The sequence below is a fragment of the Pseudomonas sp. A genome (genome assembly GCF_056270345.1).
This window is the reverse complement of the sequence record NZ_CM149873.1, coordinates 382,227-439,897: the sequence shown is the minus strand read 5'-3', so window position 1 is coordinate 439,897 and position 57,671 is coordinate 382,227. Positions and strand designations below refer to the sequence as shown.

47 protein-coding genes and 1 pseudogene (1 of these 48 only partly in view) are annotated in these 57,671 nt (G+C 63.6%); 30 read left to right on the top strand and 18 right to left on the bottom strand.

Translation table 11 applies throughout. The features are described 5' to 3' along the window. Positions 1-226 precede the first annotated feature (226 nt). Complete coding sequence (gbdR, locus tag AC0MAZ_RS02010; protein WP_050703415.1) at positions 227-1,333, top strand: choline metabolism transcriptional regulator GbdR; 1,107 nt, start codon at positions 227-229, stop codon at positions 1,331-1,333. Positions 1,334-1,451: 118 nt separating this feature from the next. Here gbdR and AC0MAZ_RS02005 read toward each other — a convergent pair whose 3' ends face one another. From AC0MAZ_RS02005 to choX, 5 genes are all read right to left on the bottom strand, one after another. Continuing rightward, entirely contained in the window at positions 1,452-1,709 is a 258-nt protein-coding gene (locus tag AC0MAZ_RS02005) for a hypothetical protein (protein WP_028688456.1), read from the bottom strand. Positions 1,710-2,074: 365 nt separating this feature from the next. Continuing rightward, positions 2,075-2,545, bottom strand: a complete 471-nt coding sequence (locus AC0MAZ_RS02000; RefSeq protein ID WP_475860006.1) for a thioesterase family protein — start codon at positions 2,543-2,545, stop codon at positions 2,075-2,077. A 10-nt stretch (positions 2,546-2,555) separates the two neighbouring features. Beyond that, complete coding sequence (locus tag AC0MAZ_RS01995) at positions 2,556-3,521, bottom strand: L-carnitine dehydrogenase (RefSeq protein WP_203649714.1); 966 nt, start codon at positions 3,519-3,521, stop codon at positions 2,556-2,558. A gap of 153 nt (positions 3,522-3,674) precedes the next feature. Then, positions 3,675-4,559 (bottom strand): 3-dehydrocarnitine:acetyl-CoA trimethylamine transferase CdhC, encoded by an 885-nt coding sequence (gene cdhC, locus AC0MAZ_RS01990; RefSeq protein ID WP_475860004.1) that lies wholly within the window; start codon positions 4,557-4,559, stop codon positions 3,675-3,677. 169 nt (positions 4,560-4,728) lie between these two features. Next, the gene (gene choX, locus AC0MAZ_RS01985) at positions 4,729-5,673 is read right to left on the bottom strand and encodes a choline ABC transporter substrate-binding protein (RefSeq protein ID WP_203649724.1); all 945 of its coding nucleotides are present in this window, start codon (positions 5,671-5,673) and stop codon (positions 4,729-4,731) included. Positions 5,674-5,817: 144 nt separating this feature from the next. On the opposite strand from choX, the gene AC0MAZ_RS01980 reads away from it, so the two are divergent. Further along, entirely contained in the window at positions 5,818-6,762 is a 945-nt protein-coding gene (locus tag AC0MAZ_RS01980) for a GlxA family transcriptional regulator (RefSeq protein ID WP_475860003.1), read from the top strand. A gap of 100 nt (positions 6,763-6,862) precedes the next feature. On the opposite strand, the gene AC0MAZ_RS01975 is transcribed toward AC0MAZ_RS01980, so the two are convergent. Further along, complete coding sequence (locus AC0MAZ_RS01975; protein ID WP_475860001.1) at positions 6,863-7,264, bottom strand: lysozyme inhibitor LprI family protein; 402 nt, start codon at positions 7,262-7,264, stop codon at positions 6,863-6,865. Between the two features lie 286 nt (positions 7,265-7,550). Between AC0MAZ_RS01975 and AC0MAZ_RS01970 the strand changes: the two genes are divergently transcribed. The 9 genes from AC0MAZ_RS01970 to AC0MAZ_RS01930 all read left to right on the top strand — a co-directional run bounded on the left by AC0MAZ_RS01970 (position 7,551) and on the right by AC0MAZ_RS01930 (position 19,088). Continuing rightward, entirely contained in the window at positions 7,551-8,528 is a 978-nt protein-coding gene (locus tag AC0MAZ_RS01970; RefSeq protein ID WP_050703428.1) for a dipeptidase, read from the top strand. A gap of 78 nt (positions 8,529-8,606) precedes the next feature. Continuing rightward, the gene (locus AC0MAZ_RS01965) at positions 8,607-9,137 is read left to right on the top strand and encodes a DUF5943 domain-containing protein (RefSeq protein WP_254464419.1); all 531 of its coding nucleotides are present in this window, start codon (positions 8,607-8,609) and stop codon (positions 9,135-9,137) included. Between the two features lie 15 nt (positions 9,138-9,152). After that, positions 9,153-11,213, top strand: coding sequence for a dimethylglycine demethylation protein DgcA (gene dgcA, locus AC0MAZ_RS01960; protein ID WP_475859999.1), 2,061 nt, complete (start codon positions 9,153-9,155; stop codon positions 11,211-11,213). Positions 11,214-11,390: 177 nt separating this feature from the next. Beyond that, positions 11,391-13,343 (top strand): dimethylglycine demethylation protein DgcB, encoded by a 1,953-nt coding sequence (gene dgcB, locus AC0MAZ_RS01955; protein ID WP_475859997.1) that lies wholly within the window; start codon positions 11,391-11,393, stop codon positions 13,341-13,343. Beyond that, a complete protein-coding gene (gene etfA / locus AC0MAZ_RS01950) occupies positions 13,343-14,575 on the top strand; it encodes an electron transfer flavoprotein subunit alpha (protein WP_475859995.1) in 1,233 nt (410 codons plus the stop codon). The genes dgcB and etfA overlap by 1 nt, the downstream gene beginning before the upstream one ends. A gap of 11 nt (positions 14,576-14,586) precedes the next feature. Continuing rightward, a complete protein-coding gene (gene etfB, locus AC0MAZ_RS01945) occupies positions 14,587-15,357 on the top strand; it encodes an electron transfer flavoprotein subunit beta (protein ID WP_203649739.1) in 771 nt (256 codons plus the stop codon). Between the two features lie 863 nt (positions 15,358-16,220). Further along, positions 16,221-17,093: an RHS repeat-associated core domain-containing protein gene (locus AC0MAZ_RS01940; protein ID WP_475859992.1), complete on the top strand. Its 873-nt coding sequence runs from the start codon at positions 16,221-16,223 to the stop codon at positions 17,091-17,093. A gap of 59 nt (positions 17,094-17,152) precedes the next feature. After that, positions 17,153-17,953, top strand: a complete 801-nt coding sequence (locus tag AC0MAZ_RS01935) for an RHS repeat-associated core domain-containing protein (RefSeq protein ID WP_475859991.1) — start codon at positions 17,153-17,155, stop codon at positions 17,951-17,953. A 223-nt stretch (positions 17,954-18,176) separates the two neighbouring features. After that, positions 18,177-19,088, top strand: coding sequence for an RHS repeat-associated core domain-containing protein (locus tag AC0MAZ_RS01930; protein ID WP_475859989.1), 912 nt, complete (start codon positions 18,177-18,179; stop codon positions 19,086-19,088). An 88-nt stretch (positions 19,089-19,176) separates the two neighbouring features. On the opposite strand, the gene gbcA is transcribed toward AC0MAZ_RS01930, so the two are convergent. Further along, positions 19,177-20,469 (bottom strand): glycine-betaine demethylase subunit GbcA, encoded by a 1,293-nt coding sequence (gbcA, locus tag AC0MAZ_RS01925; RefSeq protein ID WP_186712615.1) that lies wholly within the window; start codon positions 20,467-20,469, stop codon positions 19,177-19,179. Between the two features lie 297 nt (positions 20,470-20,766). On the opposite strand from gbcA, the gene gbcB reads away from it, so the two are divergent. Continuing rightward, complete coding sequence (gene gbcB, locus AC0MAZ_RS01920) at positions 20,767-21,867, top strand: glycine-betaine demethylase subunit GbcB (RefSeq protein ID WP_050703446.1); 1,101 nt, start codon at positions 20,767-20,769, stop codon at positions 21,865-21,867. Positions 21,868-21,960: 93 nt separating this feature from the next. Here the strand turns inward: gbcB and AC0MAZ_RS01915 are convergent, their stop codons facing one another. Continuing rightward, positions 21,961-23,586 carry a methyl-accepting chemotaxis protein gene (locus AC0MAZ_RS01915; RefSeq protein ID WP_203649748.1) on the bottom strand — a complete coding sequence of 542 codons (1,626 nt, stop codon included), beginning with the start codon at positions 23,584-23,586 and terminating at the stop codon, positions 21,961-21,963. A 277-nt stretch (positions 23,587-23,863) separates the two neighbouring features. On the opposite strand from AC0MAZ_RS01915, the gene AC0MAZ_RS01910 reads away from it, so the two are divergent. From AC0MAZ_RS01910 to AC0MAZ_RS01895, 4 genes and pseudogenes are all read left to right on the top strand, one after another. Further along, positions 23,864-24,094, top strand: a complete 231-nt coding sequence (locus AC0MAZ_RS01910; protein ID WP_028688440.1) for a hypothetical protein — start codon at positions 23,864-23,866, stop codon at positions 24,092-24,094. After that, positions 24,091-24,393 carry a cell division protein ZapA gene (locus tag AC0MAZ_RS01905; RefSeq protein ID WP_475859987.1) on the top strand — a complete coding sequence of 101 codons (303 nt, stop codon included), beginning with the start codon at positions 24,091-24,093 and terminating at the stop codon, positions 24,391-24,393. Before AC0MAZ_RS01910 ends, AC0MAZ_RS01905 begins: the two co-directional genes overlap by 4 nt. 178 nt (positions 24,394-24,571) lie before the next feature. Then, positions 24,572-25,597: pseudogene (locus tag AC0MAZ_RS01900) on the top strand (PDC sensor domain-containing protein); the annotation flags it as partial. A 174-nt stretch (positions 25,598-25,771) separates the two neighbouring features. Next, positions 25,772-26,509 carry a methyl-accepting chemotaxis protein gene (locus AC0MAZ_RS01895; protein ID WP_475861378.1) on the top strand — a complete coding sequence of 246 codons (738 nt, stop codon included), beginning with the start codon at positions 25,772-25,774 and terminating at the stop codon, positions 26,507-26,509. 105 nt (positions 26,510-26,614) lie between these two features. Here the strand turns inward: AC0MAZ_RS01895 and AC0MAZ_RS01890 are convergent, their stop codons facing one another. Further along, complete coding sequence (locus AC0MAZ_RS01890; RefSeq protein ID WP_254464413.1) at positions 26,615-27,655, bottom strand: threonine aldolase family protein; 1,041 nt, start codon at positions 27,653-27,655, stop codon at positions 26,615-26,617. Between the two features lie 317 nt (positions 27,656-27,972). Between AC0MAZ_RS01890 and AC0MAZ_RS01885 the strand changes: the two genes are divergently transcribed. The 6 genes from AC0MAZ_RS01885 (at position 27,973) to purU (ending at position 35,503) form a co-directional block, all read left to right on the top strand. Then, on the top strand, positions 27,973-29,226 hold the full coding sequence (locus tag AC0MAZ_RS01885; RefSeq protein WP_475859984.1) for a serine hydroxymethyltransferase: 1,254 nt from the start codon (positions 27,973-27,975) through the stop codon (positions 29,224-29,226). A gap of 15 nt (positions 29,227-29,241) precedes the next feature. After that, complete coding sequence (locus AC0MAZ_RS01880) at positions 29,242-30,492, top strand: sarcosine oxidase subunit beta family protein (RefSeq protein ID WP_110735299.1); 1,251 nt, start codon at positions 29,242-29,244, stop codon at positions 30,490-30,492. A gap of 16 nt (positions 30,493-30,508) precedes the next feature. After that, on the top strand, positions 30,509-30,844 hold the full coding sequence (locus AC0MAZ_RS01875) for a sarcosine oxidase subunit delta (protein ID WP_028688435.1): 336 nt from the start codon (positions 30,509-30,511) through the stop codon (positions 30,842-30,844). Further along, entirely contained in the window at positions 30,841-33,858 is a 3,018-nt protein-coding gene (locus AC0MAZ_RS01870; RefSeq protein WP_475859980.1) for a sarcosine oxidase subunit alpha, read from the top strand. Before AC0MAZ_RS01875 ends, AC0MAZ_RS01870 begins: the two co-directional genes overlap by 4 nt. A gap of 142 nt (positions 33,859-34,000) precedes the next feature. Next, complete coding sequence (locus AC0MAZ_RS01865; RefSeq protein ID WP_186731738.1) at positions 34,001-34,633, top strand: sarcosine oxidase subunit gamma; 633 nt, start codon at positions 34,001-34,003, stop codon at positions 34,631-34,633. A gap of 12 nt (positions 34,634-34,645) precedes the next feature. Then, positions 34,646-35,503, top strand: coding sequence for a formyltetrahydrofolate deformylase (purU, locus tag AC0MAZ_RS01860; RefSeq protein WP_475859978.1), 858 nt, complete (start codon positions 34,646-34,648; stop codon positions 35,501-35,503). Positions 35,504-35,626: 123 nt separating this feature from the next. Here purU and AC0MAZ_RS01855 read toward each other — a convergent pair whose 3' ends face one another. Continuing rightward, on the bottom strand, positions 35,627-36,460 hold the full coding sequence (locus AC0MAZ_RS01855) for an IS3 family transposase (protein WP_232857812.1): 834 nt from the start codon (positions 36,458-36,460) through the stop codon (positions 35,627-35,629). An 8-nt stretch (positions 36,461-36,468) separates the two neighbouring features. Beyond that, a complete protein-coding gene (locus AC0MAZ_RS01850; RefSeq protein WP_475858264.1) occupies positions 36,469-36,828 on the bottom strand; it encodes a transposase in 360 nt (119 codons plus the stop codon). 198 nt (positions 36,829-37,026) lie between these two features. Here AC0MAZ_RS01850 and fdhA point away from each other — a divergent pair, with 198 nt between their 5' ends. Further along, a complete protein-coding gene (gene fdhA / locus AC0MAZ_RS01845) occupies positions 37,027-38,226 on the top strand; it encodes a formaldehyde dehydrogenase, glutathione-independent (protein ID WP_234560648.1) in 1,200 nt (399 codons plus the stop codon). Between the two features lie 51 nt (positions 38,227-38,277). Here the strand turns inward: fdhA and AC0MAZ_RS01840 are convergent, their stop codons facing one another. Further along, positions 38,278-39,093, bottom strand: a complete 816-nt coding sequence (locus AC0MAZ_RS01840) for an RHS repeat-associated core domain-containing protein (protein WP_475859976.1) — start codon at positions 39,091-39,093, stop codon at positions 38,278-38,280. Between the two features lie 401 nt (positions 39,094-39,494). Between AC0MAZ_RS01840 and AC0MAZ_RS01835 the strand changes: the two genes are divergently transcribed. Beyond that, complete coding sequence (locus AC0MAZ_RS01835) at positions 39,495-39,773, top strand: hypothetical protein (RefSeq protein WP_062572570.1); 279 nt, start codon at positions 39,495-39,497, stop codon at positions 39,771-39,773. Positions 39,774-39,947: 174 nt separating this feature from the next. Continuing rightward, positions 39,948-40,520, top strand: coding sequence for a DUF2780 domain-containing protein (locus AC0MAZ_RS01830; RefSeq protein WP_203649766.1), 573 nt, complete (start codon positions 39,948-39,950; stop codon positions 40,518-40,520). A 164-nt stretch (positions 40,521-40,684) separates the two neighbouring features. Here the strand turns inward: AC0MAZ_RS01830 and AC0MAZ_RS01825 are convergent, their stop codons facing one another. Next, positions 40,685-41,572, bottom strand: a complete 888-nt coding sequence (locus AC0MAZ_RS01825; RefSeq protein ID WP_186712626.1) for an acyltransferase — start codon at positions 41,570-41,572, stop codon at positions 40,685-40,687. A 183-nt stretch (positions 41,573-41,755) separates the two neighbouring features. Between AC0MAZ_RS01825 and rloA2 the strand changes: the two genes are divergently transcribed. The 4 genes from rloA2 (at position 41,756) to creD (ending at position 46,089) form a co-directional block, all read left to right on the top strand. Further along, positions 41,756-42,256: a retropepsin-like aspartic peptidase RloA2 gene (gene rloA2 / locus AC0MAZ_RS01820; protein WP_203649768.1), complete on the top strand. Its 501-nt coding sequence runs from the start codon at positions 41,756-41,758 to the stop codon at positions 42,254-42,256. Between the two features lie 178 nt (positions 42,257-42,434). After that, on the top strand, positions 42,435-43,115 hold the full coding sequence (gene creB / locus AC0MAZ_RS01815) for a two-component system response regulator CreB (protein ID WP_475859973.1): 681 nt from the start codon (positions 42,435-42,437) through the stop codon (positions 43,113-43,115). Beyond that, a complete protein-coding gene (gene creC, locus AC0MAZ_RS01810) occupies positions 43,115-44,548 on the top strand; it encodes a two-component system sensor histidine kinase CreC (protein WP_475859971.1) in 1,434 nt (477 codons plus the stop codon). The genes creB and creC overlap by 1 nt, the downstream gene beginning before the upstream one ends. Before the next feature lie 212 nt (positions 44,549-44,760). Continuing rightward, positions 44,761-46,089: a cell envelope integrity protein CreD gene (gene creD / locus AC0MAZ_RS01805; protein WP_475859970.1), complete on the top strand. Its 1,329-nt coding sequence runs from the start codon at positions 44,761-44,763 to the stop codon at positions 46,087-46,089. Between the two features lie 147 nt (positions 46,090-46,236). Here creD and AC0MAZ_RS01800 read toward each other — a convergent pair whose 3' ends face one another. From AC0MAZ_RS01800 to aceE, 5 genes are all read right to left on the bottom strand, one after another. Continuing rightward, positions 46,237-46,851 (bottom strand): glutathione S-transferase N-terminal domain-containing protein, encoded by a 615-nt coding sequence (locus AC0MAZ_RS01800; protein ID WP_262950011.1) that lies wholly within the window; start codon positions 46,849-46,851, stop codon positions 46,237-46,239. 3 nt (positions 46,852-46,854) lie between these two features. After that, complete coding sequence (gene msrA, locus AC0MAZ_RS01795) at positions 46,855-47,523, bottom strand: peptide-methionine (S)-S-oxide reductase MsrA (protein WP_203649778.1); 669 nt, start codon at positions 47,521-47,523, stop codon at positions 46,855-46,857. 167 nt (positions 47,524-47,690) lie between these two features. Beyond that, the gene (locus AC0MAZ_RS01790; RefSeq protein WP_475859968.1) at positions 47,691-50,384 is read right to left on the bottom strand and encodes a putative bifunctional diguanylate cyclase/phosphodiesterase; all 2,694 of its coding nucleotides are present in this window, start codon (positions 50,382-50,384) and stop codon (positions 47,691-47,693) included. A 313-nt stretch (positions 50,385-50,697) separates the two neighbouring features. Then, positions 50,698-52,335, bottom strand: coding sequence for a dihydrolipoyllysine-residue acetyltransferase (aceF, locus tag AC0MAZ_RS01785; protein ID WP_475859966.1), 1,638 nt, complete (start codon positions 52,333-52,335; stop codon positions 50,698-50,700). A 13-nt stretch (positions 52,336-52,348) separates the two neighbouring features. Further along, positions 52,349-54,994, bottom strand: a complete 2,646-nt coding sequence (gene aceE / locus AC0MAZ_RS01780) for a pyruvate dehydrogenase (acetyl-transferring), homodimeric type (RefSeq protein WP_203649784.1) — start codon at positions 54,992-54,994, stop codon at positions 52,349-52,351. Positions 54,995-55,377: 383 nt separating this feature from the next. Between aceE and glnE the strand changes: the two genes are divergently transcribed. Then, on the top strand, positions 55,378-57,671 hold the 5' portion of the coding sequence (gene glnE, locus AC0MAZ_RS01775) for a bifunctional [glutamate--ammonia ligase]-adenylyl-L-tyrosine phosphorylase/[glutamate--ammonia-ligase] adenylyltransferase (protein WP_475859964.1). 640 nt of this gene lie beyond the right edge of the window; only the first 2,294 of its 2,934 coding nucleotides appear in the window; its start codon is at positions 55,378-55,380; the stop codon falls past the right edge of the window.

Sequence of the window (57,671 nt, the reverse complement as noted above, 5' to 3'; positions counted from 1 at the left end):
GACGCGCAGGGGCGCTGGCGCGCCCGTTTGCGTTTGACCTGACGCTCATCCCCCGGCCCGCTGGAAGGCGCATGCCGACGTCGTTTTTGGGTTTTATTGGATGAGCGTTCAATTTCAGGCATGCCATTTGCGTTGAGATTGGCAAAGCCCCTGCATACGAAACGGGGCCATTACAAGAACAGTGCTCGCCTGAGGCACACCCTGCATTGTGTGAGGAGAAATCGCGATGACGTCGTACACCTCCGGGAACCCAACCCAGAACCGCACAGCACCCCAGTCCATCGGCTTTCTCCTGCTGGACAACTTCACCCTCATCTCCCTGGCCTCGGCCGTCGAACCCCTGCGCATGGCCAACCAGCTGTCCGGTCGCGAGCTGTACCGCTGGCACACGCTGACCGTCGACGGTGGCCAGGTATGGGCCAGTGATGGCCTGCAGATCACCCCGGACGCGGCGATGCACAACGCACCGCCCATGGACACGGTGATCGTCTGCGGCGGCGTGGGCATCCAGCGCACCGTCACCCGCGAGCACGTCACCTGGCTGCAGGCCCAGGCCCGCCAGTCGCGCCGCCTGGGCGCGGTGTGCACCGGCAGCTGGGCGCTGGCCTGCGCCGGCCTGCTCGACGGCTTCGACTGCAGCGTGCACTGGGAATGCCTGGCGGCGATGCAGGAAGCCTACCCCCGGGTGAACATGAGCACCCGCCTGTTCACCCTCGACCGCAACCGCTTCACCAGCTCCGGCGGCACCGCGCCGCTGGACATGATGCTGCACCTGATCAGCCGCGATCATGGCCGCGAGCTGTCGGCGGCGATCTCCGAGATGTTCGTCTACGAGCGCATCCGCAACGAGCAGGACCACCAGCGCGTGCCGCTCAAGCACATGCTCGGCACCAACCAGCCGAAGCTGCAGGAAATCGTCGCGCTGATGGAAGCCAACCTCGAGGAGCCGATCGACCTGGACGAATTGGCGGTGTACGTGGCGGTGTCGCGGCGTCAGCTCGAGCGCCTGTTCCAGAAGTACCTGCACTGCTCGCCTTCGCGCTACTACCTCAAGCTGCGCCTGATCCGTGCCCGGCAGTTGCTCAAGCAGACGCCGATGTCGATCATCGAGGTGGCGTCGGTGTGCGGGTTCGTGTCCACGCCGCACTTCTCCAAGTGCTACCGCGAGTACTTTGGCATCCCGCCGCGTGACGAGCGCGTGGGTTCGAACACCACCCAGCAGGTGGCGATGATGCCGATTCCGCAGGCCATGGCCCTGTCGCCGCACAGCGGGCCGATGGCGGCGCTGAGTCAGGCGCGTAATGAGTCGACCTTTGCCAGCGTGCGCCTCTGATATCGCGTTGCCTTCTTCGCGGGTAAACCCGCTCCCACAGGTTCGCCACCGTACTTAAAGGCGGTGGTGTACCTGTGGGAGCGGGTTTACCCGCGAAGAGGTCGGTGAAGATTCGAGGTCAGGCGCGCTTGTTGAACTGCGCCAACGCCGGCAGCAGCTGCTTGTCGATGGCCTGGCGCACGGCCGGGAGAATGGTCGCGCTGCCGGTGTACATCTGCTCGACCATGCCCTTCAGGGCCCGCGCATTGGGCTCGGTCAGCCCGCGTATCACCACCTCGCAGGCCTGCTCGGCGCTGGCGCCGGCCGGAATGTCGAAACCCCGTGAGCGCAGCTGGCCCAGCAGGTCGTCCTGGTCGATCAAGTCCGCATGCATCATGACTGTTGTCCTTCGCCGCTGTTGTTTGCCATCGATTCTGTGTCCGACGCGCCAGGGCGGCAAGGGCGGATTGTCGCGATGGCCGCTTTGGCTAAGAACAGGTCGTTTACGGCTAAATCGAGCGTACTGGAAGGCTGCACACTGAAGTCATTCACGGCACCGAGGGTTTGGTCACCCTCACTGCATGCACAGTGGATGTTGCTCGCTCTTGGCCCCGGATGCTCACGGCTTTCCGGGGTTGTTTTTTTCGCCTGTGCCGGCCCTTTCGCGGGTAAACCCGCTCCCACAGGTACGCCATCGTCTGGAGGACTGTGGTGTACCTGTGGGAGCGGGTTTACCCGCGAAGAGGACGGAGCTGTTCGGTGCTATACAGGCAGGGCCATGACATGCCCGACTAACTCGGGCTTCGGCAGGTTGTGTTGCTCATCGGCGATTGCCTGCAAAAGTCCGGTACTACGCTCCCCAAACGGCGCCGACTTCGGCCCCGCCAGATCCACATGCAGCAGCATCTGTTCACTGGCCGCCAAGGCCTCGTCGAACCCCTCCCGGTGCAGGCTGTGGTACAGATGCAGGCGCTTCCTGTCGAAGCCGATGACCTGCGTCTGCACCCACACCTCGGTATCGAGCTTCACCTCGTGCAGGTAGTTGATGTGTGCCTCCAGGGTGAACAGCGAATGCCCGCTCTGCCCACGAGCATCGGCGTCCAGGCCGATGCGCTCCATCAGCGCATCGGTGGCGTAGCTGAAGATCAGCAGGTAGTAGGCATCGCGCAGGTGGCCGTTGTAGTCGACCCATTCCGGCAACACCCGGGTACGGTAGGTGATCAGGGCGGGCATCGTTTTCTCCTCAGTCGCCGAAGGCCATGCCGTGACTGGCTTTGCTGGAGCTGACCGCCTCCAGCACCGCCAGCAGGGTGTCATCACGATAGCGCTCCAGCGCGGCGATGCTGCGTTCACCCAACTGCTCCGAGGTACCTTCCACCACATCGTCGATCAGCTTGTCGGTCAGCTCCGGTGCCGGCAGGTAAGTCCAGGGCAGCTTCAGCGCCGGGCCGAACTGGGCCATGAAGTGGCGCATGCCGGCGTCGCCACCGGCCAGGGTGTAGGTAAGGAAGGTGCCCATGAACGACCAGCGCAGGCCTGCGCCGAAGCGGATCGCGTCGTCGATCTCGCCGGTGCTGGCGACGCCATCGTTGACCAGGTGCAAGGCCTCGCGCCAGAGCGCTTCGAGCAGGCGGTCGGCGATAAAGCCGGGGACTTCCTTGCGTACATGCAGCGGGCGCATGCCCAACGCGGTGTAGATGGTTTTCGCCGCTTCGATGGCGTCGGGGCTGGTATTGCGGCCTCCGACGATCTCCACCAGTGGCAGCAGGTACACCGGGTTGAACGGGTGGCCCACCACGCAGCGCTCGGGATGGGTGGCGGACTCGTAGAACTCGCTGGGCAGCAGGCCCGAGGTGCTGGAACCGATGATTGCATTCGGCTTGGCGGCGGCGCTGATTTTCGCGTGCAGGTCGAGTTTGAGGTCCAGGCGTTCGGGTGCACTCTCCTGGATGAAATCGGCGTCGCGCACGCATGCCTCGATGGTGGCGACAAAGGTCAGGCGATCCTGCGAGGCGCCGGGCGCCAGGCCCTGCTTCTGCAGGGCCGGCCAGGCATTGGCGATGCGCTTGCGCAGGGCCTCCTCGGCGCCCGGCGCCGGATCCCAGGCGATCACGTCCAGGCCATGGGCCAGGGCGCGGGCAACCCAGCCGCTGCCGATCACGCCGCTACCCAGGGCGGCGAAGGTCTTGATGTCGGTAATGAAAGGCATATCTGGCTCCTGCGGAACGTTGTTCAATGATGTGTCGTGCACGCGTGGGAGCAGGCTTGGCCCGCGATCACCGGCCAAGCCGGTGCCATCCGGCACGGTGCCTGTTTCGCGGGGCAAGCCCGCTCCCACAAGATCCCCATGATCTGCGGGGGCTCAGCGACGCCTGAGGTTCATCTTTTCCCGGCCTTCGGCCGGGGTGAGCACGCGGGCACCCATGCGGGTGATGATTTCCGCAGCCCGTTCCACCAGTTGACCGTTGCTGGCCAGCACGCCGCGGTCCAGATACAGGTTGTCCTCAAGCCCCACCCGCACGTTGCCGCCGAGCAGCACCGCCTGGGCGGCCATGGGCATCTGCATGCGGCCGATGCCGAAGCCGGCCCAGGTCACGTCGGCGGGCAGGTTGTCGGCCATCGCTTTCATGGTGGTGGTGTCGGCCGGCGCGCCCCAGGGGATGCCCAGGCACAGCTGGAACAGCGGGTCGTCCAGCAGGCCTTCCTTGATCATCTGTTTGGCGAACCACAGGTGGCCGGTGTCGAAGATCTCCAGCTCGGCCTTCACACCCAGCTCGGTGATGCGTTTGGCGCCCGCCCGCAGCTGGGCCGGGGTGGAGACGTAGATGGCGTTGCCGTCGCCGAAATTGAGGGTGCCGCAGTCGAGGGTGCAGATTTCCGGCAGCAGCGCCTCGACGTGGGCCAGGCGCTCCAATGGGCCGATCAGGTCGGTGCCTGGTCCGAACTCCATGGGCGACTCGCCGGGGCCGATCTCCAGGTCGCCGCCCATGCCGGCGGTGAGGTTGACGATGATGTCGACGTCGGCCTCGCGGATGCGCTCCATTACTTCGCGGTAGAGGTTGACGTCGCGGCTGAAGCGGCCGGTTTGCGGATCTCGAACGTGGCAGTGGACCACGGTGGCGCCGGCCTTGGCGGCTTCCACGGCGGCTTCGGCGATCTGTTTCGGGGTGACCGGGACCAGGTGGCTCTTGGCGACCGTGTCGCCGGCGCCGGTGAGGGCGCAGGTGATGATGACGTCGTGGTTCATGGTGGATTCCTGGTAATGATTTGGGCGATAGATTTCTGTAGGAGCGGCCTTGTGCCGCGAAATGGCCGCAAAGCGGCCACAGAAGCTCAGCAGCGCCACATAAATCCTGGGGCTGCCGCGCAGCCCTTTCGCGGCACAAGGCCGCTCCTACAGCGACCGGGTTGACTGGTCAGTTGGCAGTGAGCTTGAGGTTGTCCGCGGCGGGCTTGCCATCGAAGGTCGTTACCCCGTCAAGCCAGCGGGCCTTGTCCTCGGGATGGTCTTTCAGCCACTGGCGGGCGGACTCCAGCGCGTCCTTGTGATCGAGCAGCGGCTGCATCATCCGGCTCTCGTCCTCGGCGCTGAAACTGAGGTTGGCCAGCAGGCGGTGAGCGTTGGGGCAACGTTCGGCATAGTCCGGCGCGGTCACCGTCCACACCGTGGCGCGGCCTTCGTCCGGGCCCAGGGCATCCTGGCTGTCGCCGAGATAGACCATGTCGATGTTGACGTTCATCGGGTGCGGCGCCCAGCCGAAGAACACCACCGCCTCCTTGCGCCGTACCGCGCGATCCACCGCGGCGAGCATGCCGGCCTCGCTCGACTCGACCAGCTGGAACTTGCCCAGGTCGAACTGGTTCTTGCTGATCATCGCCTTGATCTGGGTATTGGCGCCGGAGCCTGGCTCGATGCCGTAGATCTTGCCGCCCAGCTCCTTCTGGAACTTGTGGATGTCGGCGAACGTCTTCAGGCCCTTGTCGGCCAGGTATTTCGGCACGGCCAGGGTGGCGCGGGCGTCTTCCAGGCTGGGCTTGTCGAGGACCTTGACCTGCTTGGCCTGGATGAACGGGGTGATGGTCTGGGTCATGATCGGGTTCCAGTACCCGAGGAACATGTCCAGGCGCTTGTCGCGGATGCCGGCGAAGATGATCTGCTGCGAGGCGCTGGTCTGCTTGGTCTGGTAGCCCAGGCCATCGAGCAGCACCTGGGCCATGGCGCTGGTGGCGATCACGTCGGTCCAGTTGACCACGCCCAGGCGCACGTCCTTGCAGACGGCGGGTTCGGCGGCGAACAGGGGAGCGGCTACGGTGGTGCTGAGCACGAGGGACAACAGGCTGCGGCGGATAAAGCGTTGCATGGTGGCTCTCCATCGGCAGTGCATATTGTTATGGGTCCGGCCTCTGCGGGCCGTGAGAACACGCTACGCTGGCAGCAGGGTGGAAAATCGCACCCTGGCGACCAACACTTGCACGGAGGCGACCACCTTTGCGCGGAGCATGCGATGCCGGAAACCATAGACTTCCTGTTGCTACCCGGCTTTTCCGCCATGGGTTTCATCAGTGCCATCGAGCCGTTGCGCGTGGCCAATCGCTTCCGTGGCCCGTTGTACCGCTGGCGTGTACTGAGCCTGGACGGTGGCGCGGTAGAGGCCAGCAACGGCATGTCGGTGAATGCCGACGGCGCGCTGGGGGAGGGTGGGCATGGGCGACTGTTGCTGCTGGTGGCCGGCTTCGAGCCACTGGCGTGCTATGGGTCGGCGCTGCAACAGACGCTGCGCCGCCTCGACCATGAAGGCGTGGTGCTCGGGGGCATCGACACGGGCGCGATGGTGCTGGCTGAGGCCGGGCTGCTCGACGGTCACCGGGCGACCCTGCACTGGGAGGCGCTGGAGGCGTTCAAGGAGCGCTATCCACGTCTGCAGGCGACCCAGGAGCTGTTCGAGATCGACCGCCGGCGCATCACCTGCGCCGGCGGCACGGCCTCCATCGACCTGATGCTCGACCTGATCGCCCAGGCCCACGGCAGTGAGCTGGCGGTGCAGGTTTCCGAGCAGTTCGTGCTCGGGCGCATCCGTCCACGCCAGGACCACCAGCGCATGGAGATCGCCACGCGTTATGGGCTGCGCAACAAGAAGCTGGTGAAGGTGATCGGCGAGATGGAGCGCAATACCGAGCTGCCGCTCAACACCCAGGTGCTGGCCGATGGCGTGCAGGTGACCCGGCGCCAGTTGGAGCGGCTGTTTCGCTTGTACCTGGACGACACGCCCAGTGGTTTCTACCTGCGGCTGCGGCTGGACAAGGCCCGTCAGTTGCTGCGCCAGACCGACATGAGCGTGCTGGAGGTGGCGGTGGCTTGCGGGTTCGAGTCGGCGTCGTATTTCACCCGCTGCTACCGGGCGCGGTTCGAGCGCTGTCCGAGGGAGGACAGGCTGGCCAAGGCAGTCTGATGTTCTCCTGCACCGGCCCTTTCGCGGGTAAACCCGCTCCCACAGGGGCCGCGAATGCTTCTGTGGGAGCGGGTTTACCCGCGAAGGGGCCGGTGCAGGATCACTGCTGCCCGATGGTCTGCAGATACTCCGACCGCTCGTCGCTACGCTGCGCTACACAGGTGTTCCATGCCGCCTCGAACGCCTTGCTGCCTGGCTTTTCGGCATAGGTCTCGACCTTGCAGTCGGCATCGCGCAATTGCGCCCACAGCTTCTCGGCTGCCTCCATACGCCCGGTCAGCGCACCGGCCTTGTCGCTTTCGTCGGCGTACTGGTAGCGGATGCGTTGCATCAAGTCATCGTAGGCAGCCTTCAGCTCGCGCTCGGCGGTCTGCTTGTTGTAGGCCGCGCAGGCATAGCCCTGCTGGTCGCTCTCGACGTTGTCGCAGGGCGTGCTTTCTTCTTCGGCGGCCTGAGCGCCGCACGCGACGGCCAGCAGGACCAGCCATGCCATTGATTTCATCCGTTTTCTCCTGAACAGGCTGACGAATCGCCGGGATTCTCGCTCAGCCTCGGGCGCGGCGATAGCTCCCTGACGAAATGTTCATCAAAGGCTTGCAAAGGCAGTTGTCGAGACTGGCTCTCATCTGCGAGGCGCAGGCCAGAGCGTGCCCTGTCGGGCTTTGACGCTTTCGGCAAACCCCCTGTCGTTTTTGCATCGGGGCGCCTCGGGCGGCAGGCATATGCTGGCCCCAAAGCGCCGGCACAAGTTTCGGCGCATGCAGACTTCAATAAAAGGGGACAGCCTGATGAGCCCAGCCGAACTTCACGCCGACAGCATAGTCATCGACGGCCTGATCATTGCCAAATGGAACCGCGAGCTGTTCGAGGACATGCGCAAGGGCGGGCTGACCGCAGCCAACTGCACGGTCTCGGTGTGGGAGGGCTTCAAGGCCACCGTTGACAACATCGCGTCCAGCCAGAAGCTGATCCGCGACAACAGCGACTTGGTGATGCCGGTGCGCACCACCGCCGACATCCGCAAGGCCAAGGAGCTGGGCAAGACCGGCATCCTCTTCGGCTTCCAGAACGCCCATGCGTTCGAGGACCAGATCGCCTATGTCGACGTGTTCAAGCAACTGGGCGTGGGCATCGTGCAGATGTGCTACAACACCCAGAACCTGGTGGGCACCGGTTGCTACGAGCGTGATGGTGGCCTGTCGGGCTTCGGCCGCGAGATCGTCGCCGAGATGAACCGCGTCGGCATCATGTGCGACCTGTCCCACGTCGGCTCCAAGACCTCCGAAGAAGTCATCCTCGAGTCGAAGAAGCCGGTCTGCTATTCCCACTGCCTGCCATCGGGCCTCAAAGAACACCCACGCAACAAGTCCGACGCGGAGCTTAAGTTCATTGCCGACCACGGCGGCTTCGTCGGCGTGACCATGTTCGCGCCGTTCCTCGCCAAGGGCATCGACTCGACCATCGACGACTACGCCGAGGCCATCGAGTACACCATGAACATCGTAGGCGAGGATGCCATCGGCATTGGCACCGACTTCACCCAGGGCCACGGCCAGGACTTCTTTGAGTACCTGACCCACGACAAGGGCTACGCCCGTCGCCTGACCAACTTCGGCAAGATCATCAACCCGCTGGGTATCCGTACCGTCGGCGAGTTCCCCAACCTGACCGAAACCCTGCTAAAGCGCGGCCACTCCGAACGCGTGGTGCGCAAGATCATGGGCGAGAACTGGGTCAGCATCCTCAAGGATGTGTGGGGCGAATAAAGCCGCTCTCCAAGCCTGAAAGCCCCTGCCAGCAACGCCGGGGCATCCAAACAAAAAATTTTATGGAGTTGAGTTTCCATGGCCAAGATCGCCCCGCAATTGCCAATCGAAGTCGACAGCGAGACCGGTGTCTGGACCAGCGATGCCCTGCCGATGCTCTACGTGCCGCGGCATTTCTTCGTCAACAACCACATGGGCATCGAGGAGGTGCTGGGCGCCGACAAGTACGCCGAGATCCTCTACAAGGCCGGCTACAAGTCCGCCTGGCACTGGTGCGAGAAAGAGGCCGAATGCCATGGCCTGGAAGGCGTGGCGGTGTTCGAGCACTACATGAAGCGCCTGTCCCAGCGTGGTTGGGGCCTGTTCCAGATCCAGGACATCGACCTGGAAAAAGGCACCTGCAGCGTCAAGCTCAAGCACTCCGCATTCGTGTACGTCTATGGCAAGTGCGGCCGCAAGGTCGACTACATGTTCACCGGCTGGTTCGCCGGGGCCATGGACCAGATTCTCGCTGCCCGCGGCAGCTCGATCCGTACCGTGGCCGAGCAGGTCTACGGTGGGTCGGAAGAAGGCCACGAAGATGGCCTGTTCGTTACAAAGCCGTTGTAAGCCGGAGATAGCGTCATGGCCTTCGAAGCAATGTTCCAGCCGATCCAGATCGGCAAGCTGACCATCCGCAACCGTGTGCTGAGCACCGCGCACGCCGAGGTCTACGCCACCGACGGCGGCATGACCACCGACCGCTACGTGAAGTACTACGAAGAGAAGGCCAAGGGCGGCATCGGCCTGGCCATCTGCGGCGGCTCGTCGGTGGTGGCCATCGACAGCCCGCAGGAGTGGTGGTCGTCGGTCAACCTGTCCACCGACCGCATCATCCCGCACTTCCAGAACCTCGCCGACGCCATGCACAAGCATGGCGCCAAGATCATGATCCAGATTACCCACATGGGCCGCCGCTCGCGCTGGGACGGCTTCAACTGGCCGACCCTGATGTCGCCGTCGGGCATCCGCGAACCGGTGCACCGCGCCACCTGCAAGACCATCGAGGTGGAAGAGATCTGGCGGGTGATCGGCAACTACGCGCAAGCGGCGCGTCGTGCCAAGGAGGGCGGCCTGGACGGCGTCGAGCTGTCGGCCGTGCACCAGCACATGATCGACCAGTTCTGGAGCCCACGGGTCAACAAGCGTACCGACGAATGGGGCGGCACCTTCGAGGGCCGAATGAAGTTCGGCCTGGAGGTTCTGAAAGCCGTACGTGCCGAAGTCGGTGACGATTTCTGCGTGGGCATGCGCATCTGTGGTGATGAGTTCCATCCCGATGGCCTCAGCCACGAAGACATGAAGCAGATCGCCGCCTACTACGACGCCACCGGCATGCTCGATTTCATCGGCGTGGTCGGCTCGGGCTGCGACACCCACAACACCCTGGCCAACGTCATCCCCAACATGAGCTACCCGCCGGAGCCGTTCCTGCACCTGGCGGCCGGCATCAAGGAAGTGGTCAAGGTCCCGGTGCTGCACGCGCAGAACATCAAGGACCCGAACCAGGCCACGCGTATTCTCGAAGGCGGCTACGTCGACATGGTCGGCATGACCCGCGCGCACATCGCCGACCCGCATCTGATTGCCAAGATCAAGATGGGCCAGATCGACCAGATCAAGCAGTGCGTCGGCGCCAACTACTGCATCGACCGCCAGTACCAGGGCCTGGATGTGCTGTGCATCCAGAACGCCGCGACCTCCCGTGAATACATGGGCGTGCCGCATATCATCGAGAAGTCCACCGGGCCGAAGCGCAAGGTGGTGGTGGTCGGCGCCGGCCCGGCCGGCATGGAGGCGGCCCGCGTCGCCGCCGAGCGCGGCCACGACGTCACCGTATTCGAGAAGAAGGACCAGATCGGCGGGCAGATCACCATCGCCGCCAAGGCCCCACAGCGCGACCAGATCGCCGGCATCACCCGTTGGTACCAGCTGGAGTTCGCCCGCCTGAAGGTCGACCTGCGCCTGGGCACCGCCGCGGATGTGGACACCATCCAGGACCTGCGTCCGGACATCATCGTGCTGGCGGTGGGTGGGCATTCGTTCCTCGAACAGAACGAGCACTGGGGCGCCGCCGAAGGACTGGTGGTGAGCAGTTGGGACGTGCTCGACGGCAAGGTGGCGCCGGGCAAGAACGTGCTGGTGTACGACACCATCTGCGAGTTCACCGGCATGTCGGTGGCCGACTTCATCGCCGACAAGGGCAGCCAGGTCGAGATCGTCACCGACGACATCAAGCCGGGCGTGGCCATGGGCGGCACGAGCTTCCCGACCTACTACCGCAGCATGTACCCCAAGGAAGTGATCATGACCGGCGACATGATGCTGGAAAAGGTCTATCGCGAGGGCGACAAGCTGGTGGCGGTGCTCGAGAACGAGTACACCGGCGCCAAGGAAGAGCGCGTGGTCGATCAGGTGGTGGTGGAGAACGGTGTGCGGCCTGACGAGCAGCTGTACTACGCGCTCAAGGACGGCTCGCGCAACAAGGGCCAGATCGACGTGGAGGCGCTGTTCGCCATCAAGCCGCAGCCGATCCTCAGCCAGCCGGGCGAGGGTTACCTGCTGTATCGCATCGGTGACTGCGTGGCCCAGCGCAACGTGCATGCGGCGATCTATGACGCCTTGCGCTTGTGCAAGGACTTCTGATCGATACACATCGTCGCCACCGGGCGCGGTCCCTGTGGGAGCGGGTTCACCCGCGAATGCGTCAGCACTGACTACACCGTTGCCTGATCGGACGCATTCGCGGGTAAACCCGCTCCCACAGGGGGCCAATCCCATCTTCAGAGTGGCGCAAGAATCCAGCTGTTGTGGGAGCCTCCCATGTTGAACACCCTCTTACCCATCCTGCTGTTCACCGCCCTCGGCCTGGCGGTGCTCGGCGCCCTGCGCCGGGTGCGCATGTGGCGGCGCGGGCGGCCTAGCAAGGTTGACCTGATTGGTGGCCTGCTGGCCATGCCGCGGCGCTACCTGGTGGACCTGCACCATGTGGTCGAGCGCGACAAGTACATGTCCAAGACCCACGTCGCCACCGCAGGCGGCTTCGTGCTGTCGGCCGTGCTGGCGATCCTGGTGCATGGCTTCGGCCTGCACAGCAAGATCCTCGGCTACGCCTTGCTGGTGGCCACGCTGATCATGTTCACGGGCGCGCTCTTCGTCTTCAAACGCCGGCTCAATCCGCCTTCGCGCCTGTCCAAGGGCCCATGGATGCGCCTGCCGAAAAGCCTGCTGATGTTCGCGGCGAGCTTCTTCATCGCCACGCTGCCGGTTGCCGGCATCCTGCCGGAAGGGACCGGTGGCTGGGTGCTGGTCGCCTTGCTGGGCGTCGGCGTGCTGTGGGGCGTGTCCGAGCTGTTCTTCGGCATGACCTGGGGCGGCCCGATGAAGCACGCCTTCGCTGGTGCCCTGCACCTGGCTTGGCACCGCCGCGCCGAGCGCTTCGGCGGTGGCCGCTCCACCGGCCTCAAGCCGCTGGACCTCGAAGACCCCAACGCACCGCTGGGCGTGGAGAAACCGGTCGATTTCACCTGGAACCAACTGCTCGGTTTCGACGCCTGCGTGCAGTGCGGCAAGTGCGAGGCCATGTGCCCGGCGTTCGCCGCCGGCCAGCCGCTGAACCCGAAGAAACTCATCCAGGACATGGTCATCGGCCTGGCCGGTGGCACCGACGCGCAGTTCGCTGGCAGCCCTTACCCCGGCAAGGCGGTCGGCGAGCATGGCGGCCATCCGCACCAGCCGATCGTCAACGGCCTGGTGGATGCCGAGACGCTGTGGTCGTGCACCACCTGCCGCGCCTGCGTCGAGGAATGCCCGATGATGATCGAGCATGTCGATGCCATCGTCGACATGCGCCGCCACCTGACCCTGGAAAAGGGCGCCACGCCGAACAAGGGCGCCGAGGTGCTGGACAATCTGATCGCCACCGACAACCCTGGCGGTTTCGCTCCGGGCGGGCGGATGAACTGGGCGGCCGACCTCAACCTCAAGCTGATGTCCGAGGTGAAGCGCACCGAGGTGCTGTTCTGGGTCGGCGACGGCGCCTTCGACATGCGCAACCAGCGCACCCTGCGGGCCTTCGTCAAAGTGCTCAAGGCTTCGGGCGTGGACTTCGCCGTGCTCGGCCTTGAGGAGCGCGACAGCGGTGACGTGGCCCGGCGCCTGGGCGACGAGGCGACCTTCCAGCAACTGGCCAAGCGCAACATACAGACCCTGGCCAGGTACCAGTTCCAGCGCATCGTCACCTGCGATCCGCACAGCTTCCATGTGCTGAAGAACGAGTACGGCGCCCTCGGCGGCGACTACCAGGTGCAGCACCACAGCACCTACATCGCCGAGCTGATCGCCGCGAACAAGCTCAACCTCGGCCAGCACAAGGGCGGCAGTGTCACCTACCACGACCCGTGCTACCTGGGCCGCTACAACGGCGAATACGAAGCCCCGCGCGAAGTGCTCAAGGCGCTGGGTATCGAAGTGCGCGAGATGCAGCGCTCGGGCTTCCGCTCCCGCTGCTGCGGCGGTGGTGGCGGTGCGCCGATCACTGATATTCCCGGCAAGCAGCGTATTCCCGACATGCGCATGGACGATATCCGCGAAACCGAGGCCGAGCTGGTGGCGGTGGGTTGTCCACAGTGCACGGCGATGCTCGAAGGCGTGGTCGAACCGCGTCCGCAGATCAAGGACCTGGCCGAGTTGGTGGCTGATGTGCTGATCGAAGACCAAACCCCTGCAACCCCGAAGTCGCAGGCCGCCAAACGTGAACCTGCGGAGGTGCACTGATGAGCGACATCATCCGCCGCGACCCACGCGCCGAGTGGATCGCCCGTAACCGCCTGCACCCGCTGCACGCGGCGATGCAGACGCAACAGACGAGCTGGATGGGCCCCCACGGCATTATCCGCAAGAACCCGCACGCGATCGCCGCCGGCTTCATCGGCCCCAGCGGCCTCAAGCGCATCGACCGCAGCGGCGCCCAGCAGGGCACCGGTGTCGGCGGGCGACGCAGTGCGGCCGCCGAAGTGCAGTTGCCGCTGCACACTGTGGTGCAACCGGCCTTCTACATTGCCGTGGTGCCGGACATGGTCGGTGGCCGCCTGGGCAGCCACGACCGCGACCTGCTGGGCCTTGCCCATAGCCTTGCCGGTAGCGATGGCGCGGTGTTGGCCGTCGTGTTCGGCGAGCACAAGGAAAACAACTTTTCCACAGCCGGCGTTGATCGGTTGCTGGTCATCGAGGGCGAGGCCTCCGCAGGTTATGCACCGGAGCAACTGGTCCAGGGCCTGCGGGCTGTGGATAACCAATTCGCGCCGCACCACTGGCTGTTGCCCGACAGCCGTACCGGCGGCGGCGAACTGGGACGCCGCCTGGCCGCCGCGCTGGGCGAACGCCCGGCGACGCGGGTGTGGCAGGTCAAGGATGGCCAATGCATCGGTCGCGCCGGTGCCGGCCAGCAGGATATCCAGCGCAGTGTGCCGCGGTTGATCCTGGCTGCCGCCGAATGCGCCGAGCCGGTCAGCGAGACCCGTCACGAAGCGCTGCCGGTGGAGTTGTCCACAGGCGTGGCACGCAGCCTGTCGCGTATCGAAGACCTGGGCTCGGTGGCCGTCGACCCGGCCGCCATCGCCATGGCCGAGGCCGAGTTCATCGTCTCCGGTGGCAACGGCGTCAAGGACTGGGACCTGTATCACCGGGCCACCGCGGCCCTCGGCGCCACCGAGGGTGCGTCGCGGGTGGCGGTGGACGACGGCTTCATGCCGCGCAACCGCCAGGTCGGCGCCACCGGCACCTGGGTCACGGCGCGGGTCTACGTGGCCGTGGGTATATCCGGCGCCATCCAGCACCTGCAAGGCATCGGCGCCTGCGACAAGGTGGTGGCGATCAACATGGACCCGGGCTGCGACATGATCAAACGGGCCGACCTGTCGGTGATCGGCGACAGCTCGGCGATTCTCAAGGCGCTGATCGAGGCTGTGGACAACTTCCGCAGCGGCGGCCAGCGCGACGCGGCATAGGGGCAGCGAGCATGAGTACGAAAGTCATCAGCCTGGTCTCGATCGGCGCCCACCCCAGCTCCGGCCGCGCGCGCCGCGCCGAGCAGGATGCCCGCGCCGTGGAGCTGGGCCTGCAACTGGCTGGGGATAACTTGCAGGTGGTGCATGCCGGCGATCCTCGCGAAGAGGCGCTGCGTGCCTACCTGGGCATGGGGCTGGAGCATCTGGATGTGCTGGAACAGCCTGCCGGCGCCGATGTGCTGGGCGTGCTCGGCGACTATCTGCGTGACGCGGGGGCCCAGCTGGTGCTGACCGGCAGCCAGGCTGAAACCGGCGAAGGCTCGGGGATGCTGCCATTCCTGCTGGCCGAGAAGCTGGGCTGGCCGCTGGTGGTGGGGCTGGCCGAGGTCGAATCCATCGACAATGGCACCGCCCAGGTGCTGCAAGCCTTGCCAAGGGGCCAACGGCGCCGCCTGAAGGTGCGCCTGCCGTTGCTGGCAACTGTGGATAACGCCGCGCCCAAGCCTCGGCAATCGGCCTTCGGCCCGGCGCGACGTGGGGTGTTGGCGGCGCGTAACGTGGCGCTGATCGAGGATCCGCTGCTGGCCGAGGATGCCCTGCAACCGGCCAGGCCAAGGCCCAAGCGGCTCAAGGTGATCAAGGCCAAGAGTGGTGCGGACCGCATGAAAGCCGCCACGGCCAAGGCCAGTGGCGGGGGCGGCAAAGTGCTCAAGGATGTGTCGCCACAGGAGGGCGCCGAGGCGATCCTGAAGTTGCTGGTGGAGGAGGGTGTCCTGCGCTGACTTGCGGCACCCACTATCCACAAGCTCATAACGCCCGATGAAGGTGTCCAAAATCATTAGGCCAGATCACATCCCCTGTGGGAGCGGGTTTACCCGCGAATACCAGCGAAGCTGGTGCCAGGCACCGCAGTGCTCGTTTCGCGGGTAAACCCGCTCCCACAGGGGGCCACTGTTTGCGCTCCACCATAGCCGCGCTGATCCCTGTGCATAACTATCCTCGGAATCCAGCACGGCTGACATCGATTCGAACCCGCGCCGTCACTTGCCCACTGAATCTGTTTGCCAGGCTGTGTATAAAATGTTCGTGCATTGCCAGAGGCATTGAAATTAAAGGCCTACAGAGGATAGATCAAAAAATGCTCAGTTCGGTGAAAGGCACAACCCAACCGTAGTGCCAGTTACCAGCGAAGTTGCTCACAATCACTGTTGGTGGCCCTGTGGACAACATGTTTGGATTTTTCTACAGGCACTGAATCCATTGGGTTGGAGGGTGATGGCTGTTTTTTGATCAGTCCTTCGTCATTGTGGCTAAAGTCTCGGAATAAAAGCGCTTCATGACGCTATCCACAGGCCTGCAAGATTCCGGATCAGCCTTATCAACATTCTCTGTTGGTCCATCTGTGGAAAACGTGTTCGGTTCTGTCTGAACCCCACGCTTTCAAAGGCTTGTAAGCTGTTGGCTGTTTTTTGACCAACTCAGAAATCCCAGTCATTCAAACTACGTCGTCCGGTCTACTTGAGTGGCTGTGGATAAAAGCCCGCGATCAGGCACTTCCGGTCATGGAGACCTGGCATTTTTGTCAGTTATCTCAGCGCAACGGCAATGCTAGCTTGGTGCCAATCAGCCCATAGAGCACAAGCACATGGCCAGGAAATGTTTGCTCGCCGCAGACAGGCTGCAAAGCCCACATACAACGATGACTTCCTCAGGTCGGACACCGGTCGCCTACACACCCTACGGCTTGCGCCCCGCGCCGAAAGGGGCATCGATAACGGGGTTCACTGGCCAACTGCGAGAGGTCGAGTTGGGCTGTTACCTGCTGGGTAATGGCCATCGTGTTTTTAGTCCGTCTTTGATGCGTTTTTTTTCTGCTGATGTGTTGAGTCCGTTTGGGCTTGGTGGAGTGAATTGCTATGCCTACTGTCACGGTGACCCTATCAATAGGGTAGATCCTACTGGCCAATATGACGGCTGGGCTACGCACCAGATCACAATGGCTGCAAATGGATTAGCCTTAGGCCAGGTGGGGCTGGCAATTGCTAATCAATATATAGAGACAGGAAAAGTTAGTTTTGGTACAGGTGCTCGGTGGGGTGTAACGGGAGCTATTGCAGGGTGGGGTTTTTCCGCTGGAGTTCATCAGCGTAATAATGGCGATGAAGGAAGTGTCGTGGCGGACGTGACGACAGTGTTAGCCCCGGCACTGGCTTTCGGTGATGAACTCTATCGATTTGGGAGGAATATTTATCGCCGGGTGAAGGATCGTGTAGCGGCTCGCTTTAATACGCCACCTGGATCCCCAAATACGGTAATAACCAGTGAGGTGAATAAACGGGATCCAAATAACGCAGAGCACAGGGCGAATACGGTTCAAGAGGCTGTGGAGCTTAATAGGCTATTACTTGCACAACAAGATGGAGAGGAAGTTAATTACTTCCAGTTTCCTGAGGTAGGAGGTGGCGGGCAATTAAATGCTGGCGCCCCTCAAGAGGTACAGGCTTCAATCAGGGGGTAGCGACTTGTTAGTCTGCTAAATACGTAGGCGGCCTGTTGTTCTGAGTCTGGAGGTATAGCATGCGGGCGTCGATTATCTTGGGGGGCGACCATCAGTTGAGTAAAGTGATAGCCCTCACCCAGGGAGCCTTGCAATGTATACCTTATACGCCTTATGGCTTTAGCCGGCCACAGGGTGGGGCGATGGTAATTGGCTTTACAGGGCAATACTTTGATGGTTGCTTGGAAGGGTATTTGCTGGGCAATGGTTATCGAGTGTATAGCCCATGGCTTATGCGCTTCAAGTCCCCGGATCGAGTAAGTCCGTTCGGACGAGGGGGGATCAACGCCTATGCATACTGTGAGGGGGATCCTGTTAACTGGCAGGATCATTCTGGGAATCAAAAAAGCAGGGCGGTGTCTATGTTTGACCTGAGCATGTCTGGGGACTTATCAGGTATTTTTGTTGGGGCGCTGCGAAAAGTTCTTTCTTATGCCGAGTCCTTCCGGGATTCATTAATCTACAGTCAGCGTAATTTGGAGGGTAGGGCTGGGGATGCAGAATATTATCTTGATCTGGCTAGGAAGGATAAAAAGCCATATACAGCTGAGCATCTTGAGCTTTTACAGCAGCTTCCGCAATTGTTGATGGTTAGTGTGAAGGTTGAGCGCAAAAAATCCAGGGTTGAAGGCGGTATAAAAAAGCTTACTGGTTTGATTGACAGGATTGAGGTTGAGAGGTTCGAAGAGCCTCTGCAAGATAGTGGTATGATCCCAATCGTAACAGGAGATAAGTACGATGACTCAAGTTATTTAATGCCTGATGAGCGTCGTCGATTAGGCACTTGGCCTTCATCTGAGATGGGCCGGCTTAGGCAGTGATTTCCGAATGGGTATCTTGATTGATTTTAGGCTGCATGAGCGAAGACGGTTTACTGAAGATAATGGTAAGGGAGTGCGAATGCCTCCTCCTAGACATTATGGCCTAAATACCTGTGCTTCCGTACTTACCTTCCTGGCAGATGCGAGCAATCAGGTAACCTAAGATAGTATCAGGGCCACTCTCCACGCCCCATTGATACATTGCGCACAACCACCACAGGACATGGTGCATCAAATGGCTCTATTGGCAAGCGATAGACTGCAGAGTCCTCTCCTGGTTCAGCGTTCCACCGACAGGATAGCCGCAGCCTACACACCTTATGGACAACGAGCGCCATCCTCGTTCCCCACGGCATTGGGCTTCACCGGCCAGCCTTTCGAGCAAGCCCTGGATGGCTATGTGCTGGGCAGTTATCGCGTCTACAGCACCAGGCTCATGCGCTTTCTCAGTGCGGATTCGTGGAGCCCCTTTGGCGGAGGGGGGCTCAATGCCTATTGCTACTGTAGGGGCAATCCGGTCGACCGGCGTGATCCGACAGGTCATATTGTCGTTGATCCTTACACTGTGACCAAAGCCGGCTTCTTTATCGCCACCAATGCAGTTTCACTTGGCTCGGCGCTCATGAGCCCGCCCCCGCAAGACGGGTTGGGTGCCGCGCTGAATAGGGCGGCGATTACTGCTCCGCTCGTGGCATTCGGGGCGCAGGTGGGGAATGCGCTTGGAGTACCTGGCGCAGACTTGATGGTTGTGGCGTCAACTGCTACTGGCGCCACAGCCACCGCTGGGAAGGCAATAGTGAGTTCTCTTGCACCCGGTGCTGAGCCAGCAAAAAATGTAAAAGCAAACGTGAGGGCTTACTTCCGTGGAGTCAATGGACCATCGGTGGATGTAGAGTCTGGAGGTACAGCTTTGACTAACATTTCACCCTCCACCGGAGAACAAGGGACTCAAACTATTGACCTCGAAGATGGTGTTCGACCGCGAGTCAACACTGGGTCTGGTCTTCGGCGAAGAAGGGTCGGGGTTGTCACGCAACCTGATCTAGGCCATGTGTCTGGAGGAGGCCAGGATAGTGCTTCCCCGCCTAGAAGCCCCCAAAGCAAAAAGCATGAAATACGCGACCTGAGCGATTGATATGAGTGCCCAGGTGTAAACCCGCTCCACTCAAAGGGCCGCAATGCGGCCCTTTGAGACAAGTAGTCGACTGTACCCTTCTACTACCTCATTGAGCCTGCACTTCCCTCAGATAAGCCGCCGGCTCCGCCCCCAGATTGTTCAACAACCGCTGGCTATACCAGTCGATGAAGTTCACCACCCCAAACTCATAGGTCTTCGAGTAAGGCCCCGGCTGATACGCCGTGGAGTTGATGCCGCGCTGGTTCTCCTCCGCCAACCGCCGATCCTGGTCGTTGGTGGCGTCCCACACCTTGCGCATGTCCTCGGGGTTGTAATCGACGCCCTCCACCGCATCCTTGTGCACCAGCCATTTGGTGGTGACCATGGTCTCCTGGGCGCTGATCGGCCACACGGTGAACACGATCATGTGGTCGCCCATGCAGTGGTTCCACGAATGCGGCAGGTGCAGGATGCGCATCGAGCCCAGGTCCGGGTTCTTGATACGGCCCATCAGCTTCTGGCAGGCCTGCTTGCCGTCCATGGTCATCGACACGGTGCCCTTGAGCAGCGGCATGCGCACGATGCGGTTACGCAGGCCATGGCTCTTGTGCAGGTACGGAATCTTCTCGGCTTCCCAGGCGGCGGCCGAGGCGGCGACGTGATCCTTGAATTCCTGGCTGGCGCGAGGGTCGTTGGTGTCGTCCCACTCCAGCAGGGTCTTCAGTAATTCGGGGTGCGAGCCGCTGCAGTGGTAGCATTCGCGGTTGTTCTCCAACACCAGTTTCCAGTTGGCCTTCTCCATCAAGGTGGTCTGCACCGCCACCTTGGTGTTCTCCATGTCGTAGGGTTCCATGTAGTGGTCGAGGGTGGCGAGGAACTCGTCGATGGCCGGCGGGTTCTCGGCCAGGCTGATGAAGATGTAGCCGCCGGCCACCTTCACGTTCACGGGCTTTAGGCCGTACTGGTTCATGTCGAAGTCGGCGCCCATCTCGGTGCCGGCGAACAGCAGGCGACCATCGAGTTCGTAGGTCCACTGGTGGTAGTGGCAGACCAGCTTGGCCACCTTGCCTTTGTCGCTGACGCACAGGCGCGAACCGCGGTGGCGGCAGACGTTGTGGAAGGCGTGCACCTTACCTTCGGCACCGCGTATCACGATGATCGGATTCTTGCCGATCTGCAGGGTGATGTAGTTGCCCTTGGTCGGGATCTCGCAAACCATGCCGGCGATCAGCCATTCCTTGTGGAAGATCTCCTGCATGTCGATCTGGAACAGGCGCTCGTCGCAGTAGAACGGTTGCGGCAGCGAGTAGGTGCGCTCGCGGGTCTGCAGCATCTCGGCGGTGGCCTTGCGTGCAGGTTCCAGTGGATCGCCCAGGCTCAGGGTTGCGGTGACGTCCATCGTGTGGTCCTCGGGGCCGCGTGCGGCCGGCTGAAGTGGCTAATCGTTGTTGTAGTGCCGCAAGGCTGTTGTTCGCGATAAACAGCCTGTTGTTTTGCCGAGGAGTGTGCGTCCGGGCCGGGAAAGGACCATATCCACGGGCGACATGGCCGCATCGAATTCCGACGCGCCAACCCTTGTAGCGCGGGGCTGGTCGCGATAAGCACGCCGATGTCGCGGATGGGAATGTACGGCGCGGTGCGCTTGCGCATTATCGGAGCCATAAGAATGGCCGACAGTCGGCTGCTGGAGATGAACATGTCCGATACCTTCCTCAATCCGGTTACCACCCAGACCTGGGCCAATGGCCGCCACATCGTGCGTTGCGTCAAGGTCATCCAGGAAACCTGGGACGTGCGCACCTTCTGCTTCATGGCCGACCAGCCGATCATGTTCTTCTTCAAGCCCGGGCAGTTCGTCACGCTGGAGCTGGAGATCGAAGGCAAGCCTGTGATGCGTTCGTACACCATCTCCAGTTCGCCGTCGGTGCCCTACAGCTTCTCCATCACCGTCAAGCGCGTGCCGGGCGGGCTGGTGTCGAACTTCCTCCACGACACCATGCACGAGGGCGCCGAGTTGCCGGTGCACGGGCCGGTGGGGCTGTTCAACGCCATCGACTTCCCGGCAGGCAAGGTGCTGTACCTCTCGGGCGGCGTCGGCATCACCCCGGTGATGTCCATGGCGCGCTGGTTCTACGACACCAACGCCAACGTCGACATGGTCTTTGTGCACAGCGCCCGCTCGCCGAAGGACATCATCTACCACCGCGAGCTGGAGCAGATGGCTTCGCGCATCCCCAACTTCAGCCTGCACATCATCTGCGAGAAGCACGGCTTGGGCGAACCCTGGGCCGGTTACCGTGGCTACCTGAACCAGCGGCTGATGGAGCTGATCGCCCCGGACTACCTGGAGCGCGTGATTTTCTGCTGCGGCCCGACGCCGTACATGAGCGCGGTCAAGCGCATGCTCGAGGCAGTCGGCTTCGACATGAAGAACTACCACGAGGAATCGTTCGGCGCGACGCCGCCTGAGGCCAAGGCCGACGCGGTGGAGCATGCCGAAGCCGCGGCCGATGCGCCGGAAGTGGATGTGGCCGACCTCAACCTGGTGGAGTTCGTCGGCAGCGACAAGAGCATCCGCGTGGCCCCGGGCGAGACCGTGCATGCGGCGGCGGCCAAGGTCGGGCTGATGATTCCCAAGGCCTGCGGCATGGGTATCTGCGGCACCTGCAAGGTGCTCAAGCTCGGCGGCGAGGTGGAGATGGAGCACAACGGCGGGATTACCGAGGAGGATGAGGCCGAGGGCTACATCCTGTCGTGCTGCAGCGTGCCGAAAGGGGATGTGCGGATCGAGTATTGATCCGGCACTGCAAAGCATCGCGGGGCAAGCCCGCTCCCACGCCAAACCTGAACCTGGCGTGGGAGCGGGCTTGCCCCGCGATGCGTTTGAGGATCAGGTGCGGAACCGCGCCACCAACCCGTTCAGATCCACTGCCAGACGCGATAGCTCCGCACTCGCCGCGCTGGTCTGATGCGCTCCGGTAGCACTTTGCACCGACAGGTCGTTGATATTCACCAGGTTGCGGTCCACCTCGCGGGCGACCTGGGCCTGCTCTTCGGCGGCACTGGCAATCACCAGGTTGCGCTCGTTGATCTGCGCCACCGCGCCGGCGATGGTGTCCAGCGCCAGGCCCGCGCCACGGGCGATGTTCAGGGTCGACTCGGCGCGCTCGGTGCTGGTGCGCATCGAGTCCACGGCCTGCTCGGTGCCGCCCTGGATGCTGCCGATCATCCGCTCGATCTCGCTGGTGGACTGCTGGGTGCGGTGGGCCAGGGCGCGCACCTCGTCGGCGACCACGGCGAAGCCACGACCGGCCTCGCCAGCACGGGCGGCCTCGATGGCGGCGTTGAGCGCCAGCAGGTTGGTCTGGTCGGCCAGGCCGCGGATCACGTCGAGTACCTTGCCGATATCGCGGGACTGCTCGGCCAGGTGGGTAATCAGCTTGGCGGTGGACTGCACGTCGCCGCTCATGCGCTCGATGGCGCCCACGGTCTCCATCACCAGGTCACGGCCATCGCCGGCCGAACGGCTGGCTTCGCTGGAGGCCTCGGAGGTGCTCACCGCGTTGCGCGCCACTTCCTCGACCGCGCTGGTCATCTCGGTGACAGCGGTGGCGGCCTGCTCGATCTCGTTGTTCTGCTGCTGCAGGCCCCGGGCGCTTTCGTCGGTGACGCTGTTCAGCTCTTCAGCGGCGGAGGCCAGCTGGGTGGCGGAACCGGCGATCAGCTGCAGGGTGTCGCGCAGCTTGTCCTGCATCTTGGCCATGGCCTTGAGCAGGCGCGCGGCCTCGTCGGTGCCCTCGGCATCGATGTGGTGGGTGAGGTCGCCCTCGGCGATCTGCTCGGCGGACTTCAGCGCCTCATCGATGGGCTTGACGATGCTGCGGGTGAGCAGGAAGGCGAACAGCAGGGTCAGCACCGTGGCGGCCACCAGCAGGCTGATCACCAGGCCGAAGGCACCGCTGTACTGCTCGGCGGCCTGGGCGTTGGTGGCGCTGGTCTGGTCGGTGTTGATGCGCACCAGAGTGTCCATGATCTTGTTGATCTGCTCGGAGTTGTCCAGCAGGTCGCGGTTGAGCAGGTCGCGCAGGGCGTCGAGGTCGCCGGCCTGGCTCAGCGTGCGCATGCGTGCCTCGAGCTGGCGGTACTGGTTGAGCAGCAGGCCGTACTGGTCAAAGGCGGCTTTCTCGTCGGCGGCGGTTACCAGCGGCTCGTAGGCGCGGCGGGCCTTGTCGATCTGCGCGTTGCGCTCGTCCAGCAGGCGCAGGGTGTCCTGCTGGGTGGCCGGTTCGCGGTTGAGCAGCAGGCGGTAGGACAGGGTGCGCAGGCGCAGGTTGAGCGCGGTCAGCTCGTCGAGGGTCTTGATGCTGGGCACGCTGATTTCCTCGATGGTCACCCCGGCCTGGCGGATGTTGCCCATTTGAATCAGCGAGAACACGCCGAGGCCCAGCATCAGCAGGCCGATCACGGCGAACCCGAGCAGCGCGCGCGGCGCGATATTCATATTGCGTAAGGACATGGAGGCAGTTCCCAAGGCAGAAGAGGTGCCGCGATCCATGCGACGGAAGAAGACCTGCCTGCCTATCGGTCGTGACCGGCCAGTCTTGAGTCCGCAATGCAAAAATTGTGAGGCAGCTAACTATTTTCCTGACCAGCGGTTGATCCAGGTCGGAACAAGGGGGCCGATCCTGGGTCAACCTGAACCAGGCAAACACCTTTTGAATCCGATATTTAATGGCGGGGGCGGCGGTTTTTCCTTATCGTGTGCGCCCTTTGCAACAACCCGAGATAGACGCATGTTGGAAACTTCCCTGAATCAACTCGAGCAACTGGTCAGCGACCTGATGCACAAGAACGCGCAACTGGCCGAGCAGAACGCCAGCCTCGGCCAGGAACTGGCCCAGGCCAAGGAAGAGAACGACAGCCTGCAGTTGTCGCTGATGGAGCAGGAAGAGAAGCACGGCGCCACCGCCGCCCGCATCCAGGCCCTGGTCGAGCGCGCCAGCGCAGGTGTCGTGAACGCATGAGACTGCAAGCGCAGCCGGTCAATGTCGTGTCGATCCTGGGCAACGACTATTCGCTCAAGGCACCCGAAGGCCAGGAAGAAACCCTCTCCCAGGCCGTGCGCATGCTCAACGTCGCGCTGGCCGAAACCAAGCGCAACTACCCGACCCTGATCGGCGACAAGCTGCTGGTGCTGGCTGCCCTGAACTTGTGCTCCAAGCAGATCGAACTGCAGCACGAGCACGACCGCACCCTCGAACGCACCCAGGCGCAGATCGACGCCACGGTCGATGCCATCAGCCGGACCATCGGCGACCAGTAAAGCGCTCAAGCATCCCCTGTGGGAGCGGGTTTACCCGCGAAGACGTCGGTGAGGCCACCATCGTCTTCGCGGGTAAACCCGCTCCCACAGTTGTTTTGTGCTGCCTCGGATCACTGGAATAGCTGGATACTTAAGTGTATACACTTCCCGAAAAACAATAATTATCGGGGAATGGGGCATGCGTATCTGGCGGCGGAGCATCCAGTGGCAACTGATCGCAAGCATGGGCGCCGCCCTGCTGGCGAGCATCCTGGTGGTGGTGGTGATCTACACAATGGCGCTCAATCGCCTCACCGAGCGCTATCTGGTCGACACGGCGTTGCCGGCCAGCGTCGAGGCCATCCGCAACGATATCGAGCGCATGCTCGGCCAGCCGCTGGTGGCGGCGGCGGACATCGCCGGCAATACCCTGCTGCGCGACTGGCTGGCCGCCGGTGAATCCCCGGCCGAGCTGCCGCGTTTCATCGAATACCTGGACGCGGCCAAGCAGCGCAACCACGCCTTCACCACCCTGTTCGCCTCGACCGTCACTGGCCACTACTACAACGAGAAGGGCCTGGACCGCACCCTCAGCCGCGCCAATCCCAAGGACAAGTGGTTCTACGGCTACATCGACAGTGGCGCCGAGCGCCTGATCAACATCGATATCGACGGCTCCACCGGCGAGCTGGCGCTGTTTATCGACTACCGGGTCGAGAAGGACGGCCAGCTGGTCGGCGTGGCCGGCATGGGCCTGCGCATGACCGAGCTGTCGAAGCTGATCCACGACTTCAGTTTCGGCGAGCACGGCAAAGTGTTCCTGGTGCGCAATGACGGCTTGATCCAGGTCCATCCCGACCAGCAGTTCAGTGGCAAGCGCCAGCTCGCCGAGCAGTTGGACGTCGAGGCGGCGAAGGCCGTGCTGGTGGGCGGTGAAGGCCTGCGCAGCAGCCGTTTCCAGCGTGATGGCGAGGATTACCTGGCCCTGGGCCTGCCCCTGCGCGACCTGAACTGGACCCTGGTGGCCGAGGTGCCGGAAGCCGAGATCTACGCCCAGGCCCGCCAGGCCATCTGGCAGACCTGCTTGATCGGCGGCGGTGTGGCGCTGCTGTCGCTGTTGCTGGTGGTGCTGCTGGCACGCGGGTTGGTGCGGCCTATTCGTCAGGTCACGGCGGCACTGGTGCAGATCGGCGGTGACGCGGGTGATCTCAGCCATCGCCTGGACGACTCGCGCCAGGATGAACTGGGCGACCTGGCCCGTGGCTTCAACCGCTTCCTCGACAGCCAGCGCGGCCTGATCGGTGAAGTGCTGCGCACCACCGAGCGCCTGCACCTGTCGGTGGAGCAGGTGACCCAGGTGGTGGACAACACCGCCGAACGCTCCGGGCGGCAGCAGGAGATGACCGAGATGGTCGCCACCGCCGTGCACGAGATGGGCCTGACCGTGCAGGACATCGCCCAGAATGCCGGCTTCGCCGCCCATGCCTCGCAGTCGGCGCGCGACGAGGCGTTGCAGGCGCGGGAGGTGGTGCGTCGCTCCATCCACAACATCGAAGGCATGTCCGGGGAGATCGGCCGCGCCGCCGAGGCGGTGACGCAGCTGGCGGACGAGGTCGCCTCGATCGACGAAGTGCTGGCGGTGATCCGCAGTATTTCCGAGCAGACTAACCTGCTGGCGCTCAATGCCGCCATCGAAGCGGCGCGGGCCGGCGAGATGGGCCGGGGTTTTGCCGTAGTGGCCGATGAGGTGCGGACCCTGGCGCGGCGCACCCAGGTATCCACCGACGAGGTGCAGCAGATGATCCACCGACTCAAGCAGGGTGCGGGCACCGCCGTGGCGTCGATGCAGGCGGGGCAGCAGGCGACCGGCAACGGGGTCGAGTCGAGCCAGCGCACGGGGGCTTCGCTGGGGGCTATCACCGATCAGGTCGAGCGCATCAGCGGCATGAACGAGCAGGTGGCCACGGCGACCGAGGAGCAGTCGGCGGTGACCGAGGAGATCAACCGGACGGTGCAGGGGATTTCCGACCTGGCGCGGCAGACGGCCAGCGAAGTGCAGGGGTGTCGCGAGGAGTGCCAGGCGTTGCGTGGGCTGGCTGATGATCTGGCGCGGCAGATGGGTGGGTTCAGGCTTTAGATCGATGTTGGATTCTTCGCGGGTAACCCGCTCCCACAGGTTGATCACTGCCCTTGAAGACGGTGCCGTACCTGTGGGAGCGGGTTTACCCGCGAATGCGATCTGTCAGGCGCCGAAAATGGCGCGGATATCCGCCGCCAGCTCCCGCACCCGGGCTTCCTGGGTATCCCACGAACACATGAACCGCGCCCCACCGCTACCAATGAAGGTATAGAATCGCCAGCCTTTGTTGCGCAGCACCTCCAGCGCATGCTCCGGCATCTGCAGGAACACCCCGTTGGCCTCCACCGGGAACATCAGCTCGACTTCCGGCAGATCGCTCACCAGCGACGCCAGCAACTGCGCGCAGTGGTTGGCGTGCTTGCCATGGCGCATCCACGCGCCATCTTCCAGCAGCCCGACCCACGGCGCCGACAAGAAACGCATCTTCGACGCCAGTTGCCCGGCCTGCTTGCAGCGGTAGTCGAAGTCCTCGGCCAGGTCGCGGTTGAAGAACAGGATTGCCTCGCCGACCGCCATGCCGTTCTTGGTGCCGCCAAAGCACAGCACATCAACCCCGGCCTTCCAGGTCAGCTCGGCCGGCGAGCAGCCGAGGAACGCGCAGGCGTTGGTAAAGCGCGCGCCGTCCATGTGCAGGTTCAGGCCCAGCTCCTTGCAGGTGGCGCTGATCGCCTTGAGCTCGTCGGGGCGATACACGGTACCCACTTCGGTGGCCTGGGTGATGGTCACCACGCGAGGTTTGGGGTAGTGGATGTCCTGACGCTTGAGCGCCACTTCGCGGATCGACTGGGGCGTCAGCTTGCCGTTTACGCTGGCGGCGGTCAGCAGCTTGGAGCCGTTGGAGAAGAACTCCGGCGCGCCGCATTCGTCGGTCTCGACGTGGGCGGTCTCGGAGCAGATCACGCTGTGGTAGCTCTGGCACAGCGAGGCCAGGGCCAGGGAGTTGGCGGCGGTGCCGTTGAAGGCGAAGAACACCTCGCAGTCGGTCTCGAACAGCTTGCGGAAGTATTCCGAGGCGCGTTCGGTCCACTGGTCGTCGCCGTAGGCGCGTTGGTGGCCGTGGTTGGCCTTTTCCATGGCGGCCCAGGCTTCGGGGCAGATGCCGGAGTAGTTGTCGCTGGCGAATTGTTGGTTGTTGTCGGTCATGACGCCTGTCCTTTTGTACGACGCAGGATCGCACTCTAAACCATCGATTTGGCGGTTGCCTATACAGGCCCAGGCTTGCGTCACCTGTGCCGGCCTCTTCGCGGGTAAACCCGCTCCCACAGGGATTGCGCCACACCCTGTGGGAGCGGGTTTACCCGCGAAGAGGCCGGCACAGACAAACACTGCAGCCAATGTCGTAAACGCGCCATTGCAAGGCGCGCGCAGGCATCTGTACCACCGTGCCCGGTCATACCATCGCTGCAAAGGGTGGGAAAACCCTCACCAGACAAGAAACGATCGCTGCCGGGAGATACACGATGTTCAGCAAGCAAGACCAGATCCAGGGTTATGACGACGCACTGCTGGCGGCGATGAATGCCGAGGAACAGCGCCAGGAAGATCACATCGAGCTGATCGCCTCGGAGAACTACACCAGCAAGCGCGTGATGCAGGCCCAGGGCAGCGGCCTGACCAACAAGTACGCCGAGGGCTACCCGGGCAAGCGCTACTACGGCGGCTGCGAGCATGTGGACAAGGTCGAGGCGCTGGCCATCGAGCGCGCCAAGCAGCTGTTCGGCGCCGACTACGCCAACGTCCAGCCGCACTCCGGCTCCTCGGCCAACGGCGCCGTGTATCTCGCCCTGCTGCAGGCCGGCGACACCATCCTGGGCATGAGCCTGGCCCACGGCGGCCACCTGACCCACGGTGCCAAGGTGTCGTCCTCGGGCAAGCTGTACAACGCCGTGCAGTACGGTATCGACACCAATACCGGCCTGATCGACTACGACGAAGTCGAGCGCCTGGCAGTCGAGCACAAACCGAAGATGATCGTCGCCGGCTTCTCGGCCTACTCCAAGACCCTGGATTTCCCACGCTTCCGTCAGATCGCCGATAAAGTCGGCGCGCTGCTGTTCGTCGACATGGCCCACGTTGCCGGCCTGGTCGCCGCCGGCCTGTACCCCAACCCGATCCCCTTCGCCGACGTGGTCACCACCACCACCCACAAGACCCTGCGTGGTCCGCGTGGCGGCCTGATCCTGGCCAAGAGCAACGAAGAGATCGAGAAGAAGCTCAACGCCGCCGTGTTCCCCGGCGCCCAGGGCGGCCCGCTGATGCACGTGATCGCCGCCAAGGCGGTGTGCTTCAAGGAAGCGCTGGAGCCTGAGTTCAAGAGCTACCAGAAACAGGTCATCGAAAACGCCCAGGCCATGGCCCAGGTGTTCATCGACCGTGGCTACGACGTGGTCTCCGGCGGCACCGACAACCACCTGTTCCTGGTCAGCCTGATCCGCCAGGGCCTGACCGGCAAGGACGCCGACGCCGCCCTCGGCCGCGCCCATATCACCGTCAACAAGAACGCCGTGCCCAACGACCCGCAGTCGCCGTTCGTCACCTCGGGCCTGCGTATCGGCACCCCGGCCGTCACCACCCGTGGCTTCAAGGTTGCCCAGTGCGTGGCGCTGGCCGGCTGGATCTGCGATGTGCTGGACAACCTGGGCGACGCCGATGTCGAGGCCGATGTGGCCAAGAACGTCGCCGCCCTGTGCGCCGACTTCCCGGTCTACCGCTGAGTGGAGCAGAACACCATGCAACGTTATTCGGGCTTCGGCCTCTTCAAGCACTCCCTCAGCCACCACGAGAACTGGCAGCGCATGTGGCGCACGCCGACCCCTAAAAAGGTCTACGACGTGGTCATCGTCGGCGGTGGCGGCCATGGCCTGGCGACCGCCTACTACCTGGCGAAAGAGCACGGCATCACCAATGTGGCGGTGGTCGAGAAGGGCTACCTGGGCGGCGGCAACACCGCCCGCAACACCACCATCGTGCGTTCCAACTACCTGTGGGACGAGTCGGCGCACCTGTACGAACACGCCATGAAGCTGTGGGAAGGGCTGTCCCAGGACATCAACTACAATGTGATGTTCTCCCAGCGCGGCGTCTACAACCTGTGCCACACCCTGCAGGACATCCGCGATTCCGAGCGCCGGGTCAACGCCAACCGCCTCAATGGCGTGGATGGCGAGCTGATCCGCACCGAGCAGGTCGCGGCCGAGATCCCGTACCTCGACTGCTCGAAGAACACCCGCTACCCGATCCTCGGCGCCACCGTGCAGCGCCGTGGCGGCGTGGCCCGCCACGATGCCGTGGCCTGGGGCTTCGCCCGTGCCGCCGACGCCCTGGGCGTGGACCTGATCCAGCAGACCGAGGTGATCGGCTTCCGTAAAGAGAATGGCGCCGTGATCGGCGTTGAAACCAACAAGGGTTTCATCGGCGCCAAGCGCGTCGGCGTGGTCACCGCGGGTAACTCCGGGCACATGGCCAAGCTGGCGGGCTTCCGCCTGCCGCTCGAATCGCACCCGTTGCAGGCACTGGTATCGGAGCCGATCAAGCCGATCATCGACAGCGTGATCATGTCCAACGCCGTGCACGGCTACATCAGCCAGTCCGACAAGGGCGACCTGGTGATCGGTGCCGGCATCGACGGCTGGGTCGGCTACGGCCAGCGCGGTTCGTACCCGGTCATCGAGCACACCCTGCAGGCGATCGTCGAGATGTTCCCGATCCTCTCCCGCGTGCGCATGAACCGCCAGTGGGGCGGCATCGTCGATACCACCCCCGACGCCTGCCCGATCATCTCCAAGACCCCGGTGAAGAACATGTTCTTCAACTGCGGCTGGGGCACCGGCGGCTTCAAGGCCACCCCGGGCTCGGGCAACGTCTTCGCCGCGAGCCTGGCCAAAGGCGAGATGCACCCGCTGGCCGCGCCTTTCTCCATCGACCGTTTCTACAACGGCGCGCTGATCGACGAACACGGCGCCGCTGCCGTCGCCCACTGACCCGGAGACAACCGTCATGTTGCAAATCTTCTGTCCCCACTGCGGTGAGCTGCGCTCCGAGGAAGAATTCCACGCGTCGGGCCAGGCGCACATCGCCCGCCCGCTGGACCCGAACGCCTGCTCCGACGAGGAGTGGGGCACCTACATGTTCTTCCGTGACAACCCGCGTGGCATCCACCACGAACTGTGGGACCACGTCGCGGGCTGTCGCCAGTACTTCAACGTCACCCGCGACACCGTGACCTACGAGATCCTGGAAACCTACAAGATCGGCGAGAAGCCTCAGGTCACCGCCGCCTCGAAACAGAGCACCGCGCCAGCGACCGCCAAGGGCCAAGGGGAAAAAGTATGAGCCAGACCTATCGCCTCGCCAGCGGCGGCCGTATCGACCGCAGCAAGGTGCTGAACTTCAGCTTCAACGGCAAGACCTACCAGGGCTATGCCGGCGACACCCTGGCCGCCGCGCTGCTGGCCAACGGTGTCGACATCGTCGGGCGCAGCTTCAAGTACTCGCGCCCGCGCGGGATCATCGCCGCCGGCACCGAAGAGCCGAACGCCATCTTGCAGATCGGCTCCAGCGAAGCCACCCAGATCCCCAACGTGCGCGCCACCCAGCAGGCCTTGTATGCTGGCCTGGTGGCCACCAGCACCAACGGCTGGCCGAACGTCAACAACGACATGATGGGCATCATCGGCAAGGTCGGCGGCAACATGATGCCGCCTGGGTTCTACTACAAGACCTTCATGTACCCCAAGTCGTTCTGGATGACCTACGAGAAGTACATCCGCAAGGCGGCGGGCCTGGGCCGTGCGCCGCTGCAGAACGACCCGGACAGCTACGACTACATGAACCAGCACTGCGACGTGCTGATCGTCGGCGCCGGCCCTGCCGGTCTGGCCGCCGCGCTGGCTGCTGCCCGTAGCGGTGCCCGGGTGATCCTGGCCGACGAGCAGGAAGAGTTCGGCGGCACCTTGCTCGACAGTCGCGAAACCCTCGATGGCAAACCGGCCGCCGATTGGGTCCATGCCGTGGTGGCCGAGCTGGAAAGCCTGCCGGAAGTCACCCTGCTGCCGCGCAGCACGGTCAACGGCTACCACGACCACAACTTCCTTACCATCCACGAGCGCCTCACCGACCACCTCGGCGACCGTGCGCCGATCGGCCAGGTGCGCCAGCGCGTGCACCGTGTGCGTGCCAACCGCGTGGTGCTGGCCGCTGGCGCCCACGAGCGTCCGCTGGTGTACGGCAACAACGACCTGCCGGGCAACATGCTCGCAGGCGCCGTATCGACCTACGTGCGCCGCTATGGCGTGGCCCCGGGCCGCAAGCTGGTGCTGTCGACCAACAACGACCACGCCTACCGCGCCGCGCTGGACTGGCACGACGCCGGCCTGCAAGTGGTCGCCATCGCTGACGCCCGCCACAATCCACGCGGTTCGCTGGTCGAAGAAGCCCGCGCCAAGGGCATCCGCATCCTTACCTCCAGCGCCGTGATCGAGGCCAAGGGCAGCAAGCACGTCACCGGTGCCCGCGTGGCCGCTATCGATGTGCAGGCGCACAAGGTCACCAGCCCTGGGGAAACTCTCGACTGTGATCTGATCGCCACCTCCGGCGGTTACAGCCCGGTGGTGCACCTGGCCTCGCACCTGGGCGGTCGCCCGGTGTGGCGTGAAGACATCCTCGGCTTCGTGCCGGGCGATGCCCCGCAGAAGCGCGTGTGCGTCGGTGGTGTGAACGGTGTCTACGCCTTGGGCGATGTGATCGCCGACGGCTTCGAGGGCGGCGTGCGCGCCGCCACCGAGGCCGGCTTCAAGGCCATCGTCGGCACCCTGCCGAAAACCCTGGCGCGCAAGGAAGAGGCCACCGTGGCCCTGTTCCAGGTGCCCCACGACAAAGGCACCGCCCGTGCGCCGAAGCAGTTTGTCGACCAGCAGAACGACGTCACCGCCGCCGCTATCGAGTTGGCCACCCGCGAAGGCTTCGAGTCGGTCGAGCACGTCAAGCGCTACACCGCCCTGGGCTTCGGCACCGACCAGGGCAAGCTGGGCAACATCAATGGCCTGGCCATCGCCGCCCGCTCGCTCGGGATAGGCATCCCGGAAATGGGCACCACCATGTTCCGCCCCAACTACACGCCGGTGACCTTTGGCGCGGTGGCGGGCCGGCACTGTGGCCACCTGTTCGAGCCGGTGCGCTTCACCGCCCTGCATGCCTGGCACATCAAGAACGGCGCCGAGTTCGAGGACGTCGGCCAGTGGAAGCGCCCGTGGTACTTCCCCAAGCCCGGCGAAGATATCCACACCGCCGTGGCCCGCGAATGCAAGGCCGTGCGTGACAGCGTCGGCCTGCTGGATGCCTCGACCCTGGGCAAGATCGATATCCAGGGCCCGGACGCCCGCGAGTTCCTCAACCGCATCTACACCAACGCCTGGACCAAGCTCGACGTGGGCAAGGCCCGCTACGGCCTGATGTGCAAGGAAGACGGCATGGTCTTCGACGACGGCGTGACCGCCTGCGTTGGCGACAACCACTTCATCATGACCACCACCACCGGTGGCGCCGCCCGCGTGCTGCAGTGGCTGGAGCTGTACCACCAGACCGAATGGCCGGACATGAAGGTGTACTTCACCTCGGTCACCGACCACTGGGCGACCATGACCCTGTCCGGCCCCAACAGCCGCAAGCTGCTGGCCGAGGTCAGCGACATCGACCTGGACAAGGAAGGCTTCCCGTTCATGAGCTGGAAGGAAGGCCTGGTCGGCGGCGTGCCGGCGCGGGTGTTCCGCATCTCGTTCACCGGCGAGCTGTCGTACGAGATCAACGTCCAGGCCAACTACGCCATGGGCGTGCTGGAACAGATCGTCGAGGCCGGTAAAAAGTACAACCTGACCCCGTACGGCACCGAGACCATGCACGTACTGCGCGCCGAGAAGGGCTTCATCATCGTCGGCCAGGACACTGACGGCTCGATGACCCCGGACGACCTCAACATGAGCTGGTGCGTCGGTCGCAACAAACCGTACTCGTGGATCGGCCTGCGCGGCATGAACCGCGAGGACACCGTGCGCGAGAACCGCAAGCAGCTGGTGGGCCTCAAGCCTGTGGACCCGAACGTGTGGCTGCCGGAAGGCGCCCAGCTGGTGTTCGATCCCAAGCAGCCGATCCCGATGGACATGGTCGGCCACGTCACCTCCAGCTACGCGGCCAACTCCCTGGGCTATTCGTTCGCCATGGGCGTGGTCAAGGGCGGTCTCAAGCGCCTGGGCGAGCGGGTGTATTCGCCCCAGGCCGACGGCAGCGTGATCGAGGCCGAGATCGTGTCTTCGGTGTTCTTCGATCCGAAGGGCGAGCGGCAGAACGTCTAAGGCTTGCGGCTGGTAACGCCGGGCCCTGTGGGAGCGGGTTCACCCGCGAATGCGATGTTGGCTGTACCGCCGCATTCGCGGGTAAACCCGCTCCCACAGGTTCGGTGTCGCTCTGACCCACAGAATTCAAGGCAGGTAAGAAATGAGCGCTATCAACGTCTTCCAGCAAAACCCGGGCTCCGATGCCAAGGCCCAGTCGCCGCTGCACCACGCCGACCTGGCCAGCCTGGTCGGCAAGGGCCGCAAGAACGCAGGCGTGACCCTGCGCGAAAAGAAACTCCTCGGCCACCTGACTATCCGTGGCAACGGCCATGACCAGGCCTTCGCCGGCGGCGTGCACAAGGCCCTGGGCCTGGAGCTGCCGGTGGCCCTGACCGTGGTCGCCAACAACGAGATGTCGCTGCAATGGGTGGGCCCGGACGAGTGGCTGCTGATCGTCCCCGGCGGCCAGGAGTTCGCCGTCGAGCAGAAACTGCGCGACGCCCTCGACGGCCAGCATATCCAGGTGGTCAACGTCAGCGGCGGGCAGACCCTGCTCGAGCTGCGCGGCCCCAACGTGCGCGACGTGCTGATGAAATCCACCAGCTATGATGTACACCCGAACAACTTCCCGGTCGGCAAGGCTGTCGGTACCGTGTTCGCCAAGTCGCAGCTGGTGATCCGTCGCACTGCCGAGGACACCTGGGAGCTGGTGATCCGCCGCAGCTTCTCAGACTACTGGTGGCTGTGGCTGCAGGACGCGTCGGCCGAGTACGGCCTGGCTATCGAAGCGTAAGGAGCATTACCCATGAGTCGGGCACCGGACACCTGGATTCTCACTGCCGACTGCCCGAGCATGCTCGGCACGGTCGATGTGGTGACGCGTCATCTCTACGAGCAGCGCTGCTACGTCACCGAGCACCATTCCTTCGATGACCGGCTGTCGGGGCGGTTCTTCATTCGCGTGGAGTTCCGCGTCCCGGACGGTTTCGACGAGGATGCCTTCCGTGCGGGGCTGGCCGAGCGCAGCGAGGCGTTCGGCATGGCCTTCGAGCTGACCGCGCCGAATCACCGCCCCAAGGTGGTGATCATGGTGTCCAAGGCCGACCATTGTCTTAACGACCTGCTGTATCGCCAGCGCATCGGCCAGCTGACGATGGATGTGGTCGCTGTAGTGTCGAACCACCCCGACCTCGAACCCTTGGCGCACTGGCACAAGATCCCCTATTACCACTTCGCCCTCGACCCGAACGACAAGCCGGCGCAGGAGCGCAAGGTGCTGCAGGTGATCGAGGAGAGCGGCGCCGAGCTGGTCATTCTTGCCCGCTACATGCAGGTGCTGTCGCCGGAGCTGTGCCGGCGGCTGGATGGCTGGGCGATCAACATCCATCACTCGCTGCTGCCGGGGTTCAAAGGCGCCAAGCCGTATCACCAGGCCTACAACAAGGGCGTGAAGATGGTTGGCGCCACGGCCCACTACATCAACAACGACCTGGACGAAGGGCCGATCATCGCCCAGGGCGTCGAGGTGGTGGACCATGCCCACTATCCCGAGGACCTGATCGCCAAGGGGCGCGATATCGAGTGCCTGACCCTGGCGCGGGCTGTTGGTTATCACATCGAACGGCGGGTTTTCCTAAACGCCAATCGCACAGTAGTTCTCTAGCGCCTGCACTGGCCCTTTCGCGGGTAAACCCGCTCCCACAGGGATCTCCACTGCATCAAGCACTGTGGGGCCCTGTGGGAGCGGGTTTGATCTGGTCAAGTAATTTTGGACACCGGTTAAGGTTCATGCCGCTGCCTTGAGCTTTTCCTCCATGGCTACTGGCGTTTCATAGCCGTTGTAGCTGTGGAGGCGCTTGAGGTTGTAGCGCATCAGATAAGCCTGGATATCCACTCGTGCCTGCGCTTCGGTCTCGTAACCCTCTGCCGGCACCCATTCTGATTTCAATGCTCCGAAGAATCGCTCCATGGCAGCGTTATCCCAGCATTGGCCTCGATGGCTCATGCTCTGGTTCAAGTTGTACTCATCGAGCGCGGCTCTGAATTTATGGCTGGTGTACTGACAGCCCTGGTCTGAATGAAACATTACGCCCGCCGGCCTACCCCGCGATTCAGCGGCCATGCGCAGGGCGTTACAAGCTAAGTTGGCATCTGCAATCATCGAGAATGCCCAACCCACTACGCGACGGGCATAGAGGTCAATCACGGCGGCTAGGTACAGCCAGCGCCTGCCAACCTGGATATAGGTCACATCGCCACACCAAACCTCATTGATCGCCGAAACCTTGAAATTGCGCTTCAGCTGATTCTCGGCGATCAACGCTTCTGCCCCTGATGACCGATAGCGGTGCGGCCTGCGCTGTTTGCACTTCAGGCCAGCTTCACGCATTAGCGCACGCACCTTGTATCGTCCTATTTCATGGCCTTCGTGCCGCAATTCCTGCGCCAGGGTTCGCGAGCCAGAAGCACTTCGCGATGCGTTGAAGTGCTTGATTACCAGCAGGCGTAGCGCATCTCTTGCCGGGTTTTCACGTCCTTGTCGTTTGCGCCACGCATAGAAACTGCTGCGCTTAACCCCAAGCACGCGGCAGCAGTCGACAACAGGGTATTGCTCACTCAGCTCGTTGATCAGCGAGAACGATCTTTGGAGTCCCGAAGCAGGAGAGCACTGGCCTTTTTTAGGATTTCGATATCCCGATCCTTTTGCCGAACCAGCGCTTCGAGTTCTTCAATTCGTTGCTGCTCGGGTGTAATCGCTTTGGCTCCAGCCGGAACCTTACCGGTTCTCTCTTCACGCACCTGGTCAACCCAGCGGCGAAGCGCGGTAGGGCCCAGCCCAAGGGCGGCACAGACCTCAGGAACTGACTGCCCACCGTCCAGCACCATTTCGGCAGCTTGGACTTTGTATTCTCTTGAATAAGATTTACGCACTGATTTTGCCTCCAATTGGGCGCCATCATAGCGCCCGATGAAGGTGTCCAAAATCATTAGGCCAGTTCAGTTTACCCGCGAATGGGCCAGCATATTTTTACCTGCCGTGAACAGGCATCTGCCTGTCGCATCCAGTCACCGCCCCACCTCCCATCCAGCCCACAATCCCCTGCATTCCAGTAACACAGGCCGCCCACGGAAAGGCGGCGCTTTCCACCACCGCTGCATAAATACAAATCAAGCGAGGTAAGAAGCATGTCTGGTAACCGTGGAGTGGTGTATCTCGGCGCGGGCAAGGTCGAGGTGCAGAAGATCGACTACCCCAAGATGCAGGACCCGCGCGGCAAGAAGATCGAGCACGGCGTCATCCTCAAGGTGGTCTCCACCAACATCTGCGGCTCCGACCAGCACATGGTCCGTGGCCGCACCACCGCCCAGGTCGGCCTGGTCCTGGGCCATGAAATCACCGGTGAAATCGTCGAAATGGGCCGTGACGTCGAACGCCTGAAAATCGGCGATCTGGTGTCGGTACCCTTCAACGTCGCCTGCGGCCGCTGTCGCTCGTGCAAAGAGATGCACACCGGCGTCTGCCTCACCGTCAACCCGGCCCGCGCCGGTGGCGCTTACGGTTACGTCGACATGGGCGACTGGACCGGCGGCCAGGCCGAATACGTGCTGGTGCCCTACGCCGACTTCAACCTGCTGAAACTGCCGGACCGCGACAAGGCCATGGAGAAGATCCGCGACCTGACCTGCCTGTCCGACATCCTCCCCACCGGTTACCACGGCGCCGTCACCGCGGGTGTTGGCCCGGGCAGCACCGTGTACGTGGCGGGTGCCGGCCCGGTCGGCCTGGCCGCCGCCGCTTCCGCCCGCCTGCTGGGCGCCGCTTGCGTGATCGTCGGCGACCTCAACCCGGCCCGGCTGGCTCACGCCAAGTCGCAAGGTTTCGAAGTGGTCGACCTGTCCAAGGACACTCCGCTGCACGAACAGATCATCGATATCCTCGGTGAGCCGGAAGTGGACTGCGCCGTCGATGCCGTCGGCTTCGAGGCCCGTGGTCATGGTCATGAAGGCGCCAAGCACGAAGCCCCGGCCACCGTGCTCAACTCGCTGATGCAGGTGACCCGCGTGGCCGGCAAGATCGGCATTCCGGGCCTGTACGTGACCGAAGATCCGGGCGCGGTGGATGCCGCCGCCAAGATCGGTGCCCTGAGCATCCGCTTCGGCCTGGGCTGGGCCAAGTCCCACAGCTTCCACACCGGGCAGACCCCGACCATGAAGTACAACCGCCAGCTGATGCAGGCGATCATGTGGGATCGCATCAATATCGCAGAGGTGGTGGGGGTGCAGGTGATCAGCCTGGATCAGGCGCCGGAGGGGTATGGCGAGTTTGATGCGGGGGTGCCGAAGAAGTTTGTGATTGATCCGCATGGGACGTTTAGTGCGGCATAGGCTATAGCAAGCGGGTTAGAGAAACGTCGCGCATGGGGCGCGACGTCTTTCTTAATTAGAGTTTCGACTGTCTGACATGGTGTCTGATGGGTTATTGAAATTTTTGTCGTCATATTGGTCTTGGAATGTTTTTGGGCCGCGCGCAGTGTTGGCATCTCGGTAGGCAAGGTTGGACATGTGGGAGTCAAAGGCTCGTGCGTCGTTTCCAATACCCTTCAATACCTGTTTGGCGTTTTTGATGGCTGCTGTGGCTTCGGCGAATTCTGTGACGCCATCGGACTTTAAACCTCTCATCTTTCTTTCTGCTCGTCCTATTTGGGTTTTAAGTATTTGTTTGCTGTTGCTAATGACCTCGGCTGGTACGCCTCCGATGGTGCCATACTGTTCTTGTGTGCGTTGTGCCTCATGAATAAGATCTGATCTACTATAAAGTATATCTGTCGTCTCGGTTAGTGCCTTGGCACGTTGTTGGATTCGTTCGCTCTTGCTTCTGAACCAGGTGCGTGGTTTTGTTAAGGAGAAGTGACCATTAATATCTAGCCTGTTAATGGGGTCGTTTAAGCAGTAGCAGTAGCTATTTAGTCCGCCTTCATTGAATGGGCTTAAATTGTCGGGTGATTGAAATCGCATTAAAGTTGAGCTGAATGGGCGATGGTATTCAGATCCAAGTAGGTACATGTCGGCGTGGTAGCGAAGTTGGCTGTTGAACCCTAGTGCTGGGGCTGGGGTAATATCGAAAGGATTATACCCGTATTGCGTGTAGGCAATGGCATTCGTCTTTGATGGGGTGTGGTGGTTTAAAATAGAACCCAAAGTATCTATGGCCAATAGTGCATTGGTTATATGGAGTGTGCGCGCCTGTGACATGGGATCACCATTGTTAAGCCTGTTTCTACCCGACTCTGGGGTATGGATTAACAATCCGCAACTGGTAGAAATGCTAGGTCTCCGGAGTGTTCCTACGTATTTGTAGGTCATTTCCTGCTTACCTCATGAAATCACGAGAAATATCCTTCGTGTTCAGTCGATATGTGTCTGATTGTTCGGGGAAGCCTTGCCCACTAGGCTCTTCTGGTCGCTGTCGGTTCAGCGATCGGGTGTGGAAACCCGGATATGCATTCTGGAACGTGTCGTCATGGCGGCTGTGCGCGGGAGGCTTTGTGCCTACCGGGTTTTCCTGAATGCATCCGGGTTTCCACCCCGTGTACAGCTGCCACCCTTTTGTGTGGAAACGAATGGTGCAGCATCACTGCATTCAGGTGACTGCCATGAAAAAGATCGTCCCCGACCCACCCCACCAATTCGCCTTACCCCCCGACAAATCCCTCGCCCGCGCCATCCACGACGGTGTCGTGCCCATGGAATACGTGCTGGCCAACGTCTCCCACTACCTGATGTTCGCCTTCAGCGACAGCCACCGGGCGCTGGACCGCATCGAGGACGAGGAGACGCGGCAATTGCTCAAGCTTGGGCTAAGGGCCATGCAGATCGCCTGGGGGCAGGCGGATGCGCTGGCCAGTGCGGTGGAAAACAGAGCCGGCCAGTAAATGTCCATCGCGGGGCAGGCCCGCTCCCACGAATGACCCCGCGCTGCGTGGGAGCGGGCTTGGCCCGCGATATGGCCCTTGCAATGAACACCGATGGCCGGCCCGGAACAAACCCCTGGCACTCCAGTCCAACCCCTCGTTTCCCGGCCATTCCGGCCGACGAGGTCCCTCCCGATGAAAGCATTCACCCTGGCAACCCTGATGACCCTGGCCGCAAGCCCGGTGTTCGCCTTCAATCTCAGCGACGCGGCCAATGCCGTCTCGGCCATGCAGAACCAGAATCAACAGGGCCAGGTGCAGGCCCCGGCTGGCCAGGCCAACTTGCTTAACACCTTGGGCAGCGAATTGAAGATCACCCCCGAACAGGCCATTGGTGGCGCCGGGGCGATGTTAGGGCTGGCGCGCAACAACCTCAGCGGCGACGACTATGGGCAACTGACCAAGGCCGTGCCGGGGCTGGACCTGCTATCGGGCACCAATGCGCTGGGTGGGTTGAGCGGGCTGGGGCAGTTGCTCGGCAATGACAAGAACAGCTCGGCGTTGGGCAATGCGTTGGGCGGTGAGGTGCAGAACCGCAACGACCTGGACACCGCCTTCAAGGCGCTGGGCATGGATACCGGGATGATCGGGCAGTTCGCGCCGTTGATCCTGCAGTATCTGGGGCAGCAGGGGATTGCCGGGTCGTTGCTGCAGAACCTGGGGAGCCTGTGGAATAGCCCTGCGCCGTTGAGCCAGCCATCGGTCTGAGCGCCAGACGCGGGCAGGGTAGGAGCGGCCTTGTGCCGCGAAAGGGCTGCGTAGCGGCCCCAGGTTCCCAGCGTTTAGGCCAAGAGTGCAGGGGCCGCTGTGCGGCCCTTTCGCTGCACAAGGCCGCTCCTACAAGGGACCGCGAAATGCTGCAGGCGCGGGCTTCAACGCATTTCGGCGCGCAGTTGCTCGATCCGCTGGTCCTTCTCCAGCCACAGCTGGTTTACCCAGGCCTGCACCGTCTGGCGGAAGGCCGGGTCGTTCTCGTAGTCGCCTTCGCTCAGCGCCGGATCCAGCTCGCGCACGCGGATGTCGATGATCACCCGGCTGATGCTGCCGTTGAGCAGGTCCCAGAAACCCGGCGCCTTGTCGCCCGGGTAGACGATGGTCACATCGAGCAGCGCATCCAGCTGCTCGCCCAGCGCCGCCAGCACGAAGGCCACGCCGCCGGCCTTGGGTTTGAGCAGATGGCGGTAGGGCGACTGTTGCTGTTGGCGCTTGGCCTCGGTGAAGCGGGTGCCTTCGAGGTAGTTGACCACCGTCACCGGCTGGCGCTTGAACAGCTCGCAGGCGGCCTTGGTGATTTCCAGGTCCTTGCCCTTGAGTTCGGGGTGCTTGTCGAGGAAGGCCTTGCTGTAGCGCTTCATGAACGGGTAATCCAGGCCCCACCAGGCCAGGCCCAGCAGCGGCACCCAGATCAGCTCCTTCTTGAGGAAGAACTTGAAGAACGGCACGCGGCGGTTGAGGCTCTCGATCAGCGCCGGGATATCGACCCAGGTCTGGTGGTTGCTCACGCACAGGTACGAGGTGTCCTGGCGCAGGGTATCGACGCCGCGGATGTCCCACTGGGTGGGGATGCACAGGGCGAAGATGGCCTTGTCGACTTCCGACCAGGTCTCGGCGATCCACATCACCGCGGCCGACGCGTAGTCGCGGCCACGGCCGGGCAGTACCAGCTTGAGCAGGGCGAAGACCAGCAACGGGCCGATCATCACCAGGGTGTTGAGCAGCAGCAGGGTAAGGGTGAGGGTGCCGGTCAGCAGGCGACGCATAAGGAGACTCTTGTTGGTGTGAGGTAAACGGTGGCTAATGATAAGCAGGGCAGTGGCCTACGCCAAACGTCGTACGTCCATTAACTGGGACAAATGTTTCACATTGTGTTGTTTAACCTTTGCCAGCGAACCTATCCTGCCTGCGCAGTCTAAGCACTGACCCCTCTCAAGGAAGCCTGCCCCGTGAAACCCCTGCTTGCCCTGCTGTCCCTTCTGGCGCTGCCGGTGATGGCCGCCGAGCCCACCCTGTACGGTCGCTACGAGAACATCGCCCTGCCGGAGATCGGTGAAACCCTCAAGGCCAAGATGGACACCGGCGCCTACACCGCGTCGCTATCGGCCAAGGATATCGAGCTGTTCACCCGCGACGGTGAGGACTGGGTGCGTTTCCGCCTGGCCACCAAGAATGCCAATGGCAAGGTCTACGAACACAAGCTGGCGCGCATCAGCAAGATCAAGAACCGCGCCGACGAGGAAGAAGAAGGCGATGCCCCCGAGCTGTCGCGCCGCCCGGTGGTCGACCTGGAACTGTGCCTGGGCGACGTGAAGCGCACCGTGGAGGTCAACCTGGTCGACCGCAGCAGTTTCAACTACCCGCTGCTGGTGGGCGCCAAGGCCCTGCGCGAGTTCAAGGCGGCGGTGAACCCGGCGAAGAAGTTCACGGCGGGCAAACCGGACTGCTGATTTCGCATTTGGGGGCGCTTTGCGCCCCTTTCGCGGCGCAAGGCCGCTCCTACAGGTATTCGCGTTTCCCTGTAGGAGCGGCCTTGTGCCGCGAAAGGGCCCGTAAAGGCAACAAGGATTGCGTGACCATCGCGGTTTGCCTCAAAGTCCAGCCTTTGCCCCAGCAAGGCCGGACGCCATGCCTCACATCCTCATCGTCGAAGACGAATCCGCCATCGCCGACACACTGGTCTACGCCCTGCAGGCCGACGGCCACAGCACCGAGTGGGTGACCCTCGGCAGCGCCGCCGTCGAGCAGCAGCGCCTGCGCCCGGCCGACCTGGTGATCCTCGATATCGGCCTGCCCGACATCAGCGGCTTCGAGACCTGCCGCCAGCTGCGCCGCTTCAGCGAGGTGCCGGTGATGTTCCTCAGCGCCCGCGACGCCGAGATCGACCGGGTGCTGGGCCTGGAGATCGGCGCCGACGACTATGTGGTCAAGCCCTTCAGCCCCCGTGAGGTGGCCGCGCGGGTGCGGGCGATCCTCAAACGCATGGCGCCCAGGGTGGAGGTGGCCAGCGAAACCGCGCCGTTCCAGCTCGACACCCTGGCCATGCGCATCAGCTACCGGGGCCAGGCGCTGACGCTGACCCGCCACGAGTTCCGCCTGCTGCAGAGCCTGCTTGCGCAACCTCGCCGGGTATTCAGCCGTGAACAGCTGCTCGACGGCCTTGGCGTGGCCTCAGACGTCGGCTACGAACGCACCATCGACAGTCATATCAAGAGCCTGCGCGCCAAGCTGCGCCAGGTCGCGCCCGACGCCGAGGCGATCCAGACCCACCGCGGCCTGGGCTACAGCTACAGCCCGGAACACGCCTGATGCGCTTGGGGATCCGGATCTTCCTGGTGTACTTCCTGTTCGTCGGCCTGGCGGGCTACTTCCTGCTCAACACGGTGCGCGAGCAGATCCGCCCGGTGGTGCGGCAATCCTCGGAAGAAACCCTGGTGGACACCGCCAACCTGTTGGCCGAGATCCTTCACGACGATGTGAAGAACGGCACCCTGACCCAGAGCCGCCTGTCGCAGGTGCTTGCTTCGTATGGCGAGCGGCGTCCGAGCGCGCAGATCTGGGGGCTGGCGAAGAACCAGGTCAGCCACCGTATCTACGTGACCGACGCCAAGGGCATCGTCCTGCTCGACTCCAGCGGCCAGGACCTGGGCAAGGACTACTCGCGTTGGAACGATGTCTACCTGACCCTGCGTGGCCAGTACGGCGCCCGCTCGACCCGCAGCGACCCGGACGACGAAAGCACTTCGGTGATGCATGTGGCGGCGCCGATCCTCGACGGCGGCCGAATCATCGGCGTGGTTACCGTAGCCAAGCCCAACAGCTCGTTGCAGCCGTACATCGACCGCTCCGAGCGGCGGCTGCTGTTCCTCGGCCTGGGGCTGATCGTGCTGGGGCTGTTGGTGGGCGCGGCGCTGTCGTGGTGGCTGACCCGCTCGCTGCGTAGGCTTACCCATTACGCCCAGGCGGTCAGCGAGGGCGAGCGCGCCGCGTTGCCGCACTACAAGGGCGGCGAATTGCTGCAACTGGCCACGGCGGTGGAGCGCATGCGCACCCAGCTGGAGGGCAAGGCCTATGTCGAGCGCTACGTGCACACGCTCACCCATGAGCTCAAGAGCCCGCTGGCGGCGATCCGCGGCGCCTCGGAGCTGCTGCAGGGCGACATGCCGCAGGAGCAGCGGGCGCGCTTTGCCGGCAATATCGAGCGCGAGAGCGAGCGCCTGCAGCAGATGATCGAGCGACTGCTCAACCTGGCGCGGGTCGAACAGATGCAGGCACTGGAAGATGAACAGCAGGTGGCGGTGGCGGCGCTGATCGACGAGCTGCTGCTGGCCCATGGCGCACGGATCGACAGCGCCGGCCTGCAGGTGCGCCAGCGCATTCCGGCGGGCGTCTGGCTGCTGTGCGATCCGTTCCTGATGCGCCAGGCGTTGGCCAACCTGCTGGACAACGCGCTGGACTTCACCCCCGAGCGAGGCGCGCTGGCCTTCGAACTGGAGCGTGACGGCGAGCGGGTGGCCCTGAGCCTGTTCAATCAGGGGCAGGCAATCCCCGAGTACGCTCTGGGGCGGGTCAGCGAGCGGTTCTATTCGCTGCCAAGGCCTGGGACCGGGCGCAAGAGCACCGGGCTGGGGCTGAACTTCGTGGCCGAGGTGATGCAGCTGCACGGCGGAGCTTTGGCGGTGGACAACGTCGAGGGTGGGGTGCGGGTGCGACTCTGGCTGCCGATGCGGCGACTTGGCTGAGTCGATGGATGTTGCCTGTGGGAGCGGGTTCACCCGCGAAGAGGGCAGTGAATCCACCATTGCATTCGCGGGTAAACCCGCTCCCACAGGGGAATGCTGTGCTGTGTTCGTGGGGCTGCTGGCGCCAATCTCCACACAATCTCCACATTCCCTCCCCAAGGGCTCCACGCGGCGGGCAGACACTGCCCCCATCGCAAACGGAGCCCAACCCCATGAACAAGTCCCTAGGTTTCAAGCTCGGCCTGATCGCCGTGCTGATCCTGTTGCTGCTGATTCCCCTGCTGATGATCGGCGGCCTGATCGACGAACGTCAGCAACTGCGCAACAACGTGCTCGGCGAGATCGCCGCGAGCTCCAGCTTCGACCAGCTGGTCAGCGGCCCGGTGCTGGTGGTGCCCTATCGCAAGTACGAGCGGCGCTGGATCGACAAGGACGGCACGAGCGTCCAGGAGACCACCACGATGCACGGCAATCTTTACTTCCTGCCGGAAACCTTCGCGATGGATGTGGGCGTCGATACCGAGCTGCGCGCCCGCGGCATCTACCAGGCGCGCCTGTTCCATGCCAAGGGTCAGGTCAGCGGTCGCTTCAAGCTGCCTGAGCGCTGGGGGATCGAGAAGGACTACGACGACTACCGCTTCGACAAGCCGTTCCTGATGGTCGGCATCAGCGACATTCGCGGCATCGAGAACAGCCTGGAGCTGACCCTGGATGACCAGCGCCTGCCGTTCGAGGCCGGCAGTGGTGTCGACTGGCTGCCCGGTGGCGTGCATGTGGCCCTGCCGCAGTTGAGCGACCAGAAGGCCCGCGAGTTCGACTACGCCTTCGACCTGGCCCTGCTGGGCACCGGCCAACTGGCGGTGCTGCCGGTCGGCCGCAGCAGCACGGTGGACATGCGCGCCAACTGGCCGCACCCGAGCTTCGTCGGCAGCTACCTGCCGAGCCGCCGCGCCATCGATGAAAAGGGCTTCAGCGCCCACTGGCAGACCTCGTTCTTCGCCACCAACCTGGAAGAGTCCATGCGCCTTTGCGCGACCGTCGGCAAGTGCGGCGATTTCAACGAGCGTTCATTTGGCGTCAGCTTCGTCGACCCGGTGGACCAGTACCTCAAGAGCGAACGGGCGATCAAGTATGCCTTGCTGTTCATCGCCCTGACCTTTGCCGGATTCTTCCTGTTCGAGGTGCTCAAGAACCTCAGCGTGCACCCGGTTCAGTACATCCTGGTGGGCGTGGCCCTGGCGTTCTTCTACCTGCTGTTGCTGTCGCTGTCCGAGCACCTGGGGTTTGGCCTGGCCTATGGGCTGTCGGCGTCGGGCTGTGTGTTGCTGATCGGCTTCTACCTGGTTCATGTGCTGCGCAGCCTGGGGCGTGGGGTTGGCTTTGCGGCGGGGCTGGCGGCGTTGTACGCGATGCTCTATGGGCTGCTCAGCGCCGAGGACTATGCGCTGCTGATGGGCTCGCTGCTGTGCTTTGGCCTGCTGGGCGTGTTCATGGTGCTGACCCGGCGGCTGGACTGGTCGCGGGTGGGGAGGTTGGGATGAGGGAGGATAGAGAGGTCGGGCGGTGGTTGGCCCTTAAGATTGGAATGCTGTTTCCTGTAACACCGAGGTGAGGCCTTCGCGGGTAAACCCGCTCCCACAGGATCTGTACTGTACCTGTGGGAGCGGGTTTACCCGCGAAGAGGCCCTTCAGCCTTGCGGCGCAGTGGCTAGCATCGACGCCCGCTGGCTGACCTCGGCATACCATGCCGCCAACCCAGGCTGCTGCTCACGCCAGCCAAACGCCGGCTGGCGCAGGTCCAGATACCCCAACGCACAAGCCACGCCAATCGCCGCCAGGTCGAACCCCGAGGCCAGCTCCGCCAGGTGCTCCTGTTCAAGATTGGCCAGGCTGCGGCGGATCTTCTCGCCCTGCGCCTGCACCCAACCGTCCCACTGCTTGTCCGCCGGGCGCAGGAAGGTTTCGTAGCGGGTAGCCACCGCCGCGTCCATGATCGCATCGGCCTGGGAGGCCAGGGTCAGGCGCCGCCAGCGTGCCGAGCCTTCGCGGGGGATCAGCGGCAGGCCGACGTGCTGGCTGTCGAGGTACTCACAGATCACCCGGCTGTCGTGCAGCACGCTGCCGTCGTCCAGGCGCAGGGCCGGGATCTTGCCGATCGGATTGCCCTGGTTGAGCTGCGCGTCGCCGTTCACCGGGCTGATGTTCACGCCCTGCACGGTGACCCGGTCCAGCTGGCCGGTCTCGTGCAACACGATCATCACCTTGCGCACGAACGGCGACAGCGGCGAATGGAACAGGATCATGGCTCAGTTGCCCTGCAGGCTGGGTGGCAGGCACACGCCGGTGCCGCCGATACCGCAGTAGCCTTCCGGGTTCTTGGCCAGGTACTGCTGGTGGTAGGCCTCGGCGAAGTACACGGTCGGCGCCTGGGCGATCTCGGTGGTGATCTCGCCGAAGCCGGCCTTGCCCAGCTCGGCCTGGAAGGCGGCCTTGCTCGCGTTGGCTTCATCCAGTTGCTGCGGCGAGGTGCAGTAGATCGCCGAGCGGTACTGGGTGCCGACATCATTGCCCTGGCGCATGCCCTGGGTCGGGTTGTGCAGCTCCCAGAACATCGTCAGCAGCTCGCGGTAGCTGACCCGGTTCTTGTCGAACACCACCAGCACCACCTCGGTGTGGCCGGTCAGGCCCGAGCAGACTTCCTCGTAGGTGGGGTTGGGGGTGAAACCGCCGGCGTAGCCGACCACGGTGCTGACCACGCCTTCGCGCTGCCAGAACCGGCGCTCGGCGCCCCAGAAGCAGCCCAGGCCGAAGATGGCGAAATCGATGTCGCCTTCGAAGAACGGGCCGAGCAGCGGGGTGCCTTCGAACACGTAGTGGAACTCGGGCAGGGTCATCGGGGTTTCGCGGCCAGGCAGGGCCTGTTCCGCGGTGGGCAGGACGTTTTTGTTCACCAGGATTTCCGAACGCAGGGTCATGGCCGTTCCTCTGTGTGTTTCAGTGGGATGGGTGCTGGCCTCTTCGCGGGTAAACCCGCTCCCACAGGTACATCACGGCCTTTGAGGTCTGTGCTGCCCCTGTGGGAGCGGGTTTACCCGCGAAGAGGCCCGAATGGTTTCTATAGTGCCCGAGCTTTACGCCGCTGTCAGTCCACCGGACCACGGGGATAGCGGCGCAGTTTCTCGTTCAGCTCGCGCCCCGGAATCGGCCGGTCGAACAGGTAGCCCTGGCCGACGTCACAGCGGTGCCGGCGCAGGAACGCCAGCTGCTCGGGGGTCTCGATCCCTTCGGCGACCACCTTGAGCTTGAGGTTGTGGGCCATGGCCACCACCGCCGAGGTGATCTCCATGTCGTCCTGGTTGTCGGGGATCTCGTTGATGAAGCTGCGGTCGATCTTGATGATGTCGATCGGGAACTTCTTCAGGTAGCTCAGCGACGAGTAGCCGGTGCCAAAGTCGTCCATGGCCAGGGTCAGGCCCAGGGCCTTGAGCTCGTCGAGTTGGCGGTGGGTGTCCTCGGTGGCTTCCAGCAGCAGGCCTTCGGTCAGTTCCAGCTCCAGCAGGTGCGGCGGCAGGGCTTCCTCCTTGAGGATGCTGCCGATCGAGCTGACCAGCTCGGGGTCGGAGAACTGCTTGGGCGACAGGTTGATGGCCACGTGCAGGTTGCCGAAGCCGGCTTCGCGCAGCTGCTGGCTCATGCGGCAGGACTGGCGCACCACCCACTTGCCGATGGGGATGATCAGGCCGGTTTCCTCGGCCACGCTGATGAACTGGTCGGGGCGGATCATGCCGCGCTCGGGGTGGTTCCAGCGCAGCAGCGCCTCAAGGCCAAGCAGGCGGCCGCTGCGCAGGCACAGCTTGGGCTGGTAGAACACTTCCAGTTCGTTCTGGGTCAGGGCGCGGCGCAGGTTGTTCTCGACGAACAGCTTGTAGCTGGCCTCGGCGTTGAGCACTTCGGTGAACACCTGGACCTGGTGCTTGCCGTTGGCCTTGGCCTTGTGCAGGGCCAGGCCCGCGTTCTTCATCAGCGTGGCCGGGTCGCTGCCGTGCAGCGGCGCGCAGGCCAGGCCCACGGAGGCGGTGACGTTGATCAGCTGGTTGTCGACGAACATTGGTTTGTCGAGGGTGCGCAGCAGCTGGTGGGCGACGCCCTGGCCATCTTCCAGGCTGGTGTCGTCGAGCAGCACGGCGAACTCGTTGCTGGCGAAGCGCGCCAGGCTGCCGCCGTTGGCCAGGCTGTTGCGCAGGCGCCGGGCCAGGCTGATCAAAAGCTTGTCGCCGGTCTGGTGGCCGAGGCTGTCGTTGATCCGCTTGAAGTTGTCGATGTCCACCAGCAGCAGGCAGATGGGGCTGGCGCTGTCGCGGGCGAAGCGCTCGTCGAGGTTGCGGATGAACGCCGGGCGGTTGCCCAGGTTGGTCAGGTTGTCGGTGTAGGCCAGGCGCTCGATGCGCTGCTGGGCCAGCTTGGTCTGGGTGACATCCTCGTAGATGCCGATGTAGTGGGTCAGCTCGCGGTTGTCGCCGTACACCTTGGAGATCGACAGCTGACCCCAGTACGGTTCGAGGTTCTTGCGCCGGCTCTTGAACTCGCCCTGCCAGCTGTTGCCCATGGCCAGGCTCGACGGCGAGTCGAACAGCAGCTCGCTCAGGTTTTCCAGCGCCGGCAGTTCGGCCAGGTGATGACCCTGGACCTCTTCGGTGCTGTACTGGGTGATCGCGGTGAAGCTGGGGTTGACGTATTCCACCACACCGTCGCGATTGACCAGCAGGAAGGCGCTGGCGCTCTGTTCCACGGCGCGCTGGAACAGGTGCAGGGCGCTGGCGGCGGTGCGCCGGTTGTGGTTGTTGATGACCTGGGCGAACTGGTCGGCCAGCTCGCCGGCGAAGGCGATCTCGTCCGACTGCCAGGCCCGTGGCTGGCCGGTCTGCTCCAGGCACAGCACGCCGACCACCTGGCCGTCGATGCGGATACTGGCATCGAGCATGGCGTTGTCGTCGGTGCTGTACAGCGATTCGGCCATCTCGCGGGTGCGCGGGTCGTGGCTGGCGTTGTGGGCGTCGATGGCGCGGCTGGCGTGCAGGGCTTCCAGGTAGTCCGGGAAGCGGCTGGCGTCGATCGCCTCGGGCATGCGGTGCTGTTGGTCGCGGCTGTACCAGGCGCTGATCGGCTCCAGGCGCTGGTCGTTCAGGTACCAGATGCTGGCGCAGTCGACCTTGTAGATCTCGCAGGCGCTGCGGGTGATCAGCTCGGCGGCTTCGAGCAGCGAGTTGCCGATGCTGTAGCGCTGGCGCGCCAGGCGCAGGATCAGGTCCTGCTGGGCGCGCACCCTGTCCAGGTGCTCGAGCTGCTCCTGCTGGGCGCGCTGGTTCAGTTGCAGGGCCAGTTGCAGGCGGTTGTTGCGCGACTCCAGGTCGTTGGCGTCGAGGTCCGGGGTGTCCTGGCGGTGGTCGTCGAACACCGTCAGGTAGCCGCGCAGCAATTGACGGTTGTGCTGCTTGTAGCTTTCCCCGACCTCCAGCAGGCGCAGTGGCGCCGGGCAGGCGTGCAGGGTGTAGCGCACCCGGTAGTAGCCGCGCTGGGCCAGCTGCAGCTGGATCTCGTCGTGCAGCTTGTAGCGTGCTTCCGGCTCCATGAGGCTGGCGTAGGGCGAGCCGATCAGGGCGCAGAGCTCGGCGGCGGGCAGGCCGAACTGGCGGTCGCAGGCCGGGTCGAGGTAGAGCATGGCCCAGCTGGCTTCGTTCAGCCGCTCGAAACGCAGCATGCCGAGCCGCGAGGGCACGGGAAGCTGCGTCACGACCTCGGCCGCCACACGGCTGGCGGCATCGGGTTGGCTTTTCATCGAAGACTCGCTTGAACTGGGGCGCGGCCTGGAGCACGGCGCATCGGGCAAGGTTGCATCATGTCCCTTGGGCTGGCAAGCGGCCATGGGGGATGCTGTGAACAGGTTGTCGGCTGCTCTTGCAGAATCTGTAGGACCGGCGGGCGGCAGACGATCGCATCCCCCTGTAGGAGCGGCCTTGCGCCGCGAAAAGGAGGCAAAGCCCTCCCAGCAATCCCAGGCAAAAAAAAGCCCCGCCAATTGGCGGGGTTGAGGTACGAGCGTGGCAGCTCGAAAACGGGGCTGCCCCTCTAGGGAGGGGCAGCGTGCTGCGTTACAGCAGCATGGTGCGGATATCGCCCAGCACGTCGCCCAGGCGCTTGGTGAAGCGCGCGGCGGCGGCGCCGTTGATCACACGGTGATCGTAGGACAGCGACAGTGGCAGCATCAGCTTCGGCTGGAAGGCCTTGCCGTCCCAGACCGGCTGCATGGTCGCCTTGGACACACCGAGGATCGCCACCTCAGGCGCGTTGACGATCGGCGTGAAGCCGGTGCCGCCAATGTGGCCGAGGCTGGAGATGGTGAAGCAGGCGCCCTGCATCTCGTCGGCCGAAAGCTTCTTGGTGCGGGCTTTCTCGGCCAGCGCGGCAGCTTCGGCAGCCAGTTGCAGCAGGCTCTTCTGGTCGACGTTCTTGATCACCGGGACCAGCAGACCGTCCGGGGTGTCCACGGCGAAGCCGATGTGCACGTACTTCTTGCGGATGATCGCCTTGCCGCTTGGCGCCAGCGAGCTGTTGAAGTCCGGCAGTTCCTTGAGCAGGAAGGCGCAGGCCTTGAGCAGCAGTGGCAGCACGGTCAGCTTGACGCCCGCTTTCTCGGCCACGGCCTTCTGCGCGACGCGGAAGGCTTCCAGCTCGGTGATGTCGGCGGAGTCGAACTGGGTCACGTGCGGCACGTTCAGCCAGCTGCGGTGCAGGTTGGCGGCACCGACCTGCATCAGGCGGGTCAGGGCCACTTCTTCCACTTCACCGAACTTGCTGAAGTCCACGGCAGGGATCGGCGGGATGCCGGCGCCGCCGGTCGCACCGGCGGCTGCCGGCGCTTCCTTGGCCTTCTGCATCATCGCCTTGACGTAGACCTGCACGTCTTCCTTGAGGATGCGGCCGTGCGGACCGGTGGCGGCAACAGCGCCCAGGTCGACGCCGAATTCACGGGCCAGCTGACGAACGGCCGGGCCTGCATGAACCTTGGCGTTGCTGCCGGCGGCCGGTGCGGTGGCGACCGGCGCTGGAGCAGGTGCAGCAGCTGGAGCGGCGGCAGGTGCAGCGGCTGGGGCAGCAGCGGCAGCCGGAGCAGCAGCGGCCGGAGCCGGCGCTGCTGCAGGGGCGGCGCCTGCGGCCTTGATCTTGAAGATCAGATCGCCGGTGCCGACTTCGTCTTCCAGCTTGCACAGCACGGCTTCGATCACGCCGGCGCTAGGCGACGGGATTTCCATGGAGGCCTTGTCGGACTCCAGGGTGATCAGCGACTGGTCGGCTTCGACGGTGTCGCCGACCTTGACCAGCACTTCGATGATCTTGGCCTTGCCCGACGAGCCGATGTCCGGCACGTGGATGTCCTGCACGCTGGCGGCAGCCGGGGCTGCGGCAGGCGCAGGTGCGGCTTCAGCGGCCGGCGCTGGAGCGGCAGCAGCTGGTGTCGGAGCGGCGGCGGCCGGAGCCTCAGGCGCCGCAGCGGCGCCCTCGACTTCCAGGACCAGCAGCTCGTCGCCTTCTTTCAGGCGATCGCCCAGCTTGACCTTCAGTTCCTTGACCACACCGGCCTTCGGCGCGGGGATCTCCATGGAGGCCTTGTCGGACTCCAGGGTCAGCAGGCTCTGGTCAGCCTCGATACGGTCACCGACCTTGACGAACAGCTCGATGATTTCACCTTCACCGCTGCCGATGTCAGGTACGCGAATGAGTTCGCTCACTTAAAAATACTCCTCAGCAGTCCAGTGGGTTGCGCTTGTCCGGATCGATGCCGAACTTGACGATGGCGTCAGCCACAACCTTGGGTTCGATCTCGCCACGGTCAGCCAGGGCTTCCAGGGCAGCCAGCACCACGAAGTGGCGGTCGACTTCGAAGAAGTGACGCAGCTTCTTGCGGCTGTCGCTGCGACCGTAACCGTCGGTACCCAGGACCTTGAACTCTTTGCTCGGCACCCACTGGCGAATCTGCTCGGCGAACAGCTTCATGTAGTCGGTGGAGGCGATGACCGGGCCCTTGCGACCGGCCAGGCACTCTTCGACGTAGGTCTTCTGAGGCTTCTGGCCAGGCTTGAGGCGGTTGGCGCGTTCCACGGCCAGGCCGTCGCGACGCAGTTCGTTGAAGCTGGTGACGCTCCACACGTCGGCGCCGACGTTGAACTCTTCACGCAGGATCTTCGCGGCCTCGCGGACTTCGCGCAGGATGGTGCCGGAGCCCATCAGCTGTACGTGGTGCGCGGCTTCGCGGGTGTCTTCTTCCAGCAGGTACATGCCCTTGATGATGCCTTCCTCGACACCGGCCGGCATGGCAGGCTGCTGGTAGGATTCGTTCATCACGGTGATGTAGTAGAAGATGTCCTGTTGCTCTTCGGTCATCTTCTTCATGCCGTCCTGGATGATCACCGCCAGCTCGTAGCCGTAGGTCGGATCGTAGGTGCGGCAGTTCGGGATGGTGCCCGCCATCATGTGGCTGTGACCGTCTTCGTGCTGCAGGCCTTCACCGTTGAGGGTGGTACGGCCGGCGGTACCGCCGATCAGGAAGCCACGGGTGCGGCTGTCGCCGGCGGCCCAGGCCAGGTCGCCAATGCGCTGGAAGCCGAACATCGAGTAGAAGATGTAGAACGGCAGCATCGGCTGGTTGTGGCAGCTGTACGAGGTACCGGCAGCGATGAACGACGACATGGCGCCGGCTTCGTTGATGCCTTCCTCGAGGATCTGGCCCTTCTTGTCCTCGCGGTAGAACATCACCTGGTCTTTATCGACTGGCTCGTAGAGCTGGCCGACCGACGAGTAGATGCCCAGCTGGCGGAACATGCCTTCCATACCGAAGGTACGGGCTTCGTCCGGGATGATCGGGACGATGCGCTGGCCGATGTCCTTGTCCTTGACCAGCTGCGCCAGGATGCGCACGAAGGCCATGGTGGTGGAGATTTCGCGGTCGCCCGAGCCGTCCAGGATCGCTTTCAGCGTTTCCAGTGGCGGGGTTGGCACGCTGAAGCTCTTGGCGCGGCGCTGTGGCACGAAACCGCCCAGGGCGGCACGGCGTTCGGCCAGGTACTTGGCTTCGGCGGAACCTTCTTCCGGCTTGAAGAACGGCAGGTTCTCCAGATCCGCATCCTTGACCGGGATGTCGAAGCGGTCACGGAAGTGACGCAGGCTGTCGACGTCGACCTTCTTGGTGTTGTGCGCGGTGTTCTTGGCTTCGCCGGCACCGGTACCGTAACCCTTGATGGTCTTGGCCAGGATGACGGTCGGCTGCTCTTTGTGGTTCACGGCCTGGTGGTACGCCGCGTAGACCTTGTACGGGTCGTGGCCGCCACGGTTGAGCTTCCAGATCTCGTCGTCGGACAGGTCTTCGACCATGGCCTTGAGCTCTGGGGTGTTGAAGAAGTTTTCACGAACGTACGCGCCATCTTTGGCTTTGTAGTTCTGGTACTCGCCGTCGATGACCTCGTCCATGCGGCGCTGCAGGGCACCGTTGGTGTCCTTGGCCAGCAGTGGGTCCCAGAAACGGCCCCAGACGACTTTGTTGACGTTCCAGCCACCGCCTCGGAACACGCCTTCGAGTTCCTGGATGATCTTGCCGTTGCCGCGAACCGGGCCGTCGAGGCGCTGCAGGTTGCAGTTGATGACGAAGATCAGGTTGTCCAGCTTCTCGCGGCCGGCCAGGGCGATCGCGCCCAGGGATTCCGGCTCGTCGCACTCGCCGTCGCCCATGAAGCACCAGACCTTCTGCTTGCCGGCCGGGATGAAGCCACGGGCTTCCAGGTACTTCATGAAGCGTGCCTGGTAGATCGCCTGGATCGGGCCCAGGCCCATCGATACGGTCGGGAACTGCCAGAAGTCAGGCATCAGCCACGGGTGCGGGTACGAAGACAGGCCTTTGCCGTCCACTTCCTGACGGAAGTTGTTCATCTGCTCTTCGTTGATGCGGCCTTCCATGAAGGCGCGGGCGTAGACGCCTGGCGAAGCGTGGCCCTGGAAGAAGATCAGGTCGCCGCCGTGTTCGTCGGTCGGGGCCTGGAAGAAGTAGTTGAAGCCGATGTCGTACAGGGTGGCGCTGGAGGCGAAGCTGGAGATGTGTCCGCCCAGGTCCGAGTCTTTCAGGTTGGTGCGCATGACCATGGCCAGGGCGTTCCAACGCACCATCGAGCGGATGCGGCGTTCCATGAACAGGTCGCCAGGCATGCGTGCTTCGTGGGTGACAGGGATGGTGTTGCGGTACGGCGTGGTGATGGCATACGGCAGCTGGGAGCCACTACGGGTGGCCAGCTCGCCCATACGGGTCATCAGGTAATGAGCGCGGTCTTCGCCTTCTTTGTCGAGGACCGACTCCAGGGCATCCAGCCATTCCTGGGTTTCGATTGGATCGAGGTCTTGCATGGCTTGCTCCAGGGCGGAAAGGCCACCAGAATCGATGGCCTGAGTTTGCGACTGGCCTTATGGGCAGACGTCGTGAATTCTTGGATTACCGGACAGTCATCCGGCGCGGTGTAGTTTTACTACAAATGCTTTCTCATTTCATGCTTTGGCAGGTCATGAGTAGTAGTAAAACTACACAAATGCGACGTTTGGTCGCATCCCGGGTTGTGGGGAAAAACGTTCATGTTGGTTGGCGGTGTGTCGATGGCAGGTGAATCTTGATGAGTTTTGCCAAATTTTTGATTATTTCAGCTATTTCCAACTTTTGTACGACAGTCCAACCGTGGTCCAACCTCCGTTTGACCTCTGCAACCGCTCTCTTTCACGCCGATCAAGGATAGACCATGCGCCTGCCTTTGCCGCTCGATCTGCCTGCCGCCCTCCAACCGCTGGTCGCTCGCAACCAGCAATTCCTGCGCGATGCCCTGGCTGGTCATCCAGGCCTGGACCTGGACAGCCTGAGCGCCGAGCACCGCCGCCAGTTCGACCAGGTCGCCGCCGCCAGCGATTTTGTCCTGGCCCAGGCCCAGCGTGATCCGGCGATGCTGTTCGAACTGCTGGCCAGTGGCGCGATGGACCAGGCGTTCGCGCCGGGCCAACTGCGTGCGCAGATCAACGCCGTGGCCCAGGCTGCCCAGAACGAGGACGAACTGGCGCGCAACCTGCGCCGCGAGCGCAACCGCCAGCAACTGCGCATCATCTGGCGCGACATTACCCGCCAGGCCGCGTTGCCTGAAACCTGCCGCGATCTGTCCGACCTGGCCGACGCCAGCATAGACGAAGCCTATCAATGGCTGTACCCGCGCCACTGCCAGCAGTTCGGCACGCCCATCGGCAACCGCAGCGGCCAGCCCCAGCACCTGGTGGTGCTGGGCATGGGCAAGCTGGGCGCGGTGGAGCTGAACCTGTCATCCGACATCGACCTGATCTTCGCCTTCCCCGAGGGCGGCGAAACCGAAGGGGTCAAGCGCTCGCTGGACAACCAGGAGTTCTTCACCCGCCTGGGCCAGCGCCTGATCAAGGCGCTCGACCCGGTCACCGTCGACGGCTTCGTGTTCCGCGTCGACATGCGCCTGCGCCCCTATGGCTCGGCTGGCGCGCTGGTGCTCAGCTTCAATGCCCTGGAGCAGTACTACCAGGACCAGGGGCGCGACTGGGAGCGCTACGCCATGATCAAGGCGCGGGTGGTCGCCGGCGACCAGGTGGCCGGCGCGCAGTTGCAGGAGATGCTGCGGCCGTTCGTCTACCGGCGCTACCTGGACTTCTCCGCCATCGAAGCGCTGCGCACCATGAAGCAGCTGATCCAGCAGGAGGTGCGGCGCAAGGGCATGGCCGACAACATCAAGCTCGGTGCCGGCGGCATTCGCGAGGTGGAATTCATCGCCCAGGCGTTCCAGCTGATTCACGGCGGGCGCGACCTGAGCCTGCAGCAGCGGCCGTTGCTCAAGGTGCTGACCACCCTGGAAGGGCAGGGCTACCTGCCGCCGGCCGTGGTTGCCGAGCTGCGCGACGGCTATGAGTTCCTGCGCTACACCGAGCACGCGATCCAGGCCATCGCCGACCGCCAGACCCAGATGCTGCCGGACGATCCGACCGACCGCGAGCGCATCGCCTACATGCTCGGCTTTGCCGGCTGGGACAGCTTCCACGGCCAATTGATGCACTGGCGTGGGCGCATCGACTGGCATTTCCGCCAGGTCATCGCCGACCCGGATGAGGACGAAACCGAAGGCGAACTGGTGGTCGGCGGCGAGTGGTCGCCGCTGTGGGAGCAGGCCCAGGATGAAGACGCGGCCTCCCGCCAGCTCGAGGAGGCCGGCTTCCGCCAGCCGGCCGAGGCCCTGCGCCGCCTGACCGCGCTGCGGGCCAGCCCGACCCTGCGCTCGATGCAGCGTATCGGTCGCGAGCGCCTGGACGCCTTCATTCCGCGGCTGCTGGCCCAGGCGGTCGAGCACGACAACCCCGACCTGGTGCTGGAGCGGGTGCTGCCATTGGTCGAGGCCGTGGCGCGGCGCTCGGCCTACCTGGTGCTGCTCACCGAGAACCCTGGCGCCCTGCGCCGCCTGCTGACCCTGTGCGCCGCCAGCCCGTGGATCGCCGAGCAGATGGCCCGCTACCCGCTGCTGCTCGACGAATTGCTCAACGAAGGCCGGTTGTTCAGCCCGCCGCTGGCGCCAGAGCTGGCCGCCGAGCTGCGCGAGCGCCTGACGCGCATTCCCGAGGACGACCTGGAGCAGCAGATGGAGGCCCTGCGCCACTTCAAGCTGGCCCACAACCTGCGCGTGGCCGCCTCGGAGATCAGCGGCAACCTGCCGTTGATGAAGGTCAGCGACTACCTGACCTGGCTGGCCGAGGCGATTCTCGACCAGGTGCTGGCCCTGGCCTGGCGCCAGACCGTGGCGCGCCACGGCCAGCCCAAGCGCAGCGACGGCAGCCTGTGCGACCCAGGCTTCATCATTGTCGGCTACGGCAAGGTCGGCGGCCTGGAGTTGGGCCATGGTTCGGACCTGGACCTGGTGTTCATCCACGATGGCGATCCGAACGCTGAAACCGACGGCGCCAAGCCCATCGACAGCGCACAGTTCTACACCCGCCTGGGCCAGCGCATCATTCACCTGCTGACCACCCAGACCAACTC

Coding starts and splice junctions, on each gene's coding strand:
- gbdR (WP_050703415.1), top strand. CDS start 227: ATGACGTCGTACACCTCCGGGAACCCAACCCAGAACCGCACAGCACCC.
- AC0MAZ_RS02005 (WP_028688456.1), bottom strand. CDS start 1,709: ATGATGCATGCGGACTTGATCGACCAGGACGACCTGCTGGGCCAGCTG.
- AC0MAZ_RS02000 (WP_475860006.1), bottom strand. CDS start 2,545: ATGCCCGCCCTGATCACCTACCGTACCCGGGTGTTGCCGGAATGGGTC.
- AC0MAZ_RS01995 (WP_203649714.1), bottom strand. CDS start 3,521: ATGCCTTTCATTACCGACATCAAGACCTTCGCCGCCCTGGGTAGCGGC.
- cdhC (WP_475860004.1), bottom strand. CDS start 4,559: ATGAACCACGACGTCATCATCACCTGCGCCCTCACCGGCGCCGGCGAC.
- choX (WP_203649724.1), bottom strand. CDS start 5,673: ATGCAACGCTTTATCCGCCGCAGCCTGTTGTCCCTCGTGCTCAGCACC.
- AC0MAZ_RS01980 (WP_475860003.1), top strand. CDS start 5,818: ATGCCGGAAACCATAGACTTCCTGTTGCTACCCGGCTTTTCCGCCATG.
- AC0MAZ_RS01975 (WP_475860001.1), bottom strand. CDS start 7,264: ATGAAATCAATGGCATGGCTGGTCCTGCTGGCCGTCGCGTGCGGCGCT.
- AC0MAZ_RS01970 (WP_050703428.1), top strand. CDS start 7,551: ATGAGCCCAGCCGAACTTCACGCCGACAGCATAGTCATCGACGGCCTG.
- AC0MAZ_RS01965 (WP_254464419.1), top strand. CDS start 8,607: ATGGCCAAGATCGCCCCGCAATTGCCAATCGAAGTCGACAGCGAGACC.
- dgcA (WP_475859999.1), top strand. CDS start 9,153: ATGGCCTTCGAAGCAATGTTCCAGCCGATCCAGATCGGCAAGCTGACC.
- dgcB (WP_475859997.1), top strand. CDS start 11,391: ATGTTGAACACCCTCTTACCCATCCTGCTGTTCACCGCCCTCGGCCTG.
- etfA (WP_475859995.1), top strand. CDS start 13,343: ATGAGCGACATCATCCGCCGCGACCCACGCGCCGAGTGGATCGCCCGT.
- etfB (WP_203649739.1), top strand. CDS start 14,587: ATGAGTACGAAAGTCATCAGCCTGGTCTCGATCGGCGCCCACCCCAGC.
- AC0MAZ_RS01940 (WP_475859992.1), top strand. CDS start 16,221: ATGGCCAGGAAATGTTTGCTCGCCGCAGACAGGCTGCAAAGCCCACAT.
- AC0MAZ_RS01935 (WP_475859991.1), top strand. CDS start 17,153: ATGCGGGCGTCGATTATCTTGGGGGGCGACCATCAGTTGAGTAAAGTG.
- AC0MAZ_RS01930 (WP_475859989.1), top strand. CDS start 18,177: ATGGTGCATCAAATGGCTCTATTGGCAAGCGATAGACTGCAGAGTCCT.
- gbcA (WP_186712615.1), bottom strand. CDS start 20,469: ATGGACGTCACCGCAACCCTGAGCCTGGGCGATCCACTGGAACCTGCA.
- gbcB (WP_050703446.1), top strand. CDS start 20,767: ATGTCCGATACCTTCCTCAATCCGGTTACCACCCAGACCTGGGCCAAT.
- AC0MAZ_RS01915 (WP_203649748.1), bottom strand. CDS start 23,586: ATGTCCTTACGCAATATGAATATCGCGCCGCGCGCGCTGCTCGGGTTC.
- AC0MAZ_RS01910 (WP_028688440.1), top strand. CDS start 23,864: ATGTTGGAAACTTCCCTGAATCAACTCGAGCAACTGGTCAGCGACCTG.
- AC0MAZ_RS01905 (WP_475859987.1), top strand. CDS start 24,091: ATGAGACTGCAAGCGCAGCCGGTCAATGTCGTGTCGATCCTGGGCAAC.
- AC0MAZ_RS01895 (WP_475861378.1), top strand. CDS start 25,772: ATGACCGAGATGGTCGCCACCGCCGTGCACGAGATGGGCCTGACCGTG.
- AC0MAZ_RS01890 (WP_254464413.1), bottom strand. CDS start 27,655: ATGACCGACAACAACCAACAATTCGCCAGCGACAACTACTCCGGCATC.
- AC0MAZ_RS01885 (WP_475859984.1), top strand. CDS start 27,973: ATGTTCAGCAAGCAAGACCAGATCCAGGGTTATGACGACGCACTGCTG.
- AC0MAZ_RS01880 (WP_110735299.1), top strand. CDS start 29,242: ATGCAACGTTATTCGGGCTTCGGCCTCTTCAAGCACTCCCTCAGCCAC.
- AC0MAZ_RS01875 (WP_028688435.1), top strand. CDS start 30,509: ATGTTGCAAATCTTCTGTCCCCACTGCGGTGAGCTGCGCTCCGAGGAA.
- AC0MAZ_RS01870 (WP_475859980.1), top strand. CDS start 30,841: ATGAGCCAGACCTATCGCCTCGCCAGCGGCGGCCGTATCGACCGCAGC.
- AC0MAZ_RS01865 (WP_186731738.1), top strand. CDS start 34,001: ATGAGCGCTATCAACGTCTTCCAGCAAAACCCGGGCTCCGATGCCAAG.
- purU (WP_475859978.1), top strand. CDS start 34,646: ATGAGTCGGGCACCGGACACCTGGATTCTCACTGCCGACTGCCCGAGC.
- AC0MAZ_RS01850 (WP_475858264.1), bottom strand. CDS start 36,828: ATGATTTTGGACACCTTCATCGGGCGCTATGATGGCGCCCAATTGGAG.
- fdhA (WP_234560648.1), top strand. CDS start 37,027: ATGTCTGGTAACCGTGGAGTGGTGTATCTCGGCGCGGGCAAGGTCGAG.
- AC0MAZ_RS01840 (WP_475859976.1), bottom strand. CDS start 39,093: ATGTCACAGGCGCGCACACTCCATATAACCAATGCACTATTGGCCATA.
- AC0MAZ_RS01835 (WP_062572570.1), top strand. CDS start 39,495: ATGAAAAAGATCGTCCCCGACCCACCCCACCAATTCGCCTTACCCCCC.
- AC0MAZ_RS01830 (WP_203649766.1), top strand. CDS start 39,948: ATGAAAGCATTCACCCTGGCAACCCTGATGACCCTGGCCGCAAGCCCG.
- AC0MAZ_RS01825 (WP_186712626.1), bottom strand. CDS start 41,572: ATGCGTCGCCTGCTGACCGGCACCCTCACCCTTACCCTGCTGCTGCTC.
- creB (WP_475859973.1), top strand. CDS start 42,435: ATGCCTCACATCCTCATCGTCGAAGACGAATCCGCCATCGCCGACACA.
- creC (WP_475859971.1), top strand. CDS start 43,115: ATGCGCTTGGGGATCCGGATCTTCCTGGTGTACTTCCTGTTCGTCGGC.
- creD (WP_475859970.1), top strand. CDS start 44,761: ATGAACAAGTCCCTAGGTTTCAAGCTCGGCCTGATCGCCGTGCTGATC.
- AC0MAZ_RS01800 (WP_262950011.1), bottom strand. CDS start 46,851: ATGATCCTGTTCCATTCGCCGCTGTCGCCGTTCGTGCGCAAGGTGATG.
- msrA (WP_203649778.1), bottom strand. CDS start 47,523: ATGACCCTGCGTTCGGAAATCCTGGTGAACAAAAACGTCCTGCCCACC.
- AC0MAZ_RS01790 (WP_475859968.1), bottom strand. CDS start 50,384: ATGAAAAGCCAACCCGATGCCGCCAGCCGTGTGGCGGCCGAGGTCGTG.
- aceE (WP_203649784.1), bottom strand. CDS start 54,994: ATGCAAGACCTCGATCCAATCGAAACCCAGGAATGGCTGGATGCCCTG.